The sequence below is a fragment of the Longispora urticae genome, assembly GCF_053902585.1.
Map to the genome: position 1 here is coordinate 173015 of NZ_JAQZSH010000027.1, position 57671 is coordinate 230685.

The 57671-nt window shown below is 71.9% G+C and carries 47 protein-coding genes (2 of these 47 running past the window's edge); 25 read left to right on the forward strand and 22 right to left on the reverse strand.

All coding sequences use genetic code 11. The features are described 5' to 3' along the window. The 6 genes in view from PT931_RS17085 to PT931_RS17110 are tightly spaced (at most 9 nt apart) and all read right to left on the reverse strand, a layout consistent with a single transcriptional unit that may run on beyond the window. Positions 1–387, reverse strand: the 5' end (the start) of a protein-coding gene (locus PT931_RS17085; RefSeq protein ID WP_456246718.1) for an O-antigen ligase family protein. The gene continues 978 nt to the left of window position 1, outside the view; only the first 387 of its 1365 coding nucleotides appear in the window; its start codon is at positions 385–387; the stop codon falls past the left edge of the window. 1 nt (position 388) lies between these two features. Then, a complete protein-coding gene (locus PT931_RS17090) occupies positions 389–1225 on the reverse strand; it encodes a hypothetical protein (RefSeq protein WP_456246719.1) in 837 nt (278 codons plus the stop codon). 9 nt (positions 1226–1234) lie between these two features. Continuing rightward, positions 1235–2488: a glycosyltransferase family 4 protein gene (locus tag PT931_RS17095; RefSeq protein ID WP_456246720.1), complete on the reverse strand. Its 1254-nt coding sequence runs from the start codon at positions 2486–2488 to the stop codon at positions 1235–1237. After that, the gene (locus tag PT931_RS17100; RefSeq protein WP_456246721.1) at positions 2488–3192 is read right to left on the reverse strand and encodes a sugar transferase; all 705 of its coding nucleotides are present in this window, start codon (positions 3190–3192) and stop codon (positions 2488–2490) included. The genes PT931_RS17095 and PT931_RS17100 overlap by 1 nt, the downstream gene beginning before the upstream one ends. Further along, entirely contained in the window at positions 3189–4277 is a 1089-nt protein-coding gene (locus PT931_RS17105) for a DegT/DnrJ/EryC1/StrS family aminotransferase (protein WP_456246722.1), read from the reverse strand. The genes PT931_RS17100 and PT931_RS17105 overlap by 4 nt, the downstream gene beginning before the upstream one ends. Further along, positions 4274–5284 carry a Gfo/Idh/MocA family protein gene (locus PT931_RS17110; RefSeq protein WP_456246723.1) on the reverse strand — a complete coding sequence of 337 codons (1011 nt, stop codon included), beginning with the start codon at positions 5282–5284 and terminating at the stop codon, positions 4274–4276. Before PT931_RS17110 ends, PT931_RS17105 begins: the two co-directional genes overlap by 4 nt. A 361-nt stretch (positions 5285–5645) precedes the next feature. Here PT931_RS17110 and PT931_RS17115 point away from each other — a divergent pair, with 361 nt between their 5' ends. Next, the gene (locus PT931_RS17115; protein WP_456246724.1) at positions 5646–6176 is read left to right on the forward strand and encodes a dTDP-4-dehydrorhamnose 3,5-epimerase family protein; all 531 of its coding nucleotides are present in this window, start codon (positions 5646–5648) and stop codon (positions 6174–6176) included. Between the two features lie 73 nt (positions 6177–6249). Here PT931_RS17115 and PT931_RS17120 read toward each other — a convergent pair whose 3' ends face one another. The 4 genes from PT931_RS17120 to PT931_RS17135 form a co-directional block, all read right to left on the reverse strand. Further along, positions 6250–7707, reverse strand: coding sequence for an oligosaccharide flippase family protein (locus PT931_RS17120; RefSeq protein ID WP_456246725.1), 1458 nt, complete (start codon positions 7705–7707; stop codon positions 6250–6252). Next, entirely contained in the window at positions 7704–8549 is an 846-nt protein-coding gene (locus PT931_RS17125) for a glycosyltransferase family 2 protein (RefSeq protein WP_456246726.1), read from the reverse strand. Before PT931_RS17125 ends, PT931_RS17120 begins: the two co-directional genes overlap by 4 nt. Before the next feature lie 76 nt (positions 8550–8625). After that, the gene (locus PT931_RS17130) at positions 8626–9771 is read right to left on the reverse strand and encodes a methyltransferase domain-containing protein (RefSeq protein WP_456246727.1); all 1146 of its coding nucleotides are present in this window, start codon (positions 9769–9771) and stop codon (positions 8626–8628) included. Further along, the gene (locus tag PT931_RS17135) at positions 9768–10793 is read right to left on the reverse strand and encodes an NAD-dependent epimerase/dehydratase family protein (RefSeq protein WP_456246728.1); all 1026 of its coding nucleotides are present in this window, start codon (positions 10791–10793) and stop codon (positions 9768–9770) included. Before PT931_RS17135 ends, PT931_RS17130 begins: the two co-directional genes overlap by 4 nt. Before the next feature lie 139 nt (positions 10794–10932). Between PT931_RS17135 and PT931_RS17140 the strand changes: the two genes are divergently transcribed. From PT931_RS17140 to PT931_RS17165, 6 genes are read left to right on the forward strand one after another with little or no spacing between them, the layout of a single operon-like run. After that, on the forward strand, positions 10933–12150 hold the full coding sequence (locus PT931_RS17140) for a methyltransferase domain-containing protein (RefSeq protein WP_456246865.1): 1218 nt from the start codon (positions 10933–10935) through the stop codon (positions 12148–12150). Next, a complete protein-coding gene (locus PT931_RS17145) occupies positions 12147–12980 on the forward strand; it encodes a sugar phosphate nucleotidyltransferase (protein ID WP_456246729.1) in 834 nt (277 codons plus the stop codon). The genes PT931_RS17140 and PT931_RS17145 overlap by 4 nt, the downstream gene beginning before the upstream one ends. Beyond that, positions 12967–13587, forward strand: coding sequence for a PIG-L deacetylase family protein (locus PT931_RS17150; RefSeq protein WP_456246730.1), 621 nt, complete (start codon positions 12967–12969; stop codon positions 13585–13587). Before PT931_RS17145 ends, PT931_RS17150 begins: the two co-directional genes overlap by 14 nt. Continuing rightward, complete coding sequence (locus PT931_RS17155) at positions 13584–14273, forward strand: acyltransferase (protein ID WP_456246731.1); 690 nt, start codon at positions 13584–13586, stop codon at positions 14271–14273. The genes PT931_RS17150 and PT931_RS17155 overlap by 4 nt, the downstream gene beginning before the upstream one ends. After that, positions 14270–15502, forward strand: a complete 1233-nt coding sequence (locus tag PT931_RS17160) for a polysaccharide pyruvyl transferase family protein (protein WP_456246732.1) — start codon at positions 14270–14272, stop codon at positions 15500–15502. Before PT931_RS17155 ends, PT931_RS17160 begins: the two co-directional genes overlap by 4 nt. Continuing rightward, complete coding sequence (locus PT931_RS17165; protein WP_456246733.1) at positions 15489–16730, forward strand: Coenzyme F420 hydrogenase/dehydrogenase, beta subunit C-terminal domain; 1242 nt, start codon at positions 15489–15491, stop codon at positions 16728–16730. The genes PT931_RS17160 and PT931_RS17165 overlap by 14 nt, the downstream gene beginning before the upstream one ends. 87 nt (positions 16731–16817) lie before the next feature. On the opposite strand, the gene PT931_RS17170 is transcribed toward PT931_RS17165, so the two are convergent. The 3 genes from PT931_RS17170 to PT931_RS17180 all read right to left on the reverse strand — a co-directional run bounded on the left by PT931_RS17170 (position 16818) and on the right by PT931_RS17180 (position 20100). Then, a complete protein-coding gene (locus tag PT931_RS17170; RefSeq protein WP_456246734.1) occupies positions 16818–18440 on the reverse strand; it encodes a hypothetical protein in 1623 nt (540 codons plus the stop codon). Positions 18441–18609: 169 nt separating this feature from the next. Further along, positions 18610–19317 carry a hypothetical protein gene (locus PT931_RS17175; protein ID WP_456246735.1) on the reverse strand — a complete coding sequence of 236 codons (708 nt, stop codon included), beginning with the start codon at positions 19315–19317 and terminating at the stop codon, positions 18610–18612. Positions 19318–19401: 84 nt separating this feature from the next. Next, positions 19402–20100, reverse strand: a complete 699-nt coding sequence (locus PT931_RS17180) for a hypothetical protein (protein WP_456246736.1) — start codon at positions 20098–20100, stop codon at positions 19402–19404. A gap of 188 nt (positions 20101–20288) precedes the next feature. Between PT931_RS17180 and PT931_RS17185 the strand changes: the two genes are divergently transcribed. Together PT931_RS17185 and PT931_RS17190 are read left to right on the forward strand one after the other, a co-directional pair. Beyond that, complete coding sequence (locus PT931_RS17185) at positions 20289–21002, forward strand: alpha/beta fold hydrolase (RefSeq protein ID WP_456246737.1); 714 nt, start codon at positions 20289–20291, stop codon at positions 21000–21002. 9 nt (positions 21003–21011) lie between these two features. Next, positions 21012–22151, forward strand: a complete 1140-nt coding sequence (locus tag PT931_RS17190) for an AI-2E family transporter (protein ID WP_456246738.1) — start codon at positions 21012–21014, stop codon at positions 22149–22151. A gap of 633 nt (positions 22152–22784) precedes the next feature. Here the strand turns inward: PT931_RS17190 and PT931_RS17195 are convergent. The 4 genes from PT931_RS17195 to mce form a co-directional block, all read right to left on the reverse strand. Then, positions 22785–25001, reverse strand: a complete 2217-nt coding sequence (locus PT931_RS17195) for a hypothetical protein (RefSeq protein WP_456246739.1) — start codon at positions 24999–25001, stop codon at positions 22785–22787. A gap of 110 nt (positions 25002–25111) precedes the next feature. Continuing rightward, positions 25112–26362: a DivIVA domain-containing protein gene (locus PT931_RS17200; RefSeq protein ID WP_456246740.1), complete on the reverse strand. Its 1251-nt coding sequence runs from the start codon at positions 26360–26362 to the stop codon at positions 25112–25114. A 119-nt stretch (positions 26363–26481) separates the two neighbouring features. Next, the gene (gene ccrA, locus PT931_RS17205; protein ID WP_456246741.1) at positions 26482–27807 is read right to left on the reverse strand and encodes a crotonyl-CoA carboxylase/reductase; all 1326 of its coding nucleotides are present in this window, start codon (positions 27805–27807) and stop codon (positions 26482–26484) included. A 147-nt stretch (positions 27808–27954) separates the two neighbouring features. Next, positions 27955–28425, reverse strand: coding sequence for a methylmalonyl-CoA epimerase (gene mce, locus PT931_RS17210; protein ID WP_456246742.1), 471 nt, complete (start codon positions 28423–28425; stop codon positions 27955–27957). Positions 28426–28462: 37 nt separating this feature from the next. Between mce and PT931_RS17215 the strand changes: the two genes are divergently transcribed. The 6 genes from PT931_RS17215 to PT931_RS17240 all read left to right on the forward strand — a co-directional run bounded on the left by PT931_RS17215 (position 28463) and on the right by PT931_RS17240 (position 36256). Further along, a complete protein-coding gene (locus tag PT931_RS17215) occupies positions 28463–29647 on the forward strand; it encodes an acetyl-CoA C-acetyltransferase (protein WP_456246866.1) in 1185 nt (394 codons plus the stop codon). After that, a complete protein-coding gene (locus tag PT931_RS17220; RefSeq protein ID WP_456246743.1) occupies positions 29647–30033 on the forward strand; it encodes a hypothetical protein in 387 nt (128 codons plus the stop codon). The genes PT931_RS17215 and PT931_RS17220 overlap by 1 nt, the downstream gene beginning before the upstream one ends. Beyond that, a complete protein-coding gene (gene meaB, locus PT931_RS17225; RefSeq protein ID WP_456246744.1) occupies positions 30030–31016 on the forward strand; it encodes a methylmalonyl Co-A mutase-associated GTPase MeaB in 987 nt (328 codons plus the stop codon). The genes PT931_RS17220 and meaB overlap by 4 nt, the downstream gene beginning before the upstream one ends. A gap of 145 nt (positions 31017–31161) precedes the next feature. After that, complete coding sequence (locus tag PT931_RS17230) at positions 31162–34209, forward strand: hypothetical protein (RefSeq protein ID WP_456246745.1); 3048 nt, start codon at positions 31162–31164, stop codon at positions 34207–34209. Further along, complete coding sequence (locus PT931_RS17235; RefSeq protein ID WP_456246746.1) at positions 34206–35609, forward strand: ABC transporter ATP-binding protein; 1404 nt, start codon at positions 34206–34208, stop codon at positions 35607–35609. Before PT931_RS17230 ends, PT931_RS17235 begins: the two co-directional genes overlap by 4 nt. Then, complete coding sequence (locus PT931_RS17240; RefSeq protein ID WP_456246747.1) at positions 35606–36256, forward strand: ABC transporter ATP-binding protein; 651 nt, start codon at positions 35606–35608, stop codon at positions 36254–36256. The genes PT931_RS17235 and PT931_RS17240 overlap by 4 nt, the downstream gene beginning before the upstream one ends. A 49-nt stretch (positions 36257–36305) precedes the next feature. Here PT931_RS17240 and PT931_RS17245 read toward each other — a convergent pair whose 3' ends face one another. Continuing rightward, the gene (locus PT931_RS17245; RefSeq protein WP_456246748.1) at positions 36306–36980 is read right to left on the reverse strand and encodes an Asp23/Gls24 family envelope stress response protein; all 675 of its coding nucleotides are present in this window, start codon (positions 36978–36980) and stop codon (positions 36306–36308) included. A gap of 252 nt (positions 36981–37232) precedes the next feature. On the opposite strand from PT931_RS17245, the gene PT931_RS17250 reads away from it, so the two are divergent. The 4 genes from PT931_RS17250 to PT931_RS17265 are packed head-to-tail and all read left to right on the forward strand — an operon-like array spanning position 37233 to position 40700. Further along, positions 37233–38339, forward strand: coding sequence for a DegT/DnrJ/EryC1/StrS family aminotransferase (locus tag PT931_RS17250; protein WP_456246749.1), 1107 nt, complete (start codon positions 37233–37235; stop codon positions 38337–38339). Continuing rightward, complete coding sequence (locus tag PT931_RS17255; protein ID WP_456246750.1) at positions 38327–39298, forward strand: glycosyltransferase family 2 protein; 972 nt, start codon at positions 38327–38329, stop codon at positions 39296–39298. The genes PT931_RS17250 and PT931_RS17255 overlap by 13 nt, the downstream gene beginning before the upstream one ends. Further along, positions 39298–40230, forward strand: a complete 933-nt coding sequence (locus tag PT931_RS17260) for a WxcM-like domain-containing protein (RefSeq protein WP_456246751.1) — start codon at positions 39298–39300, stop codon at positions 40228–40230. The genes PT931_RS17255 and PT931_RS17260 overlap by 1 nt, the downstream gene beginning before the upstream one ends. 20 nt (positions 40231–40250) lie before the next feature. Beyond that, on the forward strand, positions 40251–40700 hold the full coding sequence (locus PT931_RS17265; RefSeq protein WP_456246752.1) for a GtrA family protein: 450 nt from the start codon (positions 40251–40253) through the stop codon (positions 40698–40700). On the opposite strand, the gene PT931_RS17270 is transcribed toward PT931_RS17265, so the two are convergent. Next, on the reverse strand, positions 40701–42986 hold the full coding sequence (locus PT931_RS17270; RefSeq protein WP_456246753.1) for a hypothetical protein: 2286 nt from the start codon (positions 42984–42986) through the stop codon (positions 40701–40703). It lies immediately after the preceding gene. A gap of 301 nt (positions 42987–43287) precedes the next feature. Between PT931_RS17270 and PT931_RS17275 the strand changes: the two genes are divergently transcribed. From PT931_RS17275 to PT931_RS17295, 5 genes are all read left to right on the forward strand, one after another. Continuing rightward, the gene (locus PT931_RS17275; protein ID WP_456246754.1) at positions 43288–44961 is read left to right on the forward strand and encodes an acyl-CoA mutase large subunit family protein; all 1674 of its coding nucleotides are present in this window, start codon (positions 43288–43290) and stop codon (positions 44959–44961) included. Between the two features lie 13 nt (positions 44962–44974). Next, on the forward strand, positions 44975–45895 hold the full coding sequence (locus PT931_RS17280) for a tetratricopeptide repeat protein (RefSeq protein ID WP_363728254.1): 921 nt from the start codon (positions 44975–44977) through the stop codon (positions 45893–45895). A 10-nt stretch (positions 45896–45905) separates the two neighbouring features. Further along, complete coding sequence (locus tag PT931_RS17285; protein ID WP_456246755.1) at positions 45906–46973, forward strand: arginase family protein; 1068 nt, start codon at positions 45906–45908, stop codon at positions 46971–46973. 230 nt (positions 46974–47203) lie between these two features. Next, positions 47204–52075: an NAD-glutamate dehydrogenase gene (locus PT931_RS17290; RefSeq protein WP_456246756.1), complete on the forward strand. Its 4872-nt coding sequence runs from the start codon at positions 47204–47206 to the stop codon at positions 52073–52075. A 204-nt stretch (positions 52076–52279) separates the two neighbouring features. Then, complete coding sequence (locus tag PT931_RS17295; RefSeq protein ID WP_456246757.1) at positions 52280–53041, forward strand: hypothetical protein; 762 nt, start codon at positions 52280–52282, stop codon at positions 53039–53041. Between the two features lie 209 nt (positions 53042–53250). On the opposite strand, the gene PT931_RS17300 is transcribed toward PT931_RS17295, so the two are convergent. From PT931_RS17300 to PT931_RS17310, 3 genes are all read right to left on the reverse strand, one after another. Continuing rightward, positions 53251–53892, reverse strand: coding sequence for a phosphonatase-like hydrolase (locus tag PT931_RS17300; RefSeq protein ID WP_456246758.1), 642 nt, complete (start codon positions 53890–53892; stop codon positions 53251–53253). A gap of 88 nt (positions 53893–53980) precedes the next feature. Further along, the gene (locus PT931_RS17305; RefSeq protein WP_456246759.1) at positions 53981–55084 is read right to left on the reverse strand and encodes a TIGR03364 family FAD-dependent oxidoreductase; all 1104 of its coding nucleotides are present in this window, start codon (positions 55082–55084) and stop codon (positions 53981–53983) included. A gap of 103 nt (positions 55085–55187) precedes the next feature. Next, positions 55188–56690, reverse strand: coding sequence for a glycoside hydrolase family 3 protein (locus tag PT931_RS17310; protein WP_456246760.1), 1503 nt, complete (start codon positions 56688–56690; stop codon positions 55188–55190). A gap of 102 nt (positions 56691–56792) precedes the next feature. Between PT931_RS17310 and PT931_RS17315 the strand changes: the two genes are divergently transcribed. After that, on the forward strand, positions 56793–57671 hold the 5' portion of the coding sequence (locus PT931_RS17315; RefSeq protein WP_456246761.1) for an ROK family transcriptional regulator. The gene runs 207 nt beyond the window's last position; only the first 879 of its 1086 coding nucleotides appear in the window; the start codon lies at positions 56793–56795; its stop codon lies off the right edge, out of view.

The following is a 57671-nucleotide window of genomic DNA, read 5'->3' on the forward strand; positions in this document are numbered from 1 at the left end:
GGCGGCCAGCATGGTGCGGTCGGCGTTGTTCGACTCCAACACGCTGAGGCCGCGCAGCTCGCCGGAGATGTAGGAGGCGGACAGGGCCAGGAAGTAGGCCAGCACGCCCCACCGCATCGGTTGCCGGCCGCCGACCGTGTGGTCGGGGTGCAGGTGTGCCAGCAGCCAGAGCAGCATCAGCATGAGGGCGAGCAGGGTGCCCGGCCGGCCGATGCTGGTGAGGCCGGGCACGATGACGCGCGCGGGCAGCCAGTAGATGAGGAAGACGACGGCGGCCAGCAGTCCGACAGGGTTGGCGGCGATCCTGACGAGGGTGAACCCGGACGACTGGGACAGCTGGGGCTGCTCCGCCGAACGGGGGGCCGCACTGAGGGGTACGGAGGTCATGTCACTGATGCGGCGTGCCATCTTGCGCGCTCGGTCCCGCGGCCTGCCCGGTCTGCCGCACGGTCGGCTCGTCCTCGGCGGAGATCACGCTCAGCACCATCGTGTCGGCGCTGGTGATCGACTTGGCCTTGGCGTCCCGCGCGCTGAACAGACTGGTGTGCACGGTGGTCTGCCCGGCCGGGGCGACGCCGCGGACCGCGCCGCGGACCATCTTCTCCCGGCGGCGGCGGATCATCGTGATCAGCGCGTCGACGATGATGGTGGTGACGATCGTGAGCAGGAAGCCGACCCCGGCGATGCCGATCTGGGCCCGGCGGACGCCGGTGGTCACGGGCACGACGGTACCGGCGCCGTCCAGCGTCTCCGTGTTGATCTTCAGGGTGGGCTGCTCGGCGAACGCCTTCTGCTTGTCGTTGATCTCGTTGGTGATCTTCTTGAGCACCCACTGCACGGTGGCCTGCGCCTTGGCGGTGCTCTTCGAGGTCACGGCGGCCTCGATGATCGCGCTCCGCGTGACGATCTTCAGCGTGTACCCGGGCTCCACGCCCTCGGCGGCGGCCTCCTGGCGGACCTTCTGGCTCTCCAGGATGATCGTGACCGCCTGGGCCATCTGCACCGGCCCGAGCTCCGCCCACGGGTTACCGGGTGGGGCCTGCTTGCCGGCCGGTACGGGCGCGGCCTTGCCGTTCGGCGGGACCAGTAGCAGCGAGCCGGTCGCGGTGAACTCCGGCTTGACGTAGTTCGAGGTCTGCAGGGTGGCCACGGCCGTGATCAGCAGCAGGGGCACGAACACGAACCAGCGGCGCAGAAGGAGCCGACCGATGTCCCAAAGATCCATAATGGGGCCTCACGAAGTTTCTGCGCGTGCACGCCCAGTGGTCACCTGGTCGTGTGGAGCTGGGCGGGGAGCGGGCGCCTTATCGGCACCGTACCGTGCCAGTAACCTATCCCACAGGGCGATGTAGCGGGACGCCTGATGTTCCCAGGCGAGCTCCTCGACAAAGCGGGATCTTCCTAAACCGGACATCGTGGCACGGCGTTCCGGGTCGGACAGGAGTTCGTCGAGGGCGGCCGCGAGCTCCTTGGGGGAGCCGGTCGGCACGTAGACGGCGGCGTCGCCGGCACTGCGCCGGGTCTCGATCAGATCCACGGCGACGACGGGTACGCCACGACCGAGGTATTCCACGGTCTTCGCCATCGTGGACCGCTCCGCGTGCGGGGTCGGCGGGTCGGGCTGCACGGCCACGGTCGCCCGGGACAGCAGTTCGTCCACCTCCTCCGCGCCGAGCCAGCCGGTGAACTCGACCACATCGTCGAGGCCCTGGGCCGTGGTCAGCGCCTTGAGGTCAGCCAGGCACTCACCGTCACCGGCGATCACGAGGCGCCAGTCGGTGCGGGAGTGCCGGAGTTCGGCGGCGGCGAGGACGGCCGCGTCGACGCCGTCCTGGGCGCCGAGGACGCCGAGGTACACAATGGTGTGTTTGTCAGATTTGTGCACCGGGCGGACGACGATCTCGCCCAGCGCCGGCCCGTTGCGCACCACCGTGATCCGGTCCGGCTTCACCCGGCCCCGGTCGATGGCCATCTGCTTGTACGACTCGTTGGTCGACACCACGGCCGAGGAGCACCGCAGCGACAGCCATTCGAGGACCCGGAGCACCCGGTGCACGAGGCCGGTCGGGTTGCCGCCCCGGCTCTCGTACACCTCGGGGGACAGGTCGTGGTGGTCGAAGACGAACGGCCGGCGCAGCGCCCGCATCACGAGCGCCAGCGGCCAGAACACGTCCGGCGGGTTGCACGCCTGGGCGGCCCGGGCGCGCTGGAACAGCACCGCCTGGGCCAGCCGGAGCGCGATCCAGAAGAACGACCAGGCGAACTCGACGGCGAAGGACAGCAGCCCACCACCGGCGAACGGCTGCGGGTACGCCAGGATCCGGGTGTCGGCGGTGCCCGGGACGACCCGCAGCCCCTTCGTACCCCGGGGGCAGATCACCGAGACCCGGTAGCCGGCGCTCTCCAGCGCGCGGCACTCCCGGATCACCCGGCGGTCACGCTCGACCGGCAGGTTGGCCACGGCGATCACCACGTGGGGTCCGGGCATCAGCGGGCCACCGAGCGGTCGAAGATGACCTTCACCGTCTTGAGCAGGATCTTCAGGTCGAACCACAGCGACTTGTTCCGGACGTAGATGACGTCGAGTTCCAGCGCGGCCTTGTAGTCCACGGTGGACCGCCCGCTCACCTGCCACAAACCGGTCATTCCGGGCCGGGCGGCGAACCGCTGCTCCGCGCCGGGCGGGAACAGCGCGGCCTCCCACTCCAGGACCGGACGCGGGCCCACCAGGGACATCTCGCCCTTGAGGACGTTCCACAGCTGGGGCAGCTCGTCCAGGCTGGTCCGGCGGAGGAATGCGCCGATCGGGGTGATCCGGGCGTCCTTGGTGAGTTTGTACACCCCCTCCTCGCCGCCGTGCGCGGCCTTCTCGGAGGTGAGCATGCTCGACACGTACTCCCGGTGCTGCCGGTCGTCGTTGTTGTGGCTCATCGTGCGGAACTTGATGACCGGGAACTCCTCCCGGTGCAGCCCGAGCCGGTTCTGTCGGAACAGCACCGGACCCGGACTCGTCGCCTTCACCGCGATGGCCACGGCGATCAGCAACGGGGACAGCAGAAACAGCAGCACGATCGCCGCCGCGGCCTCGACGAGCTGACGTGCGCTCATCCCGCGCGGCGCGATCCGCACCGCGCTCTTGTGCGCGCTCGACTCCGCGGCGAAACCTCGTGCGGCAGCCTGCTCGACGCTCATCCTCGCAGCGCCCCCGTAAGGGCGGCGGACACGTATTCCACCTGGGCCTCCGTCATGGTCGGGAACAACGGCAACGACAGCAGCTCGGGGGCCGCGGCCTCAGCGATCGGCGCGAGGGCCGCGACGTTGTAGGCGGGCTGCTGGTGGCACGGAATCGGGTAGTGCACGCCGGTCTGGATCTCCTTGCGGTCCAGCTCGGCCCGTACGGCGTCCCGGTCGGCGACCCGCACGACCAGGAGGTGCCAGGCGGACGTCACCCCGTCTGGCGGCTCAACGATCATCCCACCGAGCTTGTTGCGGTAGAGGTCGACGATGTCATCCTTCTGGGCGTTCCATCCGTCCAGAAGGGGGAGCTTGGCGGACAGGACGCCGGCCTGCAACGCGTCCAGCCGGCTGTTGATCCCGATCTCGGCGTGCCGGTAGTGGTCGCCGCCGGCCCGGCCGTGGTTGGCCAGGGTCCGCACCCGGGCCGCGAGCGCCGGGTCGTCGGTCACGACCGCGCCGCCGTCGCCCCACGCGCCGAGGTTCTTGCCCGGGTAGAAGCTGAAGCAGGCCGCGACGCCGAAGGAGCCGGCCCGCCGGCCCTCCCAGAGCGCGCCGTGCGCCTGCGCGGCGTCCTCGACCACGAGCAGGTCGTGCGCGCGGGCGAAGGCCAGAATGGGGCCAGGCACGACAATGTGCCCATAGAGGTGTACGAGCAGGATCGCTTTCGTCCGCTCCGTCCGCCCGGCGTCGAGTGTGTCCGGTGTGACCTGGAGGTGTGCCGGGTCCACGTCCACGAACACCGGGGTCGCGCCCGTGGCGGACACGGCCGCCGCGCTCGCGATGAACGTGTTCGCCGGGACCAGCACCTCGTCGCCCGGGCCGACGCCCAGCGCGCGCAGGGTCAGCACGATCGCGTCGGTGCCGTTGGCGACGCCCACGGCGTGCTCGACCCCGCAGTACGCGGCCCAGGCGCTCTCGAACTCCGCCACGTGCCGGCCGCCGATGAACGCCGACGTACCGGCGAGCTCGCGGACCAGGTCGAGGACCTGCTCCTCGATCGGGGCGTGCATCGCCCGCAGGTCCATGAAGGGAACCTTCATGCCTTCGTAACCTCCAGCAGTTCGACCGTCCGACCGGTCTCGATGGACTCGTTCGCGGCCTCGAGCACGCGGACGACGGAGAGGCCGGCGTACCCGTCGGTCTTCGGCCGGGCCCCGGTCCGGATGCACTCCACGAAGTGCTTGTCCTCGCTCATCAGCGGCTCGGTGAACGCGATGTGCGGGGAGACGATACCGCCGTACCGGTAGGTCATCGGCACCGCGCCGTCGTTGGACGGCTGGGCCTGGACGCCCTTGTCGTAGATGCGGAGCCGGCCCTCGTCGAGCATGTCGTCGTAGACGGCCATCCGCTGGCTGCCCACGACCGTGGTCTGCCGGACCTTCGACGGGTGCAGCCAGCTGACGTGCAGGTTGGCGGTCGCGCCGATGGTGCCGTAGTCCAGCCGCAGGTACGCCACGTCCTCGAACGGTGACCCTGCGTGCTTGGAGCCGAACGCTGTAACGGAAGTGGGCTCCGCGTCGAGAACAGTGTTGATGATGGAGATGTCGTGCGGGGCCAGGTCCCAGACGACGTTGACGTCGGGCTGGTACAGGCCGAGGTTCAGTCGCGCGGAGTCGAGGTAGTAGATGGAGCCCAGTTCCCCCGAGGCCACCAGGTCGCGCAACGCGATCACGGCGGCGTTGTAGGCGAAGGTGTGTCCGGTCATCAGCGTCAGGTTGCCCTGCTCGGCGAGCGCGATCAGCTCCAGCGCCTCGGCGGTGGAGGCCGTCATCGGCTTCTCCACGAGCACGTGCTTACCGGCGGCCAGCAGCGTCTTCGCGATCGGCCCGTGGGTCCGGGGCGGGGTCGCGACGATGACGGCGTCCACCAGGTCCAGCGACTCGTCGAGGTCGGACACGCAGAGCACCCCGGGGAACTGCTGCTTGATCTGCCGGAGCTGGTCGTCGCAGCGGTCGATCGCCACCACGAGATCGACGTCCGGAATCTGCGTGAGAACGCGGAGGTGTTTGGCTCCCCAGTACCCACAACCGATGACACCAACGCGCATTACCGGATCTCCCCAAGCTCGCTACTAAACGTATATGACCGGTCACATAGGTTGTCGGGAAAGCTTCCCGGAGGGGCCGGCACCCGCGCAAGTGGAGTAGTGGCCATACTCGGTGTCGCCTTCCTTACTCCCTCGTAACCCGGAAAAATACTGGCTGGATTAATCGGATACGCCCGCTATGTGACTTACCTACTCATCGGATTGAGTCGGCATATGATCCGATGTGGACAGCTATCGTGAGTGTTATGCCCGTCGCCATATCTTGAGCAGTATGCGCGTGTTGATGAGACGTGATTGACATGGCCCGAACCTGGCCCTCACGCTGCGCAGTGGTGAACTCTGCGACCGCTACGCTGGGCGGGTGCAGTTCACGCCGCTGGCCCCCGAGGGGGCCTATCTCATCACCCCGGAACCGGTCGGCGACCACCGCGGTCTGTTCGCCCGGGTGTTCTGCGTCGACGAGTTCGCCGGACACGGCCTCGTCACGGCTTTCGTGCAGGGAAGTATCGCCACGAATCCACGCGCGGGCACCCTGCGCGGCATGCACTGGCAGGTCGCGCCGCACGCCGAGGTGAAACTCGTCCGGGTCACGGCCGGCGCCATCTGGGACGTGGTCGTGGACGTGCGCCCCGATTCCCCGACGTACCTGCGGCACGCGGCCGTGGAACTCTCCGCGACGAACCGGGCGACACTCTACGTGCCGGCCGGCTTTGCGCACGGTTACCTGACGCTGACCGACGACGTCGAGATCACGTACCAGATGTCGGAGCGCTACACCCCGGACGCGTACCGGGGCGCGCGGTGGAACGACCCGGCGTTCGGGATCGTGTGGCCGGGGGAGCCGGTCGTGATCGCCGAGCGTGACGCGACCTACCCGGACTTCCCCCGCTGACGGCGGCCACGACCGGGCGGGTCACACCAGGCGGGTAGAGCGCCCAGGTAACGCGCGGGTCGGAACGCGCTGGTCAGACCCTCGCCGGCGTCAGTCGCAGCTTCCGGCCGAGCCGGCGCGCCAGCTCCCGCGCCTTGGCGTCCAGGACGAGCAGCAGCCCGCCGGCCACCAGTACCCCGATCACGCCCTGCAACAGGACCGCCACCACGGGTGGCAGGTGCCGGTCGTACTGGTCCACGAACGCCGCCACCAGGAAACCGGCCACCCCGGCCAGCGCCGCCGGCACGGTCGGGGCCAGGGTCGGCCACCACGGCACGCCCAGCACCCGGCGCAGCGTCCACCACAGCGCGGCGGCCACCACGACCACCTCGGAGATCAGCGTGGTCAGGGCGATCCCGAACACCTGCTCCGACACCGTCATGCCGTCGGCGAACCACCCCACGGCCGCGTAGCCGACCAGGGACAGGCCGGCCTGGCTCCAGACCACCACCGACAGCGTTCCGGGCCGTCCGGCCGCCTGGAGGGCCGGGCCGAGCAGTACCCCGTAGACGTTGACCGCGCCGACCAGGCACAGCAGTTGCAGCGCGTTGGCGGCCGGGGACCACGACGGGCCGAGGAACACCATGAACGGGTGCGCGATCCCCGCCAGGATGCCCAGCGCCGGCAGGCCGAGCAGCGCGCCGAGGTGCTGGAGCGCGCCGAGCCGGGCCGCGAACGCCGGCTTGTCGTCCTGCAACCGCGACAACTCGGGCAGGGACACCTGTTGCAGCGACCGGGCGGCCACGTCCACCAGGGTCTCCGACAGCCGGGAGGCCAGCCGGAGCAGACCGACGGCCACCGGGCCGAAGAACGCGCCGGTGATCAGGACGTAGCCCCGGGTGCCGACGAGCAGGCCCACGCTGGCCAGCGCCGACTTGGACGAGAAGCTCCACAACTCCATGGCCGGGCGGATCCGGGGCCGGCTGGGCCGCCAGGCGGTCGTCCACCACAGGACGGCCACGCCGACGCCGGCCGTGATGAGCTGCTGGAAGACGAGGGCCCAGACGCCGTACCCGAGGAAGGCCATGCCCACGCCGACGACGCCACCCAGGACCACCGAGGCCAGGGACCGCACGGTCAGGGTCTTGAACTGCAGCTCCCGGCGGAGCAGCGCCTCCGGGATCAGGGACAGCGCGAGCAGCGGCAGCAGCGGGGTCAGGGCCAGGCAGACCCCGGTCAGGGACTTGGAGCCGGCCACGGACGCGTACAGCGGGGTGATCGCGGCCAGGGCGAGGGCCAGCACCACGCTGAGTACCAGGAGCAGCCAGAACGCCGCGTTCAGGTGCTCGTCGCGCAGCTCGGACCGCTGGATGATCGCGGCCATCAGGCCCTGTTGCAGCACCGCCTGCACGAGGTTGACCAGCACCAGGGCCAGGGTGAGCACGCCGAGCGCGGCCGGGCCGAGCAACCGGGCCAGCAGCAGCATCACGATCATGGTGACGGCGAGGCGCCCGCCGGTGAGGATGTACGACCAGCCGACGGCGCTCTTCACCGGATCACCCTTCGCTTGAGCCTGCTGAGCCGGTCCTTGGTCTTGCGCGCGTTCCAGTTGAGCGTCCAGGCCACCGCGGCCCGGGGGTCGATCGCCAGCAGGGCGCGCGCGGTCTCCGCCTGCATCCGGAGCCGGGGCGCGCGGGCCCGGGCCGGGCCGTCGGGATTCCACCACCGGGCCAGGTCGGCGAGCTTGCGCTCCGGGGCCAGGGCCGTGGAGTCCTCGTGCACCCGGCGGAAGAACAGTTCCTCGGGTACCTCGTGGAACTCGCCCAGCGCGGCCAGCTCCGCGAGCATCGTGTAGTCGCTGGACACGTAGGTGCGCAGGATGCCGGTGCGGCGGAGGGCGGCGGTGCGGATCACGCCGTACATCGGGTTCACCAGGCTGATCTTGCGGGCGTAGCGGGCCACCCGCCGCCACGCCGAGGGTGCGCGCAGGTCGAGGAAGTCGCGGTGCGAGCGGGTCCGGGCGCCCGCCCCGTCGATCAGGACGGTGCGCGGGTAGGCCAGGACGGCTCCGGGCGCGGCGTCCAGGGCCTCGACGCACCGGCTGAGCATCGTCGGGGCGCACATGTCGTCGTAGCCGGTCCACTTGAACAGTTCGCCCTCGGCGAGGGCCACGACCCGGTTGAAGTTGTGCACCCCGCCGATGTTGCGGTCCGTCCGGCTGTACCGGATCCGCGGGTCGTCGAACGACCGCAAGATCTCCGGCGTGCTGTCCGTGGAGCAGTTGTCGCTGATCAGGAGCTCGAAGTCGTCGTAGTCCTGGGCGAGCAGCGCCGCGATGGTCTCCGCGACGTACTTCTCGCCGTTGTAGACCGGCATCCCGACGGTCACCCTCATGCGCCCGCCTCGCTTCGCTCGCCGGCCGCACGAGGCACCTCACCGCTGTGTCCCTGATTCGCTCGCTGCCGCTCGCTCATGCGACCAGCACCTCGCAGGTGATGCCCAGCTCGGCGACGGAAAGGGCGATCTCCTTCTGGTACGCCGGGTTGGTGATGATCACCACATCGGTGTCCAGCGGCAGGCTGGACGGCGCGTCCACCCGGTGTCCGGTCGGCAGGAAACGCCCGTGTTTGCCCGCGTTGAGGTCGACCACGGTCATGGTGTGCCCGGGGTCCACGGTGGCCAGGAACGTCACGCCCCGGGCGCCCGCGCCCCACAGCGCCGGCCTGTGGTGGCTCTTCAGCACGCCCTGCCACCGGTCGACGAGCGCGCCGAACCGGTCGCCGAAGTTCTGCACGATGGCCCGCTGGTGGTCGTTGTCCAGCGGACCGCAGTCCACGCAGCCCTCGGCCTGCTCCGCGGCCGGGTCGGTGCTGACCTCGACGAACAGGTACTGGTCGTGGAACGTCAGCCCGTAGTTCGTGACCGTGAACCCGGCCCGCTCGCACATCGCGACCAGGGACCCGGCGTGGAAGTACTGCGCGTGCGGGTAGATCACGTCCCAGCCGGCCGCGCCCAGGTCGTACCCGGCGTCGGGGACCTCGAAGTAGCCCCGGCCGTCGGTCACCCGCCGGAGCTGCTTCAGCAGGCTGAGCGGGTCGCTGACGTGTTCGAGGACGTGCCGGGCGACCACGAGGTCGTAGGTCTCCGTCCCCGGCCGCCAGGTGCCGGAGTGGAGGGTGTAGCCGTTGCGGCTGACGGTCTCCGGCACGTGCCGGCTCCAGCCGGTCCGCTCGCCGGGCAGCAGCTCCAGCAGTTCGCCCTCGCCGCAGCCGAGCTCCAGGACCCGGGTCGGCGCGGGGCGGTCGGGGGTGTCCCCGGTCCAGCCCGTCACCCGCTGGGCCACGCTCGCCACGTGCGCCCGGTACGAGGCCGAGGACAGCATGCTGTTGTCGAACAGGCCGTCGGCGGCCCGGTGGTCCTCGCGGAAGCCCCAGTTGAGCACGTGCGCGCACTCGGGGCAGTACCAGAGGTCCATCCGGCCCGTCGCCGGGTTCCGCGGCGGCTCGGGCCAGGTCACCCCGCAGGAGGCCGGGAACAGCCCGAGGTCCGCGCACGGCTTCGGTCCGGGGGCCCCGCAGGCCTCGCAGTCCAGCTCGGAGATGTGCTGCCGGGTCACGACGCGGGGCGCAGGTCGGGACCCAGCAGGCCGCCGTCCAGCAGCTCCCGGATCCGGGCGATCCGCTGGTACTTGGCCCCGGCGAACTCCTCCGCGGTCAGCCCGTGCTCCCGGTACGCGGCCACGAGCTGCGCGATGCCGGTCGGCACGGTCCACTGCGGCTGGAACCCGGGGATCTCGTGCTTGATCCGCTCGCAGTCGACCCGGTAGTCGCGCTTGTCGGAGGACGCGCCCTCGGCGAAGCTGACCACGCTGCCCTCGACGGCGGCGCCCACCAGCTCGGCGACCTCGCGGATCCGGTAGTTCTCGCTGGTCAGGCCCACGTTGTACGCGCGGTCCCGGATCAGGTCGGCGTCGGCGTCGAGCAGCGCGACGAACGCGCGGGCGATGTCCTCGCAGTGCACCAGGGGGCGCCACGGGGTGCCGTCGGACTGGAGCAGCACCTTGCCCGTGGTCACCGCGTGCGCGACCAGGTTGTTCACCACGATGTCGCCGCGCAGCCGGGGGGAGACGCCGTAGGCCGTGGCGTTGCGCAGGTACGTGGGCACGAAGTCGGCGTCGGCGAGCTTGCTGATCTCCTGCTCGGCCAGCACCTTGGACTCGCCGTACGGGGTCACCGGGTAGAACGGGGCGTCCTCGGTGACGGGGGCCTCGCCGCCCGCGCCGTACAGGCTGCAGGAGGACGAGAACAGGAAACGGCGCACCCCGGCGGCCTTCGCGGCGGCGGCGAGCCGGACCGAGGCATGCTGGTTGATGTCATATGTGATCTGAGGGGACAGGTTGCCCAGCGGGTCGTTCGACAGCGCGGCGAGGTGCAGGACGGCGTCGAAGCCCTCGCAGTGCGCCGGCGTGACGTCCCGGATGTCGACCTCGACCGAGGGCACCTCGTCGACGTCGGAGCCGAGCAGACAGGCCTTGAAGAAGTCCGTGTCCAGGCCAACCACGTCGTGCCCGGCCGACTTGAGCAGGGGTGTGAGGACACTTCCGATGTATCCGTGGTGACCGGTGACGAGCACGCGCATGTTCTTTGACCCCCAGGCCCCAGGCAGAGTGATACGCCGCGACTGTAAGCGATAAGTATTGTGTCCCATACCCTCTGACGGGTTTTTTACTGACCACTGGACCGCACGTGTGGAGAGATCATTGACTAGCCCGGTGATCGTGCCTGAGTGCCGTCTGTGCGGCGCGGATTTGACCGAAACCTTCGTCAATCTGGGGATGTCCCCCCTGTGCGAGTCCTTTCTCGCTGCGGACAAACTCGATGAAAGGGAATCTTTCTACCCCTTGCATGTCCGGGTCTGCCCGAGTTGTCTACTCGTCCAGCTGCCCGCCTATGTGGCCGGCGAGGACATCTTCTCCGACTACGCCTACTTCTCGTCGTACTCGGACTCCTGGGTCGCGCACGCGAAGCGGTACGCCGACACGATGGTCGAGACCCTCGGGCTGGACGGCGACAGTCTGGTAACGGAGGTGGCCAGCAACGACGGCTACCTGCTCCAGCACTTCGTCGCGCGCGGGGTCCCCGTCGTCGGGGTCGAGCCCGCGGCCAACGTCGCCGAGGTGGCCCGGGCGAAGGGCATCCGCACGGAGGTCGAGTTCCTCGGACCGGAGACGGGTGCCGCGGTCGCCGCGAAGCACGGCCGGGCCGACCTGGTCTGCGGCAACAACGTCTACGCGCACATTCCGGACATCACCGGCTTCACGAAGGGCCTCGCCGCCCTGGTGAAGGAGACCGGGCTGGTCACGCTGGAGTTCCCGCACCTGCTGCGCCTGATCGAACGGCGCCAGTACGACACGATCTACCACGAGCACTACCAGTACTACACCCTCCTCACCGCCCAGCGCGCCCTGCTCAGCGGCGGTCTGCACCTGGTCGATGTCGAGGAGCTCGACACGCACGGCGGGTCGCTGAGAGTTCACGCCCGGCTCACCCCGCAGCCGCTCTCCGCCCGCGCCCAGGACCTCCTCGCCCGCGAGGCTGAGGCGGGCCTGCACGACGTGGCGGGGCACAAGGGGTTCGCGGCGGAGGTCGACAAGGTGAAGTTCGACCTGTTGGACTTCCTGATCACGGCGCGGCGCGAGGGCAGGACCGTCGTCGGCTACGGGGCCCCGGGCAAGGGCAACACCCTGCTCAACCAGTGCGGCATCCGCGAGGACCTGCTCGCGTACACGGTCGACCGGAGCCCGCACAAGCACGGGAAGTTCCTCCCCGGTACCCATATTCCGATCTTCGCCCCTGATCGGATCGAAAAGGACCGACCGGACTATGTCCTCGTCCTGCCGTGGAACCTGAAGATCGAGCTGGACGCCCAGTTGGCCTATGTGCGCGAATGGGGCGGCAAGCTCGTCTACCCGATCCCGAGCCTGGAAGTGTCGTGAAGGTAGTTCTGTTCTGCGGTGGCTACGGGATGCGGATGCGCGACGGCACCTCCGACGCCCCGAAGCCCATGGTGATGGTGGGCGACCGCCCGCTGCTCTGGCACGTGATGCGCTACTACGCGCATTTCGGTCATACCGACTTCATCCTCTGCCTCGGCTACGGCGCGTCGGCGGTGAAGGACTTCTTCCTGAACTACGACGAGACCCGGTCGAACGACTTCACCCTCTCGGAGGGCGGCCGGAAGATCGAGCTGGCCTCCAGCGACATCGAGGACTGGACGATCACGTTCGTCGACACCGGGCTCAAGGCCACGATCGGCGAACGGCTGCTCGCGGTGCGCAAGCACGTGGAGGGCGAGGAGCTGTTCCTGGCCAACTACGCCGACACACTCACCGACGCGCCCCTGCCGGAGATCATCGAGCGGGTCCGGGCGACCGGCGCGCAGGCGTCCCTGCTGGCCGTGCCGCCGCAGTCCTCGCACCACATGGTCGAGTTCACCGACGAGGGGCACGTCGAGCGGCTGCGCCCCATGCGGGAGATGCTCGCCTACGAGAACGGCGGCTACTTCGTCCTGCGGCCCAGCGTCTTCGACGTGCTGCACGAGGGCGAGGAGCTGGTCGTGGAGGCGTTCGCGCGGCTGGCGGAACGCAAGGAGCTGCTCGCGTACCCGTATCACGGTTTCTGGTGTCCGGCCGACACGCTCAAGGAGCGGGCCGAGCTGGAGGCCCTCTACAACCACGGCACCGCCCCGTGGATGCTGTGGGACGAGCTGCACGGCTCCGTCCCCGCCGACGCGGAGGAGTTGAGGGCCCCGCATGGTGCGGCTTGAGAAGGTCGAGCGGCTGACGCTGCTCGGCGCGCACCCCGACGACATCGAGATCGCCGCCGGCGGCCTGCTGCTGTCGCTGACCCCCAAATCTGTCCATTATGTACTGCTGACGGGGTCCCCGGCCCGCCTCGCCGAGGCCCGGGCCGCCGCCGCCGCGTTCCTGCCCGACGCGGAGGTCACGTTCGCGTTCTCGGCCCTGCCCGATGGCCGGCTGCCGGCCCACTGGGCGGAGGCCAAGGCGGCGGTGCAGGCCGCGGCCACCGTGCCCGCCGACCTCGTGCTCGCCCCCGCGCTCTACGACGCGCACCAGGACCACCGGCTGCTCGCCGAACTGGCCCCCACCGCGTTCCGGGACGCCCAGATCCTGCACTACGAGATCCCCAAGTGGGACGGGGACCTGGGCCGGCCCAACGTGTACGTGCCGCTGCCCGACGACGTGGCGCGCCGCAAGGTCGAACTGCTGCACAAGTCCTACCCCTCCCAGCACGCCCGGGACTGGTGGGACGACGAGTTCTTCCTGGCCCTGGCCCGGCTGCGCGGCGCCGAGTGCCGCCACCGGTACGCCGAGGCCTTCACCGCGACGAAGATGACTCTGGAGCTCTCGTGATTCAGGATTCGGCCGACATCGACGAGGGCGTCACCATCGGTGCCGGCACCCGGGTCTGGCACCTCGCCCAGGTCCGTTCCGGGGCGGTGATCGGCGCGGACTGCAACATCGGCCGCGGCGCGTACATCGGCCCCGACGTCACGATCGGCGACCGGTGCAAGGTGCACAACTACGCGATGGTCTTCGAACCGGCCGTCGTCGAGGACGGCGTGTTCCTCGGCCCCGGCGTGATCCTCACCAACGACCGGTACCCGCGTTCCATCGACCTCGACGGTGAGTTGAAGGGCGCCGAGGACTGGCACGCCGACCCGGTGACCGTGCGGCACGGCGCGTCGGTCGGGGCCCGCAGTGTCGTCGTCGCGGGCGTCACGATCGGGTCGTACGCCCTGGTCGGGGCCGGGTCCGTGGTCACCAAGGACGTGCCGGCGCACGCGCTCGTGGTCGGGAATCCGGCGCGCTGGGTCGGGTGGGTGGGGCGCTCCGGTGAGCGCCTCGTGGCCGAGCCCGGTGGGTGGAAGTGCCCCGCGACCGGGGAACGGTTCGTCGAGGAAGCCGGGGTGCTGCGGCTGGCGTTCCTGGGTAACGGGGACGTGGTCTGCGCGCCCCGCGAGGACCGTCCCGCGCTCGGCTTCGACGGCGCGTCCCTCGGTTTCGGCGGCGCGACCGTGTCGGGCGGTGCCGCATGAGGGTCGCCCTGTTCGGCTCCAACGGCGAGGCCCGCAACCGGGGCGTCGCCGCCCTGGCCACCGCCACGGCCACCGGCATCCTCAGCAGGGTGCCCGACGCCGAGGTCACCTGGTACGACGACGGCTGGGGCGTGCGCCCCGACCCCAAGCTGCCCGGCGTGACCCGGGTCGGCGCGCGGCTCACCCGGCGCTACCACCGCCCCGAGTCCTACCACCACATGGCCGTCTCCGCCGCGCTCGGCGGCATCGCCAACCCGGGTGCGGCCCGGCTCAACGCCGCCGACGCGGTGCTGGACACCTCGGGCGGCGACAGCTTCACCGACCTGTACAGCCCGGTCCGCTGGCGGCTCGTCAACTGGCCCAAGAAGCTCGCCGTGGCCCGCAGCCGCCCGCTGATCTTCCTGCCCCAGACGTACGGACCGTTCCGGGGCGCCGCGACCCGCCGCGAGGCCCGCGAACTCGTGCTCGCCGCCGCCGGGGCCTGGGCGCGTGACCCCGACAGCTTCGCGCGCCTGAAGGAGCTCGTCGGCGGCGGCTTCGACCCGGCCAAGCACCGGCAGGGCGTGGACGTGGCGTTCGCGCTGCCCACCCGGCCGTTCGAGTCCGACGAGCTGGAGGAGTGGCTGGCGAAGGGCGGCGGCGAGGTCGCCGTACTCAACGTGTCCGGTCTGCTCCTCGACCCCGCCGAGACCCGGTTCGGGCTGTCGGCCGACCTGGTCAAGGTCGTCGAGGTCCTCACCCGGCGGCTGCTCGACGACGGCGCCCGGCTGCTGTTCGTCCCGCACGTGTCCACCCCGGGCGCGCGCGACGACGACGACGCGATCACCCGGACCCTGGTCGCCCGGCTCTCCGCCGAGTACGGCCCCGACCGGGTCGCCGCCGCGCCGTCCGGGCTCGACTGCCAGGAGTCCAAGTGGCTCATCGGGCGCGGCGACTGGCTGTGCGGGATGCGGATGCACGCGACCATCGCGGCCCTGTCCTCCGGGGTGCCGGCGGCCTGCGTCGCGTACTCCGACAAGGCCCGGGGCGTGTTCGCCACCGCAGGCCAGGGCCACCGGGTCGCCGACGCCCGCACCCTGGACACCGACACCCTGCTCGCGGAGCTGTGGGACTCGTGGACGGCCCGCGCGGCCACCCGCGAGGAGCTCGTCACCGGCTCGGCGCGCGCCCGCACCGCCGCCGGGCAGCAGCTCGACGACCTGGTGGAGCTGATCCGTGCGCAGCATTGAGGACGTGGCGGAGCGGAAGCTGTGCACCGGGTGCGGGGTGTGCGCGTACCTCGCGCCCGAGTCGTACCGGATGGTGGATGTGCTGGCGGAGGGGCGGCGGCCGCTGCCGATCCGCCCCGTGGGCGCCGCGCCCCAGGCCCCGGGCTGCGCGGGTCACGAGGCCGACGCGCTCAAGGCCTGCCCCGGCGTCGGCCTGACCGCCGTCCCCGACGACCGCCCCCAGCTCGACGGCTGGGGCCCGGTCCTCGGCATGTGGGAGGGCTACGCCGCCTCCGCCCCGCTGCGGCACTCCGCCTCCTCCGGCGGGGCCGCCACCGCCCTGGCCTCGTTCTGCCTCGAACACAGGGACTTCGGCGGGGTACTGCACACCGGCGCGCGCGCCGACATCCCGTACCTCAACGAGGTGAAGTTCAGCCGCACCCCCGCTGAGCTGCTCGAACACGTCGGCTCCCGGTACGCGCCGGCCAGCCCCGCCGAGGGCCTCGGCCTGGTCGAGGCCGCCGACGCGCCCAGCGTGTTCATCGGCAAGCCCTGCGACGTGGCCGCCTCGCACAAGGCCCGCGCCCTGCGCCCGGCGCTGGACGCGAACCTGGGCCTGACCATCGCGATCTTCTGCGCCGGCACGCCCTCCACGAAGGGCACCCTGGAACTCATCAGGGCGCTCGGCTCCGACCCGGAGAACCTGAAGTCCCTGCACTACCGGGGCGACGGCTGGCCGGGGGAGGCCCGCGCCGAACCGGGCGAACGCCAGCTCAGCTACGACGCCTCCTGGGGCGGCATCCTGGAGAAGCACCGCCAGTGGCGCTGCTACCTGTGCGCCGACCACACGGGCGAGTTCGCCGACGTGTCCGTGGGCGACCCGTGGCACCGCCCGACCGCCGGCGACCCGGGCCGCTCGCTGATCGTGGCGCGCACCGCCCGGGGCGTCGAGGTCGTGCTCGCGGCCATCGCCGCCGGGGTACTCGTCGCCAGCCCCGTCCCGAACTCCACCCTACCGGCGTCCCAGGCGGGGCTGCTCAAGGTACGGGGCGCCGTCTGGGGCCGGACCGTCGCGCTGCGGCTGTCGGGACTGCCCGCGCCCCGGTACCGGGGAATGCCGATGTTCGGGATCTGGCTCCGGAAACTGACCGTGAAGGACAAGCTGCGCTCGACGGTCGGGACGGTGCGGCGGATCGGCCGGCGGGGCCTGCGCACCCGCTCGAAGATCGAGGAGTACACCCCGCGCTAGGGGTACCCGGTCGGGGAGGGGACTCGCTCTCCCCGAAACGGGCGGCCCCGCGCCTGGCCCGCACACCCGCCCAGGTCCCGACCCGGATCAGCGGGTCGGGACCGCCAGGACATTGAGCAGGAACGCCACCGTCGCCTGGTCGCCCGGCCGCCGCCCGTCCAGCAGCTCCGCCACGTACGACGGCCGCACCAGGTCCGGCAGGCCGGCCAGCAGCTCCGGGTTCGCCCGCCAGTGCTCCACCACCAGCCGGGACAGCAGCGGCGCGCCCAACGAGGCCCGCCGGCTGCCCGACACCCGCTGGGCCACCTTGCCGACGGCCTTGCGCGCCGTGGCCCGCCAGTTGCCCCGGCCCTTGGCGAGCTGGTTGGGGCTGCGGCCGCTGTCGAGGCGGATCACGGCCAGCTCCAGGTCGAGTTCGCGCATGATCGCGGCGAGCAGGCGGGAGTCGCGCTTGTCGGCCGGGTCGGCGGCGCGGGCCAGCTCGATGAAACGCCGGTCGAACATCGGGTTCAGGAACACCCGGTCGACGGCCGCGACCGTGCCGTGCACCCCGCCCCAGCGCTGCATCCGCTGCCACAGGTAGAACTCGTCCAGCGAACGCAGCCACTGGTCGCCGTAGCCCGTCAGCTGGGCCGTGACCAGGCCGATCGTGTACTTCTCCGCCGCCTCCGAGAACTCCGGCACCAGCGCGTCGCGGTCCACGGCCTCATTGGTGAACAGCCGCCACCGGGCGAACCGCTCCGCCAGGTGCGCCGTCGTCGCGCCCGAGGGCTGCGCGCCGTAGTAGAAGCCGCGGGCCACCTCGCCGCCCAGCCCCGACAGCCGCCGGCCCTGCGGGAGCTGGCTCTCCGCCGCCGACAGCGGGGCGAGCGCGAGCGGGTTGGCCGCGCAGTCCAGGCGCAGCGCGGCGGTCGTCGCCAGCGCGTAGCCCTCGGCCGCCGTCAGGCCGGTCAGCGAGCTGGTGTCGAAGACCTGGTGGTTCATCTTGTACCGGGCCGACAGCGCCCGCGCGATCGGCGCGTCCCGCCCGCCCGGCGAGTCCAGCGTCAACGTGTGCAGGCCGCGCCGCCGGTCACTCGGGATCGCCCCGAGCAGGATCCGCGAGTCGTGCCCGCCGGTCAGCTGGAGCACCGGGTCGGAGTGCTCGTCCAGGTACCGCACCAGGTAGTCGCGGAGCAGCCCCGCCGCCTCGACGGCCGTCGCCTGCTTCCCCCGGGGCTCCTCGGAGCGGTCCACGTCGTACCGGACCAGCTCCACCCTGCCCCGGTGCAGCCGCGCGTAGTGGCCGGCCGGCACCTTGGACACGCCCGCGAACGGGGTGGCGTCGCCCAGCTGCCAGCCGAGGAGGCTCTGCACGCCGAGCGCGTCGTGGTCGAGGGCCGCGCCGGCGACCCGGGCCAGCTCGGGCGCGCTCGTACCGAGGCCGGCGACGCCGGAGCCCTGCCACCAGTACACCTGGCGGAAGCCCAGGAAGTCGGTCACCGCGACGACCGGCTCCCCCGCGGCGGCCCGGTGCGCGGCGGCGAACGGCGGCGTGACCAGCCCGAACGCCTCCGGGCCGCTGACCAGCCAGCCGGCCACGTCGGCGGTGGTGACATCGCCGCCCGGGGAGCGGGGCTCGCGGTTCAGCAGGACCGTGAAACCGCCCTCGGCGAGGGTGCCGTCGGGCAGCTCGACCCGGTCGGATTGGGAGGGATCGGCGTGACTCACGGCGAGAAGGTGCACGCCCTCATCCTGCCCGCTGCCGCACGGGACTGTCAGTCGGGTAACGGTCACGCTTTCCCCACCCGTTCGGCCCCCGCGCGTGGCCCGCAGCGGACCGGAGGCGGCCCCGGTGCGCGGACCAGGACCGGGCCGGCCCTGGTCCGCGCGGTGGGGATCAGGCGGCCATCAACCGGGCCGCCGCCTTCGGGGCCAGGTCCAGCACCGCCTTCTCCGCGTCGCCCGGATCGAAGGCGCTGACCCGCACGTTGGCCACCAGGGTCAGGTCGGCGACCCTGCGCACCATGATCACCCCGCACAGGGTGTTGTACTTGGCCTTGTCGCCGTCGTCGAACTGGTACCGCAGGCACCAGCCGTACTGCGCGACCACCCCGGTCAGCGCCGGCACCGACAGCTCCTTCGTGAAGTCCACGATGCGGCCGGCAGCCGAATAGTTGACGCACAGTCCGGACAGCGTCGTACGGATCTCGGCGACCACGGCCTGCGGGTCGCCGGTGCCGGCGCCCTGCACGACGCTGGTCACGAAGTAGAACCTGTCCTTGTCCTTCCAGACCTGCCCCCAGGTGAACTGGATATTGCCCAGCGCGGTCACCGGGGGCGAGCACGGCCCCAACAGGGTCTCGTTCCGCGACTCCGTCGGGGTGGCGCCGCCCGAGTACGTGCTGACGTCCGCGTCGACCAGTACCCCCCGCTTGATCTGGTCGATCTTCTCGGCCCCGGACCGGGTCGGGCTCGCCGGCGGGGTGGGGCTCGGGGCGGCCGAGGAGGGGGCCGGGGTCTTCGCGGCGGGCTCGCTTCCGTTGTCGCAGCCGGCCGTCAACGCGAGGACCGCCGCGAGGGCGAGAGGGATCCAGCGGAGGGTCATGTCGTTCCCCGTGTGGTGGGTGGATGGTGTCGGCATCGTAGCCGGGTGTCCTTTCACGGCTCTGTCACGCGGATGACCGGCTGGTCAGACCTTCAGGAGCTGCTCGGCGACCTTCGGCGCGAGCCGGATGACACCGGCCCTGGCGAAGGTCGCGTTGTCGTTCGAGTAGTGGAAGGACGCGACCAGGTCCATGCCGGCAGACTTGCGCCCGACGAAGACGGCGCACTCGGTGGTTTGGTTGCCCCACGCCGTGAAGGTCACCGTCAGGCAGTAGCCGTAGCTGGCCGTCGTGCCAGGTAGCTCGGGAAGCTCGAGGTCGGAGGCGTGGTCCATCGTGCGGTCCGGGTTCAGGCTCGTCCTGCGCCAGGAGTGGCACTTCTCCGGGATGGTCCTGCGGATCTCCCCGATGACCTGGGCGGCGGTCGCGTCCTGGAAGCCGTACGCGCCGCTGAGTGCCCACTGGCGCTGGGTGTTGGGCCAGATCCGGACCGCCCTGCCCGTGATCATCGGATCGGTGGTCAGGCCGGGAGCGCAGCCGAGCAGCATCGACTGGACAGCCTGCGGGGCTTCCGGTTCGCTCTTTCCGGGAAACGAGATCTCCGCCAGCGCGTCCTCCGGAAGGAGCGCCTTCCTAGCCATCGCGAACATCTCGGGATCGGTCAACTTCACCGCACTCGGGCTCGGCGCCACGGTTGGATTCCTCCCCGGCACCAGGTCGCACCCGGCGACGGCGCCCAGCAGCAGAAGCGTGCTCAGGGCGAGGGATGCCCGGCGGAGGGTCATGTGTGGTTCCCCGTGATGGTCGGAGTGCTCGGCTGCCGGCGGAGCCTAACCCGTCGGCGGCCCGGTCAGCTGTCCCGTATTCCGGACGTGCGGATTCCCGCCGGCCCCGCCCGCCCCGTCCGGGATCCGCGGGCCCGTCGCCCGGTGTCCGCCCCGCCACCCGGCCCCGGACCTGGGATCATGGTCGGGTGGATCCCATCGTGTTGCTGCACGCGTTCCCGTTGTCCTCGGCCATGTTCGCCGCCGTCGACCTGCCCGACCTGATCACCCCCGACCTGGCCGGCTTCGGCACCTCGGCCGTGCCCGCCGGCGAACCCACCCTGGACACCCTCGCCGACGACGTGGTCGCCGAACTCGACCGGCGCGGCCTCGACCGGGTGATCCTCGGCGGGGTGTCGATGGGGGGCTACGTGACGATGGCGGTGCTCCGGCGGTACCCGGAAAGGATCGGTGCCCTGATCCTCGCCGACACCAGGGCCGGCGCCGACGCGCCCGACGCCGCCGCCAACCGGCTGAGGATGGCCGAATCGGTCCTGGCCGGTGGCGACGACACCGAGCCGCTCGCCGCCCGGATGCTGGCCCCCGGGTCCCCGGTCCTGGAGGAGGTCCAGCGGGGGGTACGCGCCGCGCGCCCCGCCGCCGTCGCGTGGGCCCAGCGCGCCATGGCCGCCCGACCCGACTCCTTCGACACGTTGCGGCAGGTCACCGTGCCGACCGTGGTGCTCGTCGGGGAGCTGGACACCACCACCCCGCCGGCGGAGGCACGCAGGATCGCCGACGCGGTACCGGGCGCCCGACTCGTCACGATCCCCGGCGCGGGACACCTGCCGCCATGGGAACGTCCCGCCGAGTTCACCGCCGCCGTCCGGGCGTTCACCAGCCAACTGGCGGGGGACCGCTAGGCTCGGCCCATGACCGGCCAGGAACCCGCGCACCCCGAAGAGCCCGCAGAGGCCCTCGAAGAGCTGGCGGACGCCGCCGAGCACGCCGCCGGGGAGGTCTCCCGGTTCGGCACACCCGGCAAGCCGTTCTCCCGCTCGCCGTTCATCACCGGGCTGGTCGGCGGCGCGGGCCTGATCATGGCGTACGTGGCCTACCAGGCCGTCGTCAGCGTCTGGTCGATGCTGCTCCTGATCTTCGTGGCCGCGTTCCTGGCCGTCGGGCTCAACCCGGCCGTCGTCAAGCTGCGCTCCTGGGGGCTGAACCGGGGCGTCGCCGTCGCGATCGTCGGGCTCGGCATGGTGCTCGTGTTCTGCGGCGGCATCGCGGCCCTCATCCCGCCCCTGGTCCAGCAGGGCGACCAGGTCATCGAGAAGTTCCCCGACTACCTCCAGCAGTTGACCCACAACGAGTGGCTCAACGACCTGGACAAGAAGTACGACATCATCACCAAGGTCAAGGGCGCCGCGACCGCCACGAACATCAGCAACCTGTTCGGCGGGGTGCTCGGCGGGGTCAGCACCGTGTTCGGCACCATGTTCAACGCGCTGATGGCCGTGGTGCTGACCTTCTACTTCCTGGCCGCGTTCGACCGGCTCAAGTCCGGGGCCTACAAGCTGGTGCCCGCCTCGCGCCGGGTGCGCGCCGAGCGGCTCGGCGACGAGATCCTCGCCAAGGTCGGCGGGTACATGATCGGGGCCATCGGCATCGCGGCCTGCGCCGGGATCACCTCGTACATCTTCATGCTGATCGTCGGCATCCCGTACGCGTACGCCCTCGCCCTCCTCGTCGCCGTCCTCGACCTGATCCCACAGGTGGGCGCCACCCTCGGCGCGGTCGTCGTGTGCGTCGTCGGCTTCGCGGCCGGCTCCCTCGGGGTCGGCATCGCCTGCGTCGTCTTCTTCGTGGTCTACCAGCAACTGGAGAACTGGATCATCTACCCCAAGGTGATGAACCGGGCGGTGGCGGTGACCGACCTGGCGGCCATCATCGGGGTACTCGTCGGGGTGGCGCTGCTCGGGGTCATCGGCGCGCTGATCGCGGTACCGGCCGTGGCGGCTATGCAGCTGATCATCCGCGAGGTGGTCATGCCCCGCCAGGACCAGTCCTGACCTGCTGACGGCCCGGCCCCGCAGCGCCCGGCTCCGGCTTCGGTCCGGCCCGGCTCCGGCCCGGTCCGGTCCGGCTCCGGTCCGGCTCCGGTCTGGCTCCGGTCCGGCTCGGTCCGGCTCGGTCCGGCTCGGTCCGGCTCGGCCCGGTCCGGCTCGGCCCGGTCCGGCCCGGTCCGGCTCGGTCCGGCTCGGTCCGGCTCGGCCCGGTCCGGCTCGGCCCGGTCCGGCTCGGCCCGGTCCGGCCCGGTCCGGCTCGGCCCGGTCCGGCCCGGTCCGGCTCGGCCCGGTCCGGCTCGGCCCGGCTCGAGCCGGGCCACCGGGGACTGCGCACCGATCGCGATGTTGACCCCGCCGGCACCGGACTGCCCCTGGCTCGGGCCGGCCACGCCTTGGCATGTCCGTTCCTCGGCTGGGAGTGGACCGGCCCCGGCTGGCCGCCCCTTCTCACCTGGGCCCCGTCTCACCCGAGCCGTCCCTCACCCCGGCCCCGTCAACACGAGCCGCGCCCTGCCGGACATCGCCGCCGTGCCAGAACCGCGCGCCCCGCAGGCGCCACCGCCCCACCTCGGAACGAGAAGCCGCCCCAGCTCCGTTCGCTCGGAGCTGGGGCGGCGTCGTCAGTGGTGTGTCGGGCTACTTCGCCGAGGCCGGTGACTTCGGGTGCGTCCCGGGCTCGGTCTTCGCCGGACCGACAGTCGCCTTGGGCGCCTCCGGCTTGTCGGACTCCGCCCCGGCCTCCTTCGCGCCCGCGGCCTGCCCGGACTCGGCACCGGGCTTCACCGCCGCGTCTGCCGGCTTCGCGGCCCCACCCTTGTCCGCCCCGGACGCTGCGGCCCCGGACCCTGAGGTCCCGGACCCTGAGGTCCCGGAGGTGGCGGCCCCGGCGGTCCTGGACGCTGCGGTTACGGACGCGGAAGCCCCGTCCTTGGCGTCTCCGGCCTTCGGCGCACCAGCGTCCTTCGCGGCGTCCCCACCGGTGGCGTCCTTCCGGTCGGCCTCAGCCGTCCCGCCCGGACTCTGGACCTTCGCGCTCCCGACCGCCTTGCCCCGCTCGGCGTCGCCGGAACCCTTCGCGGCGGTCGACCCGCCGGCACCCGCACCAGCCGCCGCAGACTCACCGGCGGAACCAGAGCCGCCACCCGACGCGGAACCACCCGACGCCGATCCAGCGGCCGCGGAACCGGCAGCACCGGAAGCCGAACCACCAGAAGTCGCGGCACCTGAAGCGGTAGCACCAGAAGTCGCAGCACCGGATGCGGCAGCACCAGAAGTCGCGGCACCTGAAGCGGCAGCACCAGAAGTCGCAGCATCAGAAGTCGCAGCACCGGAACCGGCACCACCGGAAGCCGCAGCCCCGGACGCGGCAGCCCCAGAACCGGCAGCCCCGCCCTCCGAGCCACCCTCAGAAACGGAGGCCTGACCGCCCCCAGGAGCCTGAACCGAACTGGCGGCCGGCACAGCCGCCGGCCGCTTCACCAGGTCATCGTCGCCGTCCACGGTCGCGAACAGCGCGGCCGACTTCCCCGTGAGCCGGGCGAAGGTCTCCCGGAGCTGGGCCAGGTCCTCCCGGATCTCCTGCCGCTTGTCCGCCAGCTCCGCGATCTTGCGGTGGGCGTCGCCGACGATCGACTGCGCCTCCGCGTGCGCGGCGGACAGGGTGGCGGCGGCGGTCTGCTGGGCCGCGCTGACGGCCTTGGTGGTGTGCTCGTCGGCGGTGGCCCGGGCGGCGGTCAGGGCCTGCTCCGCGTGGGTCTTGGCCTCGGCGACGATCCGCTGGGCCTCGGACCGGGCCTGCTCGGCGGCGGCCTGGGCGGACTTCTGCAGGGCCTCGGCCTTGGTGTGGGCCTCGCCGACGGTGCGCTCGGTCTCCGACTTCACCTCGGCGCGCAGGGCCGTCGTCTCGCGCTGGGCGACGGAGCGCAGCGTGTCGGCGTCCGACTGGGCCTTGGCCAGAGCCTTCTCGCCCTCGGCCCGGTCCTCGGCGGCCTTGCGCTGGGCCTCGGACCGCAGTTCCTCGATCTCGCGCTGCGCGGTGGCGCGCCGCTCGGCGACCTCGCGCTGGAGCTGCTGGTGCAGCTCGGTGATCTGCTGCTTGGTGGTGGCCCGCAGCTGCTGGGTCTCCGCGTGGGTCTGCTCGGCCTGGGTCCGGGCCTGGGTGAGCATCTGCTCTGCCTGGACCTGGCTCTCCGTCTTCAGCGTCTCGACGGACCGCTGGGTCTCGGCGGTCAGCTGGTCGGCCTGGCTCCGGGCGGTCGTCACCAGGCGCTCGGCCTCGGCGCGGGCCTCGGCGAGGGTGCGCTGGGCGTTGGCGGTGGCCTCGTTGACCTGCTTCTCCAGCGCGGTCCGGCGGGCGGTCTCCTCGGCCTCGGCGCTCACCCGGCGGGCGTTGAGGGCCGTCTGGAAGTCCTTGGTCGCCTGCTCGGCCTGCGCGCGGGCCTGCCCGACGGTCTGCTCGGCCTGGCTGCGGGCCTCGGCGAGCGTGCGTTCGGCGGCGGTGCGGTGCTCGGTGATCGCCTGGGTGGCCCGGCTGGTGATCAGGCGGGCCTCCTCCTCGGCGAGGGCGAGGATCTGCTCCACCCGGGGGCCCAGGTGCTTGTACTGCGCCTTGTCGCCCACCACTGTCCGGTTGCGCAGCTCGGCGACCTCGGCCTGGAGCTGTGCGAGCTGGGCAGCGTAGGACTGGGCCTGGGCGAAGGCCTCTTCCCGCTCGGCTGCGAGCCCGGCGACGAAGCCCTCGATCTGCGTCACGTAGCGGTCGACCTGTTTGCGGTCGTACCCCCGCAGCGTGGTTTCGAAGGTTGTCTCGGTGGAGGAATTGCCCAATGTGAACACATCACCCTGCTGACCCATGCACCTAATACTAGCCAGAAGGTATGTGAGGCCGGTGTGAGGAGCACAAGCCCGCGAAAAACAGCGGTGCCCGGCGCGTGACACGCCGGGCACCGCTGGTGGAAGTGCTGTTACTTGTCGTCCTTCTTGACTTCGGCCTTCTCCTCGGACTTCTCCGGGGTGGCGCCGAGCACGGCCCCGAGCGCGCCGCCGCCGATGTTGGCGAGCCCGCCCAGCATCTCGCGGAGCTGGCTGAGCTGCGCGGTGACGGAGTCCCGCTGGCGGGTGAGCTCCTCCACCTCGCGGCGAGCCGCGGTCGTGGTCAGCTCGGCCTCGCTGCGGGCGTCGGCCGTGACACGCGCGGCCTCGGTCCGGGCGTCGCTCGTGGTCTTCTCGGCGAGCGCCTTGGCCTTCTCGATCGTGTCGTTCGCGTTGCGGTCGGCCTCGATCCGCCGCGACTCGGCCCGCTGCTCGGTCTCCTTGGCCCGCTCGTCGGCGGTGCGGGCACGCTGCTCCGCCTCGGTGACGAGTTTGGCGGTGGAGGCGACGGCGGAGTTGTGCCGCTCGGACTCCTCGCGCTCGGAGGTCTCGCGACGTTCCGCGAGTTCGAGGGCCAGGGACTGGAGGTCCTTGTCCCGCTTCTCCTTGGCCTCGGCGTACAGCTTGGTGGCCTCGGCGCGCTTCTCCTCGGCTTCGCGGGCCGCCTTGGCGCGGAGCTGGGTGATCTCCCGCTCGGCCGTGGCCCGCAGGGTGGCGACCTCACGCTCGACCGTCGCGCGCAGCTCGGCCACCTCGTGGGCGGCGGAGGTACGCAGCTGCTTGGTCTCGCGGTCGGCGTCCGCCCGCAGGGTGTCGGCCTCGCGACGCGCCTGCACCCGCAGCTCGGCGGCCTCGCGCTCGGCGGCCGTCTTCAGGCCGCTCGCCTCGCGCTCGGTGGTCGCCTTCATGGCGGCCGCCTCGGCGCGGGACTTGTCGGTGATCTCGCGAGCCTCCAGCCGGGCGGTGGAGAGGATGCCCTCCGCCTCCCGCTTCGCCTCGGCGCGGTGCTCGTTGGCCTGCTCCTCGGCGAGGCGGAGAATCTGCTCCACCCGGGTGCCGAGCCCCGAGAGCGTGGGCCGTGAGTTCTCCTCGATGGCCTTCGTCTGCTCGGTGACCTTCTGTTCCAGCGAGCCCATCCGCTGTTCGGACTGGCGGAGGCGACGCTGGGCGTCGGTCATCCGCTGCTCGGCCTCGGAACGGGCACCTTCGGACTGGGCCAGGGCGGCGTTGAGCCGCTGGACGAAGTCGTCGACCTGCGCGCGGTCATAACCACGCAGAACGACCGTGAAATCGGGTTGACTGTTCGCTTGCTCGAAGAATGTCATGGAGGGCTGCTGGGGCATTGGCACATACTCGCAGACCGGCAGGGGTCTCGCCAAGGGTGGAAGCCCTTTACGTAGACCGATAAATACGTATACGAACGGTTTCTAACCGTAGGCTCGAGAACACGCTCTGTCAAAAACTACTGTCCTCGGAACCGGTTGATTTCGGCCAGGTGCTTGGCCCGCAGCTCCGGGTTCCGTACGCCTGTTCCTTCCTCAGTGGCGAGACACAGCACGCCGACCTTGCCCTGGTGCAGATTGCGGTGCACTTCGAAGGCGGCCTGACCTGCCTGCTCGAGGGGGTAAACGCTGGACAGGGTCGGGTGGATACGGCCCAGCGCCACCAGCCGGTTGGCCTCCCACGCCTCGCGGTAGTTCGCGAAGTGGCTGCCGACGATCCGCTTGAGACTCATCCACAGGTACCGGTTGTCGTAGGTGTGCCAATATCCCGACGTCGACGCGCACGTGACGATGGTGCCGCCGCGCTTGGCGACGTAGACGGACGCGCCGAACGTCTCGCGGCCCGGGTGCTCGAAGACGATGTCGGGGTCCTCGCCGCCGGTGAGCTCGCGGATCTTCGCCCCGAACCGCCGCCACTCGCGCTCGTCCTGGGTGTTCTCGTCCTTCCAGAACTGGTAGTCCCGGCGGTCGATGATCAGCTCGGCGCCCATCTTCCGGCAGATCTCGGCCTTCTCCTCGCTGGAGACCACGCAGATCGGGATCGCGCCACCGTTGAGTGCCATCTGGGTGGCGTAGGAGCCGAGGCCGCCGGACGCACCCCAGATCAGGACGACGTCGCCCTGCTTCATGTCGGCGCCGTTCTTGGAGACCAGCTGCCGGTACGCGGTGGAGTTGACCAGCCCGGGGCTCGCCGCCTCCTCCCAGGTCAGGTGGTCGGGCTTCGGCATGAGCTGGTTGGCCTTGACGAGGGCCAGTTCGGCGAGCCCGCCGAAGTTGGTCTCGAAGCCCCAGATCCGCTGCTGCGGGTCGAGCATCGTGTCGTCGTGGCCCTGGTGCTCCTCGAGTTCCACGTTCAGGCAGTGCGCGACGACCTCGTCGCCGACCTTCCACTTGGTGACGCCCGCGCCGACGGCGAGCACGACGCCGGCCGCGTCGGAGCCGATCACGTGGTACGGCAGGTCGTGCCGCTTGGTCAGCTCCGACAGCTTCCCGTACTTCTCCAGGAACCGGAACGTCGACACCGGCTCGAAGATCGAGGTCCAGACGGTGTTGTAGTTCACCGCGCTGGCCATGACGCCGATCAGCGCCTCGCCGGGGCCGACCTCGGGGGTCGGCACCTCCTGGACCCGCATCGACTGCCGGGGGTCCTTGTCGCGGTGCGCGACCCCCTCGAACATCCCCTCGTCCTCGCGGCGGACGACGACCCCCCGATAGCTCGCGGGGATCTTGATCGCGGCCAGTGCCTCGCGGTCGCCTGCGTTGATGGCGGTGCGGATGTCGTCCATGGGTGCCTCCTGTGACCGGCGTCTCTGCCCGCATGTTACTCATGGGTAGCAGGGTGCGCGCAGCACTCTGTGAGATACCGCACTCCGGTCATACGTTGTCACATGAACGATCGTTAAGGAAGCCCTTCCGGTAAGAAAATCCCGGCCTCAGTGCCCGGCCGCGGGCTCGACGAGTTCGACCAGTACGCCCCCGGCGTCCTTGGGGTGCACGAAGTTGATCCGGGAGTCCGAGGTGCCCCGGCGGGGGGCGTCGTAGAGGAGCCGGACGCCGCGTTCGCGCAGCTGGGCGCAGGCGATGTCGATGTCGGCCACCGTGTACGCGACCTGCTGGACGCCCGGGCCGGACCGGTCGAGGAACTTCGCGATCGTGGACTCGGGGGACAGCGGGGCGAGTAGCTGGACGCAGCCGCCCTCGGCGGTGGGCCCGACGGCGAGCATCGCCTCGCGTACCCCCTGTTCCTCGTTGGTCTCGGTGTGGACACACCGCATGCCGAAGGTGTTCTCATAGAACGCGATGGCGACGTCGAGGTCGGCTACGGCCACCCCGACGTGGTCGATGCGGAGCAGGCCGATACCGTCGGAACGGGGTGCTGCCCCCGGGGCTGCGGATGTGGTCATGCCCCTAGTCTGGACGAACTTCAATCGTGGAGGCGACATGGGCTCGGTGATCGTCAACGGCGCGCGTACCCCGATGGGGCGGCTGCTCGGCAACCTCAAGGACTTCTCGGCCACTCAGCTGGGATCCGTCGCGATCAAGGCCGCTCTCGAGCGGGCCGGGGTCGCGCCGGAGCAGGTCCAGTACGTGATCATGGGTCAGGTGCTGCAGGCCGGCGCGGGGCAGATCCCCGCCCGCCAGGCGGCCATCGGGGCGGGCATCCCGCTCAACGTCCCCGCGCTGACCATCAACAAGGTCTGCCTCTCCGGGCTCGACGCGATCGCGCTGGCCGACCAGCTGATCCGTGCCGGTGAGGTCGACATCGTCGTCGCCGGCGGCATGGAGTCGATGACCAACGCGCCGCACCTGCTCGTCGGCCAGCGCGCCGGCTACAAGTACGGCGACGTGGTGATCAAGGACCACATGGCCCTCGACGGCCTGACCGACGCGTACGACAACATCCCGATGGGCGAGTCGACCGAGCGGTTCGTCGGCAAGCTCAACATCTCCCGCGAGGAGCAGGACGCGTTCGCGGCCCGCAGCCACCAGCGGGCGGCCAAGGCGCAGAGCAACGGCGTGTTCGCCGACGAGATCGCGCCGGTCAGCGTCCCGCAGCGCAAGGGAGACCCGGTCGTGCTGTCCGAGGACGAGGGCATCCGTCCGGACACCACGGTCGAGACCCTGGCGAAGCTGCGCCCGGCGTTCGACAAGGCCGGCACGATCACGGCCGGCACCTCGTCCCCGATCTCCGACGGCGCCGCCGCCGTGATCGTGATGAGCAAGGCCAAGGCCGAGGAGCTCGGCCTGGAGTGGATCGCGGAGATCGGCGCGCACGGCAACGTCGCGGGTCCGGACAACTCGCTGCACTCCCAGCCGTCCAACGCGATCAAGCACGCCCTCGACAAGGAGGGCCTGACGGTCGCGGACCTGGACCTGATCGAGATCAACGAGGCGTTCGCGGCCGTGGGCATCCAGTCGATGCGCGACCTGGGCGTCAGCGACGAGATCGTCAACGTCAACGGCGGGGCGATCGCGCTCGGCCACCCGATCGGCATGTCCGGCGCCCGGCTGGCGCTGACCCTCGCGCTGGAGCTCAAGCGCCGGGGTGGCGGGGTCGGCGCGGCCGCGCTCTGCGGTGGTGGCGGCCAGGGTGACGCGTTGCTTCTCCGCGTGCCGCGTAGCTGATGCGCGGAGGGGTACCACTGGCGTTCTTCGCCCAGCTCCTCGGTGGCCAACCGGCCACCGAGGCCGCTGACGGCTACGACGGTTACGAGTTCTGGCTGGGGGCCGACGCGAACGGCACCGGTGGGGCACTGATCGTCATGCGCGAGGACGAGCCGATGGTGCCCGATGAGCCGTACTGCCTGGTCTGGGGCGTGCAGGAGGGGACGACGTACGGCGGCGTCCGCGCGGTGACCGTGACCGAGGGCCAGGTCGAGTTCGATCTGGCCCCCGGGAACGCCGCCGAGTTGGACGTGCCCCGGACGTTCCGGATCGCGTTCGCCCCGGAGCAGACCGAGATCGTACGAAAAGGTTTACAGCGGACACTGGGTGAGGAAGTCGTGGCATGACGCAGGATGAGGCCCCCGCCCGGACCCGTCTCCGCGACGCCGACGTCCCGACCCTGGTCGGCCTGGCCCGCGAGGGCGACCCGCGCGCCGTGGCCCGGCTGATCACCCTGGTGGAGAACGCCAGCCCGCTGTCCCGGGAGATCGCCGCCGAACTCGCCCCGAACACCGGCCGCGCGCCGGTGATCGGCATGACCGGCTCGCCCGGGGTCGGCAAGTCCACCACCACGTCCGCGCTGGTCACGGCCTACCGCCTGGCCGGCAAGCGGGTCGGGGTGCTCGCCGTGGACCCGTCGAGCCCGTTCTCCGGCGGCGCGATCCTCGGCGACCGGGTCCGGATGCAGGACCACGCCACCGACCCCGGGGTGTACATCCGCTCGATGTCCAGCCGGGGCCACCTCGGCGGGCTGTCGGCGACCACCCCGCAGGCCGTCCGGGTGCTCGAGGGCGCCGGCTGCGACGTGATCATCATCGAGACGGTCGGCGTCGGCCAGGCCGAGGTGGAGATCGCCTCCCTCGCGGACACCACGCTCGTGCTGCTCGCCCCGGGGATGGGCGACGGGATCCAGGCCGTCAAGGCCGGCATCCTGGAGATCGCCGACATCTTCGTGGTCAACAAGGCCGACCGGGACGGCGCGGACAGCACCGCGCGGGACATCCGGGGCATGGTCGCCCTGAGCGCGCCCGGTCCGGGGGCCTGGCGGCCGGAGCTGGTCAAGACGGTGGCCTCGAAGAGCGAGGGCATCGATCTGGTACTCGCCGCGATTGACAACCACCGCGAGTGGCTGATCACGCACGGTGAACTCGACCGGCGTCGTACGGCCCGGGCATCGGCCGAGATCGAGGCCCTCGCACTATCCACTCTGCGGGCAAAGCTGGGCAACCTGCGCGGTGAGGCCGCATTGCCCGATCTGGCGGCAAAGGTGGCCACGGGAGGTCTCGATCCGTTCACAGCCGCGGACGCGCTTCTCGCTGGACTGCGTTAGTCCAGCTCACTCAGGTCCTCGGCGCCTGCTGAGGTGAGATTTATGGCCCCGGCCGATGCCTGTGGCCTTCGTGAGTCACCAGTAGCTAAGCTCCCTGCGCGGTCCCCTGCGATGTGGCTCGGGCGCGGAATCAGGGGAGGCTACGTTGACGGCTTGGACCGTCACGCTGCGTGGGATCAGGTACCGCTGGGGCCGCTCTCTCGCCGTGCTGCTGTTGGCCACGGTGGCCGTGACCGCCGCGGTGCTGGCCCCGGCGTACGCGCGGGCCGCCCAGCAGTCCGTCCTCCTCGACGGCCTGACCAACGCGCCCCCGACGGCCACCGGCCTGCTGGTCTCCGCGGCCACCCCGGCGGACGCGGCGGCCGCCCCGACGGCGGGCACCAAGCTCGCGATCGGCAACGCGCTGCTGCGGTACCCGACCCTGAAGGCCGCGTTCGGCGTGCCCGTCGCGTCCGTGGAGGCCGAGTCGCTGTTCGGTGACCCGTCCGACGCGCTGGCCGCGCGGCTCGCGTACCGCGACGGGGTCTGCGAGCACCTCGTCGTCACCGGGGCCTGCCCGGCCACCGAGGGCCAGGTGCTGGTCAGCGACCGGTCCGCCAAGGACAACGGCCTGGCGGTCGGCCAGCAGGTCACCCTGCGCGGCAAGCCCGGCAAGGCCAGGACCCTGACCATCACGGGTACCTACACGCCGACGAACGCCTCCGAGAGCTACTGGGGCCGCACCGCCTACTTCACCGCCGGCGTCCCCGGCCCCGACGGCGCGAGCACCCGGACCGACACCCTGTTCACCTCCGTCGAGGACGACGTGCGAGGGCTCGGCACCGACGCGCGGGTCCGGGTCGAGTACCCGCTGAGGGCCACCGCCCTGAACCTCGACAACGTGGCCGGCGCCCGCGAGGACCTCAAACTCCTCGGCCGCGCCCTGCCCTCCGCCGGCGGACTGCAGGTCACCTCCGCGCTGCCCGGCGTCCTCGACGACATCGTGGTGGAGCAGGAGGCCGTCGCGCGCAACGTACCCGTCGTCGCCATCCCGCTCGTCCTGCTCAGCCTGTTCGTGCTGTTCCTGCTGGTCGCGGCCGTGACCGAGGAACGCTCACCCGAGCTGGCCCTGGCCAAGCTGCGCGGCTACCCGCTGGCCCGCGCCGGCCGGTTCGGGCTCGCCGAGACGCTGGTCCTGATCGTGCTGGCCGCCCCGCTCGGGCTCGTCGCCGGCATGCTGCTCGTCCGGGCCGCCGCGTCCCTGGTCCTCGCCCCGGGCACCTCCGTCGAGTTGTCCGGCGCCGTGCTGCTCACCGCCCTGGCCGCCGTCGCGGGCGCCGTGCTCGCCGCGCTCGGGGCCGGCTGGCGCACCCTGGGCCGGCCGGTACTGGCCCTGCTCCGCCGGGTACCCAACCGGGCGAAGTGGCGGGCGACGATGCTGGAGGTGGCGGCGGCGACGTTGGCGGCGGTCGCCCTGTTCCAGGCCTTCCGGGACCGGTCCTCCGCGCTCGCCCTGGTCGCCGCGCCCCTGTTGGCGCTGGTCGCGGGCATGGCGGTCGCCCGGCTGCTCACCGGCTACGCCCGGGGCTCGCTCCGCCGCGCCGGCCGCCGGGGCCGGCTCGCCGCCCTGCTGTCCGCCGCGCAGCTCGCCCGCCGCCCCGCCGGACACCGGATCGTCGTCGTCCTCACCGTCGCCGTCGCGCTGCTCACCTTCGCCGCCACCTCCTGGGACGTGGCCGCCGGGGCCCGGGCCGAACGGGCCCGGCAGACCGTCGGCGCCGACCGGGTCTACACCGTCGACGTCGCCCACCCCGACGCGCTCGTCGCCGCCGTCGCCCAGGCCGACCCGTCGGGCCAGTCGATGGCCGTCGTCCGGGGCCAGGCCCACTACGGCGACGGCTCCGTGGAACTCCTCGCCGTCGAGTCCGCCAAACTCCCCGCCGTCGCCGACTGGGCCGGCCGGGACCTGAAGGCGCTCGCCGGCAGGCTGCGCCCCGGCGCGGTCGCCCCGGTCGTGGTCAAGGACCGGATCGACGTCGACGCCGTCATCTACGGGCTGAAGACGGAGAAGGACAAGCCGCTGCGGCTCGTCGCCGTCGTCAGCGCCGCCGGGGAACCGCCCCGCACCGTGAGCCTCGGCGTGCTCAGCTCCGGCCCGCACACCTACGGCGCCCCGCTGCCCGGCTGCGCCACCGGCTGCCGGCTGCTCGGCCTGGGCGTGTCGCGCACCCCGGGCAGTACCGACGTGTTCACGGTCGACCTCGCCGTCAACGCCGTCCGCGGCGCCGACGGGCCGGTCGAGGCCGGCTTCGACGCCGAGGGCCGGTGGCGCAGGCTCGCCGCCCGCGCCCCGCAGGCCGAGCTGACCGTCCGCGCCGGCCCCGCCCTGGGCCTCAGCGTCCGCAGCGGCGACGCCGGCGACGTGATCGCCGAGCACGTGTCCGCCCCCGACGTGATCCCGGCCGTGGCCGTCGGGGCCGTGCCCAAGGGCGACGCGTTCTCGTTCCCGGCGCTCACCGAGAAGCCCCAGCAGTTCGGCGTCGCGGCCCGGGGCGACCGGCTGCCCCGCGCCGGCGACCGGGGGCTGCTGTTCGACCTCGACTACGCGGTGCGTTCCGCCGAGCGGACCACGAGCCTCGCGGACACCGACACCCTGCGGTACGAGGTCTGGGCCTCCCCGAAGGCCCCCGCCGACCTGGGCGCCAAGCTCACGGCGGCCGGCGCCCGGGTGGTCGGCACCGAGTCGATCGGCGGCACGGTGACCCGGCTCGAACGGCTGGCCCCGGCGCTGTCCCTGCGGCTGTACCTGCTCGCGGGCGCCGCCGCCGTCCTCCTCGCGGTCGGCGCGGTACTGCTGACCGCGTACGTCGGCGCGACCAGCCGGCTCAACGAACTCGCCGCGCTCCGGCTCGCCGGGGTGCCCGCGCGCACGCTGCGCCGGGGGGTGCTGCGCGAGTACCGCGCGCTGCTCGGGATCCCGCTGCTCGTCGGCGCGGTGACCGGGATCGGCGGGGCGGCCCTGATGCTGCCCGGCCTGCAACTCGTCTCGGTGCGCGACCCCGCCGGGCTGGGCCGGATGGCCGACGCGTTCGGCGCGGGCTGGCTGCCGGTGGCGCTCGTGGCCGTGGTGTGCGGCCTCGGGTTGGCCGTCGCGGTGGTGCTCCGGATGTTCGCGGGCGCGTCCCCGCACCGACTGCGGGAGGGTGAGCGATGACCGAGCCCCGACACGACCAGAACGGTGGGGCCCATGAGTTCCGGGGTTGGTTGGCCGATCCGGAACCGGAGGCGGAGCAGGTGACCGAGCAGTGGGCCCCGGCGCCGGCCGCGCCCGCCCGGGAGCCGTGGCCGGCCGCCGAGCCCGCCGCCCCCACCCGGGAGCCCTGGCCGCAGGAGACCGCCGCCCCGGCCCGGGAGCCCTGGCCGCCGACGCCGGCGCCCGCCGCGCCCGCCGCCGAGCCCGCGCCCCGCGAGCCCTGGCCCGCCGCGCCGCCCGTCGAGCAGTGGACGGCCCCGGCCCGCGAGCCCGAGCCGGACCTGTGGAACCCGGTCCGCCGCCCCGAGGCCCTGCCGCAGGCCGAGGAGCCCACCTGGCTCCGCGACCAGGCCCCGGCGGCCCCCGAGGCCCGCCCGGCCGCGCCCGAGCCCACGTGGCTCCGGGACCACGCCCCGGCCGCCCCGGCCCCGGCCCTGACGGACCTGGACCGCCCCCTGACCCGCCGCGACGTCACCGGCTACACCACCTCGGGCGTGCCCCTGGTGCGCCGGGTCGCCGGCGCGGCGGTCACCTGCCGCGGCCTGGTGTACATCTACCGCCTGGAGGGCTACGACGTCGTCGCCCTGTCCGGCGTGGACCTCGACATCGCCCCGGGCGAGTCCGTGGCCCTCGTCGGCCCGTCGGGTGCCGGCAAGTCGACCCTGTTGTCCCTGCTCGCGGGCCTGATCTCCCCGGCGGCCGGCCGGCTGGAGGTCGGCCCGCACGACCTGGCCAAGGCCACCGAGGTCGAACTCCAGCGGATGCGGGCCGCCGACATCGGCGTGATCCTGCAGGGCGCGGGCCGCAACCTGCTGCCGTACCTGACGGCGGAGCAGAACATCCACTTCGCCCAGGGCGGCGCGGCCCGCCGGGACCGGAGCGGCCTGCCCAAGCCGAAGGAGCTGCTCAGCCTCGTCGGGATGAGCGGCCGGCGCGCCCGGCTCCGGCCGTCGGAGATGACCCCGGGGGAGCGCCAGCGCCTCGCCCTGGCCGTCGGGATCGCCAACGGCGCGGGCCTGCTGCTCGCCGACGAGCCGACCAGCCAGCTCGACGCCCGGTCCCGGGACGAGATGCTCCGGGCCCTCGACGCGGTCAACCGGGCCGGTACCACCGTCGTGGTGGTCACCCACGACCCCGAGGTCGGCGCGCAGATGGGCCGCACGGTCACGATCCGCGACGGCCGGGTCGGCGCCGAGGGCCTGCGCGGCGAGGACTTCGCCGTGATCGGGCGCGACGGTTCGCTCCATTTGCCCCCAGAGGTACTCGAGGTTTATGCACCTGGAACCTTGATGCGGGTTGAGTTGCAACCGGACGGAACGGTACGACTGAACGCGATGACCCCGCCCCAGGAGGACCAGTGAAGACCCTTGTAGTCGACGGACTGACCGTCAGGTACGACGACCACGCCGTGCTGACCGATGTCTCCGTCGTCGCGGCGCCCGGTCAGCTCCTCGCGGTGACCGGCACGTCGGGCGCGGGCAAGACCACCCTGCTGTGGGCGATGGCGGGGCTGCTGAAGCCGGCGGCGGGCAGCGTCACCGTGGACGGCGCGGCGCTGCGGGACCGCGACCACGCGGTGTCCGAGGGCGTGGTGCTGATGCCGCAGGACAACGGGCTGGCCGCCATCCTGACCGCCAACGAGAACGTGCAGGTCGCGCTGCTCGCGGGCGGGGTCACCCCGCCCGACGCCGCGCAGCGCACGGCCGACAGCCTGGAGAAGCTGGGCCTCACCGGCCAGGCCGAGCAGCTGGTCGAGGAGATGTCCGGCGGCCAGCAGCAGCGGGCGTCCATCGCCCGTGGCCTGGCCATGCACGGCACGATCGTGCTGGCGGACGAGATCACCAGCGAGCTGGACGCGCAGAACCGGCAGCGGGTGATCGAGCTGCTCCAGGCCGAGGCCCGGCGGGGCGCGGCGGTCGTGTTCGCCACCCACGACCCGGAGGCGGCGGCCGCGTGCGACGCGGAACTGCACCTGGTCGACGGCCGCGCGGAGCTGGTGCGCGGCTAGAAGGACATTCGACGGGTACGGGGGCCGCACGCCGGCCCCCGTCGCCCGGTCAGCGCTCCTCGAACTCCGGCGTGTGGATGTCGTCCACGAGGATGTTCACCTCGGTCACGGCCACGCCCAGCATCCGCTCGACGGCCTCGATCACGTTGGCCCGTACGGCGTCGCACACGGTCAGCACCACGTGTCCGTACTCCACCACCAGGGTCAGGCGCACTTCCGCCTGCCCGCCGGTCAGCTCCACCGACACGCCCCGGGTCGCCGAGGCGTCCGTCGTACCGAGCCCGATCCGTTCCCGGACCGACTGGAACATCCGGGACACGTCGCCCCCGAGGTCGTGCACGCCCTCGACCTCGCGGGCCGCGATCGCCGCGACCTTCTCGACCACCTCGTCGGCCACCCGGGTCACGCCCCTGCTCGCCGGGACCTCGGCGGTACCCCGGCGGTCCGGGGCCCCGCCGGCGCGGCGCTCCGGGGTGTCGGTACCGGCCCGGCGCTCGGCGCGCGGTGGTTCGACGCGCTGGGGTTCGGTGCGCTGTTCCGGGATCTGTTCGAGCTGCTCGGCGCGGCGAAAGGCGCTCAGCGAGTGTTGCCCCGTGGGGGGCTCGACGACCACCGGGGGCACGTACCCGACGGGGTAGTTGTTGGTGTTCACCGGGGCGTACTCCTCCGGGACCGGGACATAACCACCCAGGCGGGGGGCCGACGCGTCAGGCTGCTCCGTCATAGTTCGCAGCCTATGGCCGGTGTCAACCGTCCGCCGGGGCAGGGGTCGCCGACCTGGCGGGATCGTTGACTGTGGATGTCGATCTCGCAAACGGACACCCAAACCGCCGGGCAAAGTCGGACAGCCGGGACCAGCTAGAATGCTCTGCGTGATGGCTCCGGGCTCCGCGTTCGGGTTGTTTGCACCAGCAGTACCACTATCGTCCGGTTCTGCGTTTTCTATCCTGCTTGTTGACGTTGAAGGACTCTGCGCGTGACAACCCTCAAGTCCATAAATGAGCTCCTGCGGCACAACGGGCCGTTGGAGGCCGAGATCCTTGAGGCGTGCGCCCGGCTCGTGGCCAGCGGTTGGTACGTCCTCGGCAACGAGGTGGCGGCGTTCGAGGCCGAGTTCGCCGACTACTGTGGACAGCCGCACGCGGTCGGCGTGGCCAACGGCACCGACGCCCTCGAACTCGCGCTCCGGGCGGTCGGCGTGGCGGCGGGCGACCGGGTCGCGGTCGCGGCCAACGCCGGCGGGTACGGCACCATCGCCCTGAACGCCGTCGGCGCCGTCCCGGTCTTCGTCGACGTCGACGAGGTGACCTTCGGCATGGACCCCGACGCCCTGGAGGCGGTCCTGCGCGCCGGGGACGTCCGGGCCGTCATCGTCACCCACCTGTACGGCCGGCTGGCGGCGATCGAGGAGCTCACCCGCCTGGCCGCCGCGCACGGGGTCAAGCTCGTCGAGGACTGCGCGCAGGCGCACGGCGCGGCCCGGGGCGGCCGCAGGGCCGGGGCCTGGGGCGACGCGGCGACCTTCAGCTTCTACCCGACCAAGAACCTCGGCGCGCTGGGTGACGGCGGGGCCGTCGTCACCGGCGACCCCGAGGTGGCCCGGACGGTCCGCCAGCTCCGGCAGTACGGCTGGGACCGCAAGTACAGCTCCGCGATCGCCCACGGGCGCAACAGCCGGCTCGACGAGCTCCAGGCGGCCGTGCTGCGCACCAAGTTGCCGTACCTGCCCGACTGGACCGCTCGGCGGGCGGCGGTGGCCGGCCGGTACGCCGAGCGGATCGACAACCCGCTCGTCACCCTGCCGGCGGTGTCCGGCGCGGACTACGTGGCCCACCTCTACGTCATCCGGGCGGCCGACCGGGACTCTCTGGCGGCGCACCTCCGCGAGAACGGCGTGCCGCACGACATCCACTACCCGACGCCGGACCACCGGCAGCCGATGTTCGGCGACGCCTTCGCGGACGTGTCGCTGCCGGTGACGGAGCGGCTGGCCACCGAGGTGCTCACCCTGCCCTGTTTCCCGGAGCTCACCGACGCGGAGATCGACTGGGTCGCGGACACGGTCAACGCGTGGAGGCCGTAGCCGTGTACTCGCTCGTCATCCCCGTGTACAAGAACCAGGACTCGCTCGCCGACCTCCTGGTCGTGGTCGACAAGCTGAACATCCAGCTCGACGGCCGGCTGGAGGCCGTCTTCGTGGTCGACGGCAGCCCGGACGACTCCGCGGCGATCCTCCGCGACGCGCTGCCCCGGCAGGACTTCGCGTCCCGGCTGATCGTGCTGTCCCGGAACTTCGGTTCGTTCGCCGCGATCAGGGTGGGCCTGCAGCACGCCACCGGCGAGTACTTCGCGATGATGGCCGCCGACCTCCAGGAGCCGCCCGAGCTGGTGATGGAGTTCTTCACGAGCCTGACCACCGAGGAGTACGACGTCGTGATCGGGACCCGCGAGTCGCGCGCGGACCCGCTCAGTACCCGGCTGCCGTCCACGGTCTTCTGGGCCGTCTACCGCAAGTTCGTCTCGCCCCAGATCCCGAAGGGCGGCGTGGACGCCTTCGGCTGCAACCGGGTGTTCCGGGACACGCTGCTGGCCTGCGAGGAGGCCAACACGTCGCTCATCGCGCTGCTGTTCTGGCTCGGCTTCCGGCGCAAGGCCGTGGCCTACGATCGCCAGCAGCGCGTGCACGGCACGTCGGCCTGGACGCTGCGCAAGAAGGTCCGCTACCTGATGGACAGCGTGTTCGCGTTCACGGACCTGCCGATCAAGGTGCTCCTCGGCTTCGGCGGCCTCGGGGTCGCCCTCGCCGTCGTGCTCGGGCTCGTGGTGCTGGTCGCGCGGGTGTCGGGCTGGCTCACCGTCCCGGGGTACGCGGCCACGATGCTCGTCGTCCTGTTCTTCGGCGGCGTCAACACCCTCGGCCTCGGCCTGATCGGCTCCTACGCCTGGCGGGGCTACGAGAACACCAAGAAGCGGCCCCTGGCGATCGTGCTCCGCGAGCTCGCGTTCCCCGGTGTCGAGGCACAACCGCGGAAGGACGACTGATGTCGACGTACGTGCACCCCCAGGCCCTGTGCGAGTCGACCGCCATCGGGGCCGGCACCCGGGTGTGGGCCTTCGCCCACGTGCTGCCCGGCGCGGTCATCGGGGCCGACTGCAACATCTGCGACGGGGTGTTCGTTGAGAACGACGTCGTCGTGGGCGACCGGGTGACCGTGAAGTGCGGCGTGCAGCTCTGGGACGGCGTGACGCTGGAGGACGACGTCTTCGTCGGGCCGAACGTCACCTTCACCAACGACCGGATGCCGCGCAGCAAGGTCTACCCGGAGTCCTTCCAGAAGACCGTGGTCCAGGCGGGCGCGTCCATCGGGGCCAACGCGACGATTCTCCCGGGCGTCGTCATCGGGCGGTCCGCGATGATCGGCGCGGGCGCCGTGGTGACGAAGTCCGTCCCGCCGTACGCGATCGCCGTCGGCAACCCGGCGCGGATCACCGGCTACGTGGACTCCCCGGAGTTCGTCGGCGAGGACACCGTCGGCGGGGTCCCGGCGGGCCGGGTCGAGACCACCAAGGTCGAGGGCGTGACCCTGCACCACCTCGACCACGTGAAGGACCTGCGGGGCGACCTGTCGGTGGGCGAGTTCGACCGCGACATCCCGTTCGTCCCCCAGCGGTACTTCATCGTGTTCGACGTGCCCAGCGAGAAGACCCGCGGCCAGCACGCGCACAAGGAGTGCCACCAGTTCCTGATCTGCGTGCAGGGCCAGTGCTCCGTGGTGGCCGACGACGGCACCTCGCGGCAGGAGTTCCTGCTGGACAGCCCGGCGACGGGGCTGTACCTGCCGCCGATGGTGTGGGGGACCCAGTACAAGTACTCGCCGGACGCCACGCTGCTGGTGTTCGCCTCGCACACCTACGACCCCGACGACTACATCCGGGACCACGCGGAGTTCCTGGCCGCCCGGGCGGCGTGGTGAGCGGTCCGGCGGACGACGTCGTGACCGGTCCGGTGGCCGGTCCCGCCACGGACTCCCCGGCGGCCCCCGCCGCCACCGGCCTGGTGGCCCGCCTGATCGCCGACCGCCGGGTGCGCTACGTCGCGGCGGGCGGGATCGCCGCCGTGGTGTTCTACGGCACGTTCTCGGGCACCTGGCTCCTGTTCGGCGGCCGGGTGCCGTACCTGGCGGCGGTGCTCGTGGCCAACATCGTCACGGCGCTCGTCACGTACCCGATCTACCGCCGGTCCGTGTTCGTCTCCTCCGGGCCGTACGTGACCGGCTTTCTCCGGTTCTACGCCGTCTCGCTGTGGAGCCTCGCCTACAACCTGGTGGCGCTGCCGCTGCTCGTCGAGGTGCTCGGCGTGCCCGTGCTGATCGCGCAGGGCATCGTGATCGTCACCGGGCCGCTGATCAACTACCAGATCCACCGGCTGTGGGCGTTCAAGTAGCTACCTGAGCGAGTACACCGCGATGTGGCCCCGGACCAGCCGGAGGTCCGCGAGCCGGGCCAGGTCCGGGGACTCGACCCCGACCTGGCGGTTCACCACGATCCACCGGACCCCGTAGTCGTCCCGGAGTTCCCGCAGGCCCCCGGCCGTCGGTCCGGTGATCGCCGCGTCGTTGCGCGCGAGGAGCTCCTGGTCCCAGAACGGCAGCAGCGCGGCATTGATCTTGAGGTCGCGGGCGGTGTTGGCCAGGCGCGGGACGTAGCTCCAGCTGCCGACCAGGGTGTGCCGTTCCGTGTAGGCGTTCAGCCAGAAGGACAGCTGGGTCGAGTCCACCCCGACGGTCCGGTGCTGGTTGGTGACGAGCACGTCGTCCGGGTCGGACCGGTCGCGGACCCAGTGCGCGGCGTCGACCATGTCGCGGGTCACGAGCTCGTGGTACCCGCCCCACCGGCCGCCCAGGCTCCGGGTGTCGATGTACAGGGCCGGGGCGCCGGCCATCAGGACCACGCTCAGCGCCGCCAGGGCGGCCACGCCGGCCGGTATCCGTCCGGTCCGGCGCAGGAGCCCGAGGAAGAGCCCCGCGACGACCGCCACGACGACGGTCGCCACGACCGCGGCGACGACGGGCTTCCAGATCCACACGCCGAGGCCCTGCACGAAGCGCCCGCTGTGCCGGAGCACGCCGAGCACGCCGGTCATGGCCACGGCGGCACCGATCAGGACCGCCGCCATCGTCCGGCCCCGCACGGAGTGGCGTTCCGCCAGCCGGACGAAGCCGATCGCGGACAGGATCGCGCCCGCGCCCCAGATGGACCGGAGGAAGTACAGCTGGCTGCTGCCGGGGTGGCCGAGCAGGGTGGTGCCCCCGACCCCGGCGGCGATCGCGCCCAGCAGGAACCACTCGACGCCCGTCCACGGGGCGCGCTTGCGGACCGCCAGGTAGGCGAGGACGACCACGCCGGCCAGCCGGGGGAGCTGGTAGGCCGCGTAGCCGAGGACGGCGATGACGTAGAGGGCGACCTTGCGCGCCCAGGAGCCGTGGTCGACGGTCGTCAGCGACAGGCCGACGTTGGACAGCGGGTCCAGGGACACGCCGAGGGACTGGAAGCGGTAGAGGACGGCCATGGCGAACAGGTACACGCCGACCAGGCAGGCGAGCAGGAGCCAGACCCGGGGCTGCCGTTGCCGGCGGAGTACGCCGACGCCGAGCACCAGGACGACCCCGGCCAGGATCGTCGGTACCCCGCTGGACTTCGCGCCGGTCAGGGCGAGGCCCAGCCCGATGGCCAGCGGCCACACCCCCCGGCCGAGCGGGGCCCCGGGCAGCCCGGACGGGCGGATCACCTCCACGGCCACGATCAGGAGGGCGAACGTGAACAGCCAGCTGTAGGCGGCGGTGGGGCTGGTCCAGACGAACGTGGTCGAACTGCCGAAGTAGATCGAGAACGTCTCCAGCGACAGCTCGCCGACCGCGAACGTCAGCGCTGCGGCGAGCGCGCCGACCCACGGCCGGCCGGTGATCCGCCACCCGGCGAGGGCCAGCACCAGCACGGCGCCGACGCTGACCAGGATCGGGTCGAACCGGAAGTAGACCGTGGCCAGGTCCGTGCCGCTGATGATGCTGCCGGCGGCGTGGTGCGCGGAGGCGAACCAGTGGTAGTGCAGCGGCTCGTTGGTCACCTGGGGCACCGTCAGCGGGAAGTGGTGCTTCGCCTCGGCGGCCAGGGACAGCAGGTACTCCAGGTCGTACAGGTACCGGGACCCGCCCGGCGCGGGCGTCGGCCCCTGCCCGCGCAGCTGGACGTCGAGCATGTAGAGCAGGAAACAGCCGACCACGACGAGGACCGACCACGACCAGGCGATCGGCGTGCGGTGCGGGTAGGTCACCGGCCGCCAGTGCCGGCGCAGCGCCGGGACGGCGAGGAACACGGCGACCACGACCAGCGGCCAGGCGGGCAGCCACGCGAGCAGGCCGAGGGAGCCCGCCGCGACGTAGCCGCCGATCTCCAGGGCCAGGCCGACGACCCCGCCCATGACCAGGTCGTCGAGGAGGCTGTGCGGAGCGCGGCGCAGGGACCGGTAGACCAGGACGCCGGGCAGCATGACCCCGTACACCAGATAGCCGGTGTACTTCGCGATGTCGACCACGGAGGTGCCGAGCACCAGCAGGAGGGCCAGCAGCCCGACCGCGCCCACCGCGGCGGGCAGCAGGCGGAGGAGCGTGGGCGTGCGTCCGCCGGTGGGCGGAGGGTCGACCGGGGTCGTCGCGAGGGACTGGGCACTCATACCTGGGGACACTCCGGCTCCTGCGACGCTGCGTTGCCTCGGGCGGCCCCGACCGCCCGGGGCGAATCCGCCTGTGGTGCGAAACGCGCGAGAGTGGGGCTTCGGCCACCGCGCGCAGATGTTACCAGGCTGGCCGGAGGGCGGCGGGAGTACGAACGGGAAGTGGGACGGCCGTCGGAGGGAATCCCGACTGCCGGACACGGTGAGGCTCCCTAGCGATCGTTAAGGTGCCCGGCCTACTATTCGGAGCGGGGCGCCACCGCGCCTGTTGTGAGTACAGACCCAAACCCAGGGGGATGTCGTGGACGCCGAGCAGATCGCCGCAGGCCGGGCCCGGTGGCAGGAGCGGTACGAGAAGTCGAGGGTCCGCGACGCGGACTTCACCACCTTGTCCGGCGAGACCGTCGAGCCGGCCTACGGGCCGCCCGAGGGGGTCGACTACCCCGGGTTCGAGCGGATCGGCTGGCCGGGCGAGTTCCCGTACACCCGGGGCCTCTACCCGACCGGGTACCGGGGCCGGACGTGGACGATCCGGCAGTTCGCCGGCTTCGGCAACGCCCAGCAGACCAACGAGCGCTACCACCTGCTGCTCAACTCGGGCACCGGCGGCCTGTCCGTCGCGTTCGACATGCCGACCCTGATGGGCCGCGACTCCGACGACCCGAAGGCGCTCGGCGAGGTCGGCCACTGCGGGGTGGCCATCGACTCCGCCGCCGACATGGAGACCCTGTTCCAGGGCATCCCGCTCGGCGACATCACCACCTCGATGACGATCTCCGGCCCCGCCGTGCCGGTGTTCTGCATGTACCTGGTGGCGGCCGAGCGCCAGGGCGTGGACATCCACGGGCTGGACGGCACGCTGCAGACGGACATCTTCAAGGAGTACATCGCGCAGAAGGAGTGGCTGTTCCCGCCCCAGCCGCACCTGCGCCTGATCGGCGACCTGATGGAGTACTGCGCGGCGGAGATCCCCAAGTACAAGCCGCTGTCGGTGTCCGGCTACCACATCCGCGAGGCCGGGGCGACCGCCGCGCAGGAGCTGGCGTACACCCTGGCGGACGGCTTCGGCTACGTCGAGCTGGGCCTGTCGCGCGGCATGGACATCAACCGGTTCGCCCCGGGCCTGTCGTTCTTCTTCGACGCGCACGTGGACTTCTTCGAGGAGATCGCCAAGTTCCGCGCGGCCCGGCGGATCTGGGCCCGCTGGCTGCGGGACACCTACGGCGCGACCAGCGAGAAGGCGCTCTGGCTGAAGTTCCACACCCAGACGGCCGGCGTGTCGCTGACGGCGCAGCAGCCGTACAACAACGTGGTCCGCACCGCCATCGAGGCCCTGGCGGCCGTCCTGGGCGGCACGAACTCGCTGCACACGAACGCCCTCGACGAGACCCTGGCGCTGCCGACGGACTCCTCGGCCGAGATCGCGATGCGCACCCAGGCCGTCCTCATGGAGGAGATGGGCCTGACGAACGTGGCCGACCCGCTGGGCGGCTCGTGGTACGTGGAGGCGCTCACCGACCAGGTCGAGGCCGAGGCGGAGCGGATCTTCGCGAAGATCCTGGAGATCGGCGGCGACGGCACGATCACCACGGGCCTGCTCAAGGGCATCGAGGACGGGTACTTCATGGCGGAGATCGCCGAGAGTGCCTTCGTGTACCAGAAGGCCCTGGAGTCCGGCGACAAGCGGATCGTCGGGGTCAACTGCCACACGGAGACGATTAGCCACGAGCTGGAGATCCTCCGGGTCTCGCACGAGGTCGAGGTCGAGCAGAAGAAGCTGCTGGCGGACCGCAAGGCGGCGCGCGACGACGCTCGGGTGCAGGCGGCCCTGGCCGACCTCGTGGCGGTCGCGCGCACCGACGGGAACATGGTCCCGCCGATGCTGGAGGCCTGCCGCGCCGAGGCGACCCTGGGCGAGATCTGTGACGTCCTGCGGGCGGAGTGGGGAGAGTACCGGGAGCCGGCCCGCTTCTGACAGACTTTCTCCCATGAAGCAGCTCGATCCGCGCAACGCACCATCGATGTTCACCCGTGGCGCCGTCGACCTCGGCGCGATCCGGGACCGGGCGGCGGCCCAGGCGAAAGCCGAAGCCGCCGCCGCGGCCGGAGCTCCAGCGGCCCCGGAACCCGCCCCGGCGGGCGGCTCGATCATCGACGTGACCGAGGCGACGTTCCAGGAGGTGATGGAGCGGTCGCTGACGGTCCCCGTCCTGCTGCTGTTCAGCACCGAGTGGGCGACCGAGGCCGCCGAACTCCGGGCCGAACTGGAACGCCTCGCCACCGAGGCCGAGGGCGCCTTCGTCCTGGGCCGGGTCGACGCCGAGAAGGAGGCCCGGGTCACCCAGGCCTTCCGGGTGCAGAGCGTGCCCACGGTGTACGCCGTGATCGGCGGCCAGCCCACCCCCGGCTTCGAGGGCGTGATCGACAACGCCCAGCTGAAGCAGTTCGTGGACGCCGTGATCAAGGCGGGCGGCGGTGAACCGGCCGAGGCGCCGGAGGACCCGCGCCTGCTGGCGGCCGAGGACGCCCTGATGGACGGGGAGCTGGACACCGCCGCGGCGGCGTACGGCGAGCTCCTGGCGGAGAACCCGGGGGACGCGGTGGCCCAGGCCGGGCTCGCGCAGGTGGAGCTCCTCCGCCGGATCGCCGGGGTCGACCCGCACGCGGCCCTGGCCGCCGCCGAGGCCGCACCCGACGACGTGGCCGCCCAGACCCTGGCCGCCGACATCGAGGTGCTGTCCGGAAACGCCGAGCAGGGCTACAGTCGGCTCGTCGGGCTCGTCCGGCGCACTTCCGGGGCCGAGCGCGACCAGGCCAGGCTGCACCTGATCTCCCTCCTCGCCCTCGCGGCGCCCGAGGACCCGGTCGTCGCGAAGGCGCGCCGGGCCCTGGCCAGCGCGCTGTTCTGACAGGACCGCCATGCCCCCCGGCCCACCGGACGACCCGAGCACCGCGCGCAGGATCGCGGTGCTCGACGCGCCGTCGAACCTCGGCCTCCGCCCGCCGACCATCGGGTCGGTCCCGGGCTGTGGCAAGGCTCCCGGCGCGCTGCGTGACGCCCGGATCGTGGACCGGCTGAAGGCGTACGACGCCGGGTGCGTCACCCCGCCCCGGTACGACCCGGGGGAGTGGCGCCCCGGCGACGGCGTGGCCCAGGCGGGCTCCGTCGCGGTGTACTCGAAACTCCTCGCGGCCCGGATCGGCGGCCTCCTCGACCAGGACTACTTCCCGGTGGTCCTGGGCGGGGACTGCTCGATCACCCTGGGGGTGGCCCTGGCGCTCCGCCGCCGGTCGCTGGCGATGGCGGCCGAGGAGGCGGCGCACGCGGCCCGGGAGGCGGCCCGGGTGGCGGAGTCGAACACGGACCCGGAGCGGTACGCGGCGGAGGTCGCCGCCGCCGTCCGGGCCACCGTCCTGCCGCCCCAGCTGCCCGAGGGCCCCCGCTTCGGCCTGGTGTACCTCGACGGGCACTCCGACTTCCGGCACGAGGGCAACGCGCCGTTCGTGGGGGCGGCGGCGGGGGAGAACCTGGCGCTGGCGACCGGGCGGGGCCAGTTGGCGCTGACGGACATCGACGACCTGAAGCCGTACCTGCACGACCAGGATGTCGTGGTGCTCGGCATCCGCCAGCACGACGAGCACCGGATGGACCTGCGCGCGGCGGGCATCGAGCACCGCACGGTGCCGGCGCTGCGCGCCGAGGGGGCGTCCCGCAGCGCCGCGTGGGCCCGGGAGGTGCTGGCCGACTGCGCCGGCTACTGGGTGCACGTGGACGTCGACATCCTCGACCCGTCGGTGATGCCCGCGGTGGACGCCCCCGACCCGGGCGGCATCGCCTACGGGGAGCTGGAGCTGCTGATCGCGGGGCTGACCGACGCGCCCGAGTGCCTGGGCCTGCACATCTCCGTGTTCGACCCCGACTACGACCCGACCGGGACCTACGCCGAGGAGCTCGTCCAGCTGCTGGTCAACGGGCTCGGTGTCTAGGTTGGTCACTGAGAGTTACCACACACTGAGTGCGATTCGATCACGCTCCGTGCGCGTTGTACCAGGGTGGGGAAGCGTGAATGTCCGGTACGCCATGATGTGTCATCGGCTATCCGGCCAGCACACGGCATCCGGGTGGAGCAAACCCGACTGGCCGTTCAGTCGGGACCGGGCAGCGCATAGGCTGGGATCCAGCACACAGCGCGGTGGGCGAAGGGGAGTGGACCCATATGGAACGGCGTCCGGCGACCGTGACAGACACCATAGAGAGTCTGTCTGGGATCGGTGTCGATGACGAGGCCGAGCTCGCAGAGCCGGTACCGAACCGCGATCGTTTGATCGCCGATGCGTGCGCGTTGGCGGGTGAGAAAGATCAAGAACTTGCGGAGCTGTACTGGCGCCTCGTCCCCGACGAGGAACTCGTCGACGAGAGCCCGCAGGACATGCTGCACGCGACCCTCGAGCACCAGGCCCTGGCGGCCCAACGGCTCCCGGGCGAGCTGAAGCTCGACGTCAGCACGCCGACCAGCGACGGGCACACCACCGTCACCGTGGTGACCGACGACATGCCGTTCCTGGTGGACTCCGTGACCGCCGCCCTGATGGGCGAGGGCCTGGGCATCCGCCTGCTCGTGCACCCGCAGGTCGTGGTGAGCCGCGAGCCGCTCGGCCGCCTGACGGCGCTGTTCCCGTCGGTCGACCCCGACGACGCGGGCGAGGGCCAGCTCGTGGAGAGCTGGATGCGGATCGAGGTGGACCGGGTGCGCGACGAGGCCCAGGCCACGTCGCTGCGCAACGCCATCCAGCGGGTCCTCACGGACGTGCGCGAGGTCAACGAGGACTGGCCGAAGCTCCAGCACCGGGCGCTGAGCCTGGCCGACGAGCTGTCCGGCGCCAAGCTGCCCGTGCCCGACAAGGACATCAACGACACCGTGGAGCTGCTGCGCTGGTTGGCGCAGGACAACTTCACCCTGCTGGGCTACCGGGAGTACGAGCTGGTGGACGGCGAGTTCCTCCAGGCCAAGCTCGGCACCGGCCTCGGCATCCTGCGCCAGGACTCCACCACGCCGCGCGCGCTGTCCTCCATGACCCCGGAGGCGTACGCCAAGGCGCTCGACCAGCGGCTCCTGATCATCACGAAGGCCAACTCCCGGGCGACGGTGCACCGCACCGCGTACCTGGACTACATCGGCGTGAAGACGTTCGACGACAACGGGGTCGTCAACGGCGAACGCCGGTTCCTGGGCCTGTTCGGCTCCGGCGCGTACCTGCACTCGGTGCGCGACCTGCCGGTGATCCGGCGCAAGGTCGACGAGGTGCTGGACCGCTCGGGCCTGTCCCCGCGTTCGCACTCGGGCAAGGACCTGATGGAGGTCCTGGAGACCTACCCGCGCGACGAGCTGTTCCAGATCTCCACCGACGAGCTGTTCCACACCGCGATGGGCGTGCTGCGCCTGGCCGGTCGCCGCCAGCTCAAGCTGTTCGTCCGCAAGGACGCCTACGGCCGGTTCATCTCGTGCATGGTCTACCTGCCCCGGGACCGGTTCACGACCGGCAACCGGCTGAAGATGCAGGAGATCCTGCTCGCCGAGCTCAACGGCATCGGGGTGGACTACACGACCCGGGTGTCGGAGTCGACCCTGGCCCGGGTGCACTTCATCGTGCGCACCGACCCGGCCGCCCCGCCCGGGGAGATCGACACCGACGCGATCAGCGAGAAGCTGTCGGACGCGACCCGGCTGTGGGACGACGACTTCCGGCTCGTCCTCGACCGGCACCTCGGCGAGGACCAGGAGAAGCGGCTGTTCGCGCGGTACATCGACGCGTACCCGCAGACCTACAAGGACGAGCACACGCCGACCGAGGCCGCGAAGGACATCGCGAAGCTGGAGCTGGTGGACGAGCCGGGCGAGTTGGCCCTGCACCTGTTCCGCCGGCGGAAGAACGACGCGGACCTGCGGTTCAAGGTGTTCCGGTTCGGCGAGCCGATGGTGCTCTCCGCGGTGCTGCCCGTGCTGCACTCCCTCGGCTTCAAGGTCACCGACGAGCGGCCGTACGAGATCCGCCGCTCCGACGGCACGGTCTACCTCTACGACTTCGGCCTCGTGGCCCCCGAGGACTCGTCCCCGGCGCCCGAGATCCGGGCCACCGTGGAGAACGCCTTCTCGGCCACCTGGCACGGCGAGGCGGAGGTCGACGGGCTCAACCAGCTCGTGCTGCGCGCCGGGCTGTCCTGGCGGCAGGTCGTGGTGCTGCGTGCCTATGCGAAGTACCTGCGGCAGGCGGGCACGGTCTTCTCCCAGGAGTACATGGAGGAGACGTTCATCGCCTACCCGGGCGTCGCGACGCTGCTGGTGGCGCTGTTCGAGACCCGGTTCGACCCGCAGCTGGGCCTGACCGAGGAGGCGCGCGCCACGCACGCCGACGAGCTGGTCACGGCACTGAAGGCGGAGCTGGACCAGGTCGGCAGCCTCGACCAGGACCGGATCCTGCGCAGCTTCCTCACCCTGATCCAGGCGACGCTGCGCACCTCGTTCTTCCAGCGCTCGGCGGGCGGCCGGCCGAAGTCCTACATCGCCTTCAAGCTCAACCCGGAGGCGATCCCGGACCTGCCCCAGCCCCGCCCGAAGTACGAGATCTGGGTGTACTCGCCGCGGTTCGAGGGCGTCCACCTGCGGTTCGGCGCGGTCGCCCGGGGCGGTCTGCGCTGGTCGGACCGCCGCGAGGACTTCCGGACCGAGATCCTCGGCCTGGTCAAGGCCCAGATGGTGAAGAACGCGGTCATCGTGCCGGTCGGCTCGAAGGGCGGCTTCGTCCTCAAGCAGGCGCCGCCGGCCACCGACCGGGACGCGTTCTTCGCCGAGGGCGTGGACTGCTACAAGCTGTTCATCTCGGCGCTGCTGGACGTCACGGACAACCTGGTCGCGGGCAAGATCGTGCCGCCGGCCGAGGTGGTCCGGCACGACGGCGACGACCCGTACCTGGTGGTGGCCGCCGACAAGGGCACCGCGACGTTCTCGGACACGGCGAACGGCATCTCCGAGGCGTACGGCTTCTGGCTGGGCGACGCGTTCGCCTCCGGCGGCTCGGCCGGCTACGACCACAAGAAGATGGGCATCACCGCCAAGGGCGCGTGGGAGTCGGTCAAGCGGCACTTCCGCGAGATGGGGCTGAACACCCAGACCGAGGAGTTCACGGTCGTCGGTGTCGGCGACATGTCCGGCGACGTGTTCGGCAACGGCATGCTGCTGTCGGAGCACATCCGGCTCGTGGCGGCGTTCGACCACCGGCACATCTTCCTCGACCCGAACCCGGTCGCGGCCACCTCGTTCGCCGAGCGCGCGCGCCTGTTCGAGGTGCCGCGCAGCAGCTGGGACGACTACGACCGGTCGCTGATCTCGGCCGGCGGGGGCGTGTTCCCGCGCACCCTGAAGTCGATCCCGCTGACCCCTGAGGTCCGGGCGTCCCTGGGCCTGGACGAGGGCGTCACCGAGCTGTCCCCGCCGGACCTGATGAAGGCCATCCTCAAGGCCCCCGTCGACCTGTTCTGGAACGGCGGCATCGGCACGTACGTCAAGTCCTCGCACGAGAGCCACGCGGACGTCGGCGACAAGGCCAACGACGCGATCCGGGTCAACGGCAGGGACCTGCGGGTCAAGGTCGTCGGCGAGGGCGGCAACCTGGGCTGCACCCAGCGCGGCCGGATCGAGTACAGCCTCGCGGGCGGGCACATCAACACCGACGCCATCGACAACTCGGCCGGCGTGGACTGCTCCGACCACGAGGTCAACATCAAGATCCTGCTCAACGGGGTCATGCAGCGCGCCGAGCTGGACCTCGCCGAGCGCAACGTCCTGCTCGCCGAGATGACCGACGAGGTCGCCGAGCTGGTGCTGGCCGACAACTACGGCCAGGCCACCGCGCTCGGCAACGCCCGGGCACAGTCGCACTCGCTGCTGCCCGTGCACCGCCGGCTCATCGCGGAGCTGGAGCGCGTCGGCCGGGTCAACCGGGAACTCGAGGCGCTGCCCACCGAGGAGGAGCTCGACGCCCGCGACGCGGCGGGCCTGGGGCTCACCTCGCCGGAGTTCGCGGTGCTGCTGGCCTACGTCAAGATCGTGCTGGAGGACGAGATCCTGGCGTCCGCCGTGCCCGACGAGGACTGGACCACCGAGGTGCTGTCCGGCTACTTCCCGACCCCGCTGCGGGAGCGGTACGCGGCCGACATGCACAACCACGCCCTCCGCCGCGAGATCGTCACCACGGTCCTCGTCAACGAGGTCGTCAACCGGGGCGGCATCTCCTTCGTGTTCCGCGCGGCGGCCGAGACCGGGGCCGAACCGGCCGACGTCCTGCGCGCGTACGTGGTGGTCCGCGAGGTGTTCGGGCTGCGCGACCTGTGGCGTTCGGTGGAGGCCCTCGACAACGAGGTCCCGACCGACACCCAGACCCTCGTGCTGCTGGAGGCCCGCCGGCTGATGGACCGGGCGGTGCGCTGGATCGTCCAGAACCGCCGGGTGCCGCTGGACGTGCCCGCCGAGATCGCCCGGCTCCGGCCCGGCGTGGCCAAGCTCCTGCCCGAGCTGAACACCCTGTTCCGGGGCGCGGAGCGGACGGCGCTGCGGGCGCACATCACGATGCTCACCGAGAAGGGCATCCCGGAGCAGCTGGCGGACTGGGCCACCCGGCTCATCTACGGCTTCGGGGTGATCGACATCGTGGAGGTCGCCACCGCCACGGGGGCCCAGCTCGACGAGGTCGCGGGGGTGTACTTCGTCCTCTCCGAGCGGTTCCGGGTGGACTCCCTGCTCACGAAGATCTCGCAGCTGCCCCGGGCGGACACCTGGCAGACCCTGGCCCGGATGGCTCTGCGCTACGACCTGTACGCGGCCCTGGCGGCGCTCACCGCCGAGGTCCTCTCGGCGTCGGGTTCCGACCTGCCGGCCGAGGAGCGGGTCGACGTGTGGGAGCAGGTCAACGCGGCGTCCATCGTGCGGGCCCGCAACGCGATCGGCGAGTTCGACGACTCGCGCGCGGACCTGGCCCCGCTGTCGGTGCTGCTGCGCCAGATCCGCACCCTGGTGCGGACCTCGGCGGCGTAGACCATACAGAGGGGTACGGAAGGCCCTCCCGCGTCGCGGGCAGCCGTACCCCTCAACTGGGTTTGATCGGAAAGGGATGTCCCGTCCTGGGGCGTCCCTTTCCGCCGCTCCGGACGCGGAGCGGTCACCGGCGCGCCACCCACCCGGCGGCGCAAAGGCCGGATAATGCGGGACGGCGGGGCGCCGGCGGCGGAGGATGGGGCGATGGGGGACTGGTTCGACCATCGGATCATCGAGACCGGACGGCTGCCGCTGTTCTGCTTCTTCGCGTGCCTCGTGCTGGCGTTCTCGTTCATCCGGCTGTCGGTGCGGATGATCCGGGCGCAGGTGAAGTGGTGGCCCGGCAACGTCCAACCCGGTGGGCTGCACATCCACCACGTCGTGTTCGGGGTCGTGTTCATGATCGTGGGCGGGGTCGCCGGCATCTCGATCTCCGACGAGAAGACGATCTGGCTGGCCTGCTCGGCCTCCCTGTTCGGGATCGGCACGGCGCTCGTCCTGGACGAGTTCGCCCTGATCCTGCACCTCAAGGACGTGTACTGGGGCGAGCAGGGCCGGACCTCCGTCGACGCGGTGTTCGTCGCCGTCGCGCTCACCGGGCTCCTGCTGCTCGGCGTGCGGCCGTTCGGCCTGGAGGACGTGACGGTCTACAACGACGACGGGGCGGTCAGCCGCAACGGCACCCGGGCCGTGGTCGTGTTCACCCTGCTGATCAACGGGCTGCTGGCCGTCCTGACCCTGCTCAAGGGCAAGATCTGGACGGGCCTGGTCGGCATCTTCCTGCCCGTGCTGCTGATCGTCGGGGCGATCCGGGTGGCCCGGCCGGCCTCGCCGTGGGCGCACTGGCGGTATCCGCCGGACTCGCGGCAGATGGCGCGGGCGCTGCGCCGGGAACGGCGCTACCGCAGGCCCGTGATCAAGGCGAAGATCTACGTCCAGGAACTGATCTCCGGACGCCACGGCTGAACCCATTTTCCGGGTACGCCGGGGATGTGACCCGCCTGCGGCGGCATTTCCGGACGGGTGGCCCCTGCCAGCCGGGCCCGGCAGTCCCCGCCGTCCCGGGTCCCCGTCAGCTCCACGGCGGAGTCGGCCCGGACAACTCCGCCCCGGCCCAGGCCGGAGAGGCCCCGCCCGGTCTCCCGGTGCGGGGCCTCTCCGACGTGCGCCGGCGCCTAGAGCAGCAGGTCCGGCAGCTCCCGGACCGAGTTCAGGATGTGCGTCGCGCCCGCGGTCCGCAGCGTGTCCGCGTCGTGCGCCCCCGTCAGCACCCCGCCCACGACCGACGCCCCGGCCCGCAGCCCCGTCAGCACGTCCGAGGACGTGTCCCCGACCACGGCCACCGCCCGCACGTCGTCCACCTGGAGGTGCAGGAGCGCCGTCAGGACCAGATCCGGATACGGCCGCCCGCGCCCCGCCTCGGCCGGCGTCAGCGTCAGGTCCGCGATGTCCTGCCAGCCGAGCGCCGCCAGGAGCGCGTCGGCGGTGGTCCGGGCGAACCCGGTGGTCAGCGCGACCTTGATCCCGGCCTCCCGCAGCTCGGCGATCGTGTTGGCGGCCCCCGCGATCGGGGCGGCCCGCCCGGCCCGGACCAGGGAGCCGTACGCCTCCTCGAACGCCAGGTTCGCGCCCTGGGCGGCCGCCTCCTCGCCGAGCAGGGCCCGGAACACCGAGATCTTGGACTCGCCCATCGTGCGCCGCACGTAGTCGAGCTGGTCCTCGGTGTGCGCGGGGAGCGCCGCCTGGAACGCCTCGATCACGAGCCCGTCGTCGGCGATCGTCGTCCCGGCCATGTCCAGCACCACGAGATCGATCATCGCCGCCACCCCGTCCCCGCGCCCGAACGCGTCCCCGTCCGCCCCGCCGCGAGACCCTCCGGCCCCGCCGCCACCACGTCGGTCATGGTCACCACCCCGCCTCTTCCGCTGTCTGTTCCGCCATCGCGGGTGATCCAGTCATGCCCCGGCCGCCGGGGCCGGTCACCAGCCACACCCCGGGCAGGGGCTGCGACCGGTGCAGGACGGCCTTCGGGTCCAGGCACTGCGCGTACACGCCGGCCCAGCGGCGCGTGATCCGCGGCAGGGGACGGCCCAGGAGCGCCGAGGCCACCTCGGTGAGATGGTCGTACGGCGGCTCCACCACGTCGAAGCCGAACGGGTGCTCGTACTCGTGGGTGTCCCCGATGGTCAGCCCGCCGTCGAGCCGCTGGACCATCAGGAGCTGCATCCTGTGCTCCGCCGCGACGGGCGCCTGCGGTTCGGTGAGGCCCTCGGAGCGGAAGAAGGGGTAGTACCGGAAACTGTCGCCGTCCGCGACGGCCGTGGTCAGCGCCGTGTCCAGCGGGGCGGTCTGCGCCATCTGGAGCCGCACCTTGCGGATGGGCAGCTCCGGGGCCAGCTCGCGGACCAGCCCGCCGAGCCACGCGCCGGTCGCCAGGACCACCTGGTCGGCCCCGTGGGTGTCCCCGTGGTCGTCGCGGACGCTGCCGGTGGCGACGTCGCGGACCTCCCGGCCGGGCAGCCAGGTGTACCGGCCGCTGAGGGCCAGGTGCGCGCGCAGGGCCGGCAGGGCCACCCGGGACTCCACGGCCGCGTCCCGCTCGCAGTGCAGCGCCGCCAGGTACTCGCCGCCGAGCGCCGGGTTCAGCGCCCGGGCGTCGGCGCGGCTGAGGAGGCGCAGGCCCCGTACTCCCGCGGTGGGTTCCCGGAGGGCGGCCTCGGCGACCTCGACCTCGGCCTCGGTCCGGCAGACGGTGAGCGAACCGGCCGGCCGGAAGCCCACGCCGGGCACGGCCGCCCCGATCCGTTCCCACAGTTCGCGGGCCCGCAACGCCGTCTCGACGTCGGGGCCGTCCAACCGGCCGCTGACCCAGACCAGGCCGAAGTTCCGGACGGACGCGCCGCGCGCCTCCGCCTCCCGTTCCAGGTGTACGACCTGATGGCCGCGCTCGATGGCCCACCACGCGTGCATGGTGCCCAGGACGCCGCCGCCGACGATGACGATCCGCACTCGCAACTCCTCACGATCTTGTCGATCGTCAGGCTGCTCGGGCGGGGTGGCATCCAGGCGTCCCCGAGGTGTCCGCCGGGTGAAGTTCGGTCGGGTAAATGGTCTAGACCAATTCTGCGGTACCGGTCCCCGGGCTCGCCGCGTCCCGCGGGGCACCCAGCACCTCCGCCGCGGCCTGCCCGTTCGCGCGGCTCGCGCCGTGCGTCGTCACGAACGCGGACACGCCCGCCGGCCGCCACGCCGAGGGCCAGCCCATCTCGACCACCACGACCGCCGGGTGCCGGGCCGCGAGCGCCTCGATCAGCGCGCGGGCCTGGGGCCAGCGGTGGGTGTCGCGGCCCACGACCACGATGTCCCGGTCGCCGGCCACGGCGGACAGGTCGGCGGCGGACGGCCCCAGGTACGGCGCGCCGTTCTGGGAGATCGACACCGTGACCAGCTCGCCGTCCAGCGGCAGCCCCCACGGCACCGTACCGACCGCGATGTTGGACTCCGAGCCCAACTGCACGAGCAGCGGCTCCTTGAGCGGCGGCAGCGAGCCCTCGACCCGCACGGCGCGCCGGGCGGCGGTGCGGATCGCGTCCCGGACCGCCTCGGCGCTCTCGGCGGCCACCGGCTTGAGGTCGGCGACCGAGGCGGCGCCCCGGGCCACGGCCTCCTCCAGTCGGGCGACCGGCAGCCGGCCGCCCCGGGCCGCGAACACGATGCCGTCGATGATGGACTCGCAGAGCGCCTCGTTGATGTCGGAGCCCAGGCAGAGCAGGTCGGCGCCGGCGAGCAGCGCGCGGACGGCCGCCTCGGGCAGGCCGATCGCCCCGCTCGCGCCGCGCATCTCCAGCGCGTCGGTGACGACCGCGCCGGTGAAGCCCAGTTCGCCGCGCAGCAGGTCGTTGAGGACCCGGCCGCTGGCGGTGGCGGGGGAGTCGCCGGTCAGCTCCGGTACCCGGATGTGCGCTGTCATGATCATGCGGACGCCGGCGTCGATCGCTGCCTTGAACGGCGGCAGGTCCCGGCCGCGCATGACCGCGAGGGAGTCGGTGATGGTCGGCAGTTCGAGGTGCGAGTCGCTGACCGTGGCCCCGTGGCCGGGGAAGTGCTTGGCGCAGCCGGCCACCCCCGCGGACTGCAGCCCGTCGATCGCGGCGGCGGTGTGCCGGGACACCAGGGCCGGGTCCGCGCCGAACGAACGGGTCCCGATCACCGGGTTCTCGTCGGCGGAGTTGACGTCCACTGTGGGCGCGAAGTTCACGTTGATCCCGACGGTGGCGAGTTCGAGGCCGATGCCCCGGTACGTCGCCCGGGTCAGCTCCGGGTCGTCGGCCGCGCCGAGTGCGGCGTTGCCGGGATAGGGGCTGCCTTCGTGGTACGACAGCCGGGTGACGTCGCCACCCTCCTCGTCCAGGGCCAGCAGCACGTCGGGGTTGGCGTCCCGGAGCTGCGTGACAAGTGTGGCGAGTTGGGCACGGTCCACGATGTTATAGCCGAAGAGGGTATACCCAGCCAAGCCCTCTTTGAGCAGTCTGATTGCCCAGGGGGGAGCGGTCGTTCCCGGGAAGGCGGGCAGCATGGTGCTGAGGGCGAGCCGGCGGAGCGTCGGGTCGGTCATGCCCTGGGGTGTCCTTTCGCTGGCTCACCGTAAGCTGTCCATATTCTCACGGTGCGGAAATCTAATAGGAAACTTTCCTAAAGACTAGAGGACGATATCAGTATGAGTCCAGGCCGCCGCCCCGGCACGCCCCGGCTGCTGCGCGCGCTCAACGATCGAGCCGCACTCGAACTGCTCCTTGCCCACGGCCCCCTCACCCGGGCTCAGTTAGGAGAGTTTACAGGTCTATCCAAGGTCACGGCGTCCCAGCTCGTGGAGCGTCTCGAACAGCGGGGACTGGTGACCCACGTCGGTTCCCAGGCCGGCGGCCGGGGGCCGAACGCGCTGCTCTACGCCCTGGTCGCCGACGCGGCGTACGTGGTGGGCGTCGATGTCGGCCCCACCCGGGTGCAGGCCGCCGCCGCCGACATCACCGGCAAGGTCGTCGGTCAGGTCACCATGTCGACCCACGACTCCGACGACCCGGTCGGCGTCGTGCACGCGGCGGTGACCAAGGCCCTCGGCTCCGCGCCGCTGTCCCGCCTCAAGCGGGTCGTGCTCGGTACCCCCGGCCTCGTCGACCCCGCCACCGGCGACCTGTCGTTCGCCTGGGACCTGCCGCACTGGCACCAGGGCCTGCTCGGCGCGCTCCGGGAGGACCTCGGCGTCCCCGTCGTGTTCGAGAACGACGTGAACCTCGCCGCCGTCGCGGAGTCCCGGCAGGGCGCGGCGGTCGGTGTGGATGACTTCGTCCTGATCTGGGTGGACCGCGGCGTCGGCATGGCGTCGATGATCAACGGTCGGCTGCACCGTGGCGTCACCGGCGCGGCCGGCGAGATCGGCTACCTGCCCGTCCCCGGCGGTCCGCTCCCGCAGGGCCTCTCGAACCGCGAGCAGGGCTCGTTCCAGAAGGTGATGGGCGCCGAGGCCGTCGCGGCGGTCACCGACTCCGACGAGATGGCCCGCCGGCTCGCCCTCGGTGTCGCGGGCGCGTGCGTGGTC

Coding starts and splice junctions, on each gene's coding strand:
- PT931_RS17090 (WP_456246719.1), bottom strand. CDS start 1,225: ATGGATCTTTGGGACATCGGTCGGCTCCTTCTGCGCCGCTGGTTCGTG.
- PT931_RS17095 (WP_456246720.1), bottom strand. CDS start 2,488: ATGCCCGGACCCCACGTGGTGATCGCCGTGGCCAACCTGCCGGTCGAG.
- PT931_RS17100 (WP_456246721.1), bottom strand. CDS start 3,192: ATGAGCGTCGAGCAGGCTGCCGCACGAGGTTTCGCCGCGGAGTCGAGC.
- PT931_RS17105 (WP_456246722.1), bottom strand. CDS start 4,277: ATGAAGGTTCCCTTCATGGACCTGCGGGCGATGCACGCCCCGATCGAG.
- PT931_RS17110 (WP_456246723.1), bottom strand. CDS start 5,284: ATGCGCGTTGGTGTCATCGGTTGTGGGTACTGGGGAGCCAAACACCTC.
- PT931_RS17125 (WP_456246726.1), bottom strand. CDS start 8,549: ATGAGGGTGACCGTCGGGATGCCGGTCTACAACGGCGAGAAGTACGTC.
- PT931_RS17135 (WP_456246728.1), bottom strand. CDS start 10,793: ATGCGCGTGCTCGTCACCGGTCACCACGGATACATCGGAAGTGTCCTC.
- PT931_RS17150 (WP_456246730.1), top strand. CDS start 12,967: ATGGTGCGGCTTGAGAAGGTCGAGCGGCTGACGCTGCTCGGCGCGCAC.
- PT931_RS17160 (WP_456246732.1), top strand. CDS start 14,270: ATGAGGGTCGCCCTGTTCGGCTCCAACGGCGAGGCCCGCAACCGGGGC.
- PT931_RS17175 (WP_456246735.1), bottom strand. CDS start 19,317: ATGACCCTCCGCTGGATCCCTCTCGCCCTCGCGGCGGTCCTCGCGTTG.
- PT931_RS17180 (WP_456246736.1), bottom strand. CDS start 20,100: ATGACCCTCCGCCGGGCATCCCTCGCCCTGAGCACGCTTCTGCTGCTG.
- PT931_RS17190 (WP_456246738.1), top strand. CDS start 21,012: ATGACCGGCCAGGAACCCGCGCACCCCGAAGAGCCCGCAGAGGCCCTC.
- PT931_RS17195 (WP_456246739.1), bottom strand. CDS start 25,001: ATGGGTCAGCAGGGTGATGTGTTCACATTGGGCAATTCCTCCACCGAG.
- PT931_RS17200 (WP_456246740.1), bottom strand. CDS start 26,362: ATGCCCCAGCAGCCCTCCATGACATTCTTCGAGCAAGCGAACAGTCAA.
- ccrA (WP_456246741.1), bottom strand. CDS start 27,807: ATGGACGACATCCGCACCGCCATCAACGCAGGCGACCGCGAGGCACTG.
- mce (WP_456246742.1), bottom strand. CDS start 28,425: ATGACCACATCCGCAGCCCCGGGGGCAGCACCCCGTTCCGACGGTATC.
- PT931_RS17215 (WP_456246866.1), top strand. CDS start 28,463: ATGGGCTCGGTGATCGTCAACGGCGCGCGTACCCCGATGGGGCGGCTG.
- PT931_RS17220 (WP_456246743.1), top strand. CDS start 29,647: ATGCGCGGAGGGGTACCACTGGCGTTCTTCGCCCAGCTCCTCGGTGGC.
- meaB (WP_456246744.1), top strand. CDS start 30,030: ATGACGCAGGATGAGGCCCCCGCCCGGACCCGTCTCCGCGACGCCGAC.
- PT931_RS17235 (WP_456246746.1), top strand. CDS start 34,206: ATGACCGAGCCCCGACACGACCAGAACGGTGGGGCCCATGAGTTCCGG.
- PT931_RS17245 (WP_456246748.1), bottom strand. CDS start 36,980: ATGACGGAGCAGCCTGACGCGTCGGCCCCCCGCCTGGGTGGTTATGTC.
- PT931_RS17260 (WP_456246751.1), top strand. CDS start 39,298: ATGTCGACGTACGTGCACCCCCAGGCCCTGTGCGAGTCGACCGCCATC.
- PT931_RS17270 (WP_456246753.1), bottom strand. CDS start 42,986: ATGAGTGCCCAGTCCCTCGCGACGACCCCGGTCGACCCTCCGCCCACC.
- PT931_RS17280 (WP_363728254.1), top strand. CDS start 44,975: ATGAAGCAGCTCGATCCGCGCAACGCACCATCGATGTTCACCCGTGGC.
- PT931_RS17285 (WP_456246755.1), top strand. CDS start 45,906: ATGCCCCCCGGCCCACCGGACGACCCGAGCACCGCGCGCAGGATCGCG.
- PT931_RS17290 (WP_456246756.1), top strand. CDS start 47,204: ATGGAACGGCGTCCGGCGACCGTGACAGACACCATAGAGAGTCTGTCT.
- PT931_RS17295 (WP_456246757.1), top strand. CDS start 52,280: ATGGGGGACTGGTTCGACCATCGGATCATCGAGACCGGACGGCTGCCG.
- PT931_RS17300 (WP_456246758.1), bottom strand. CDS start 53,892: ATGATCGATCTCGTGGTGCTGGACATGGCCGGGACGACGATCGCCGAC.
- PT931_RS17310 (WP_456246760.1), bottom strand. CDS start 56,690: ATGACCGACCCGACGCTCCGCCGGCTCGCCCTCAGCACCATGCTGCCC.